The following is a 57,671-nucleotide window of genomic DNA, read 5'->3' as shown; positions in this document are numbered from 1 at the left end:
TTCATCTCGATCATCGGCCATTCCGGCTGCGGAAAGTCGACGCTGCTCAACATCGTCGCCGGTCTCACTCAGGCCACCACCGGCGTGGTGCTGCTCGACGGCCGCGTTGCCGACGAGCCGGGCCCGGACCGCGCCGTCGTCTTCCAGAACCACTCGCTCCTGCCCTGGCTGACGGTCTACGAGAACGTGCGCCTCGGGGTCGACAAGGTCTTCGGTTCGACGAAGTCCAAGGCGGAGCGCCATGATTGGACGATGCGCAATCTCGAGCTGGTGCAGATGGCGCATGCCGCCGACAAGCGTCCGTCCGAGGTCTCCGGCGGCATGAAGCAGCGCGTCGGCATTGCCCGGGCGCTGGCCATGGAACCGAAGGTTCTGCTGCTCGACGAACCGTTCGGCGCGCTCGATGCGCTGACCCGCGCCCACCTGCAGGACCAGGTGATGCAGATCCACGCCGAGCTCGGCAACACCGTGCTGATGATCACCCACGATGTCGACGAGGCGGTGCTGCTTTCCGACCGTATCGTGATGATGACCAATGGCCCGTCGGCGCGCATCGGCGAGGTCCTCGCCGTGGCGCTTGCCCGTCCGCGCCGGCGCATCGAGCTTGCCGCCGACCGAACCTACCTCAAATGCCGCGAAGCGGTGCTCAAGTTCCTCTACGAGCGCCACCGTTTCGTCGAAGCTGCGGAGTGATTTCCCATGGCTCATCAAACCCCTGAGAAACTCGTGATCGTCGGCAACGGCATGGCGCCGGGCCGCATGCTCGAGGAACTGTTCGAGAAGGCGAAAGGCCGCTACGACGTCACGATCTTCAACGCCGAGCCGCGCGTCAACTATGACCGCATCATGCTTTCGCCGGTGCTGTCAGGCGAAAAGGCCTATACCGATATCGTCATCCACGACGACGCCTGGTATGCAACAAATGGCGTCACCTTGCACAAGGGCGCCAAGGTCGCGCAGATCGACCGGGCGGCCCGCACGGTCACGGCGGAAAACGGTATCACCGCCACCTATGACAAGCTGGTGATCGCCACCGGCTCCAGCCCCTTCATCATTCCCGTGCCCGGTCACCAGCTGCCCGGCGTGCTTGCCTACCGCGATCTCGACGACGTCGAGAAAATGCTCGCCGGCAGCAGGGATGGCGGCCGCGCGATCGTCATCGGCGCCGGGCTGCTCGGTCTCGAGGCCGCCTATGGCCTCAAGCGTCAGGGCATGGACGTCACCGTCATTCACCTGATGCCGACGATCATGGAGCGACAACTCGATCCGGCCGCCGCCTATCTGCTCGAAAAGGCGCTCACCGAACGCGGCATCGAGATCGTGACCAAGGCCAACACCAAGCGCATCCTGGGCGAAACGAAGGTCGAGGGCATCGAACTCGAAGACGGCCGCATCATCGGGGGCTCGATGGTCGTCATGGCCGTCGGCATTCGTCCGGCGTCAAATCTGGCGAAGGAGGCCGGCATTGCCGTCAACCGCGGCATCGTCGTCGACGACGGCATGATGACGTCGGATGCGGCGGTCTACGCGCTCGGCGAATGCGCCGAACATCGCGGCACCTGCTACGGCCTGGTGGCTCCTCTGTATGAGAGCGCCCGGGTGCTTGCCGATAGGCTCGCCGGCGGCGAGGCTGAATATCATGGCTCGGTCACCAATACGAAGCTGAAGGTCACCGGCATCAATCTCTTCTCCGCCGGCGATTTTGCCGACGGCGAGGGGCGCGAGGAAATCGTCCTGCGCGATGCGACCGCCGGCGTCTACAAGCGCCTCGTGCTGAGGGACAACCGCATCATCGGCGCCGTGCTCTACGGCGAGACGTCGGACGGATCCTGGTTCTTCGACCTGATGAAGAAGGGCGCCGATATCACCGCCATGCGCGAAACCCTGATCTTCGGCCAGGCCTATCAGGGAGGGTCCCCGCTGGACCCTACGGCGGCCGTTGCAGCCTTGCCGGATGATGCGGAAATCTGCGGCTGCAACGGCGTGTGCAAGGGCAAGATCGTCGCGACGATCACCGGCAAGGGACTGACCTCGCTCGACGAGGTGCGCGCCCACACCAAGGCATCCGCCTCCTGCGGATCCTGCACCGGGCTCGTCGAGCAGGTGATGTCGTTGACATTGGGCGAAGCCTACAATCCCGCCGCCGTCCAGCCGATGTGCACCTGCACCGAACTCGGCCACGACGATGTCCGTCGACTGATCAAGGCAAAGGGGCTGAAGACCATTCCTGCCGTCATGCAGGAACTGGAGTGGAAGACATCCTGCGGCTGCGCCAAATGCCGGCCGGCGCTCAACTATTATCTCGTCAGCGATTGGCCCGACGAATACGCCGACGACTATCAGTCACGCTTCATCAACGAGCGTGTGCACGCCAACATCCAGAAGGACGGCACCTATTCGGTCGTTCCGCGCATGTGGGGCGGCGTCACCAATTCGGGGGAACTGCGGGCGATCGCCGACGTGGTCGACAAGTTCGAGATCCCGATGGTGAAGGTGACCGGCGGTCAGCGCATCGATCTTCTCGGCATCGAGAAGGAAGATCTGCCCGCCGTCTGGGCCGATCTCGGCAAGGCCGGTTTCGTCTCGGGCCAAGCCTATGCCAAGGGCTTGCGCACGGTAAAGACCTGCGTCGGTTCCGACTGGTGCCGGTTCGGCACCCAGGATTCCACCGGCCTCGGCATCCGCATCGAAAAATTCATGTGGGGATCCTGGACGCCTGCCAAGCTGAAGCTGGCGGTCTCCGGCTGTCCCAGAAACTGCGCAGAGGCCACCTGCAAGGACATCGGTGTCATCTGCGTCGACAGCGGTTTCGAGATCCACTTCGCCGGCGCCGCCGGGCTCGACATCAAGGGCACAGAGGTTCTCGGCCTGGTGAGGACCGAGGACGAGGCGCTCGAACACATCGTCGCGCTGACGCAGATGTATCGCGAGCAGGCCCGCTATCTCGAGCGCATCTACAAATGGACCAAGCGCATTGGCGTCGAGGAGATCCGCCGCCAGATCATGGACGATGCCGAACGGCGCAAGGCGTTCTTCGACCGCTTCGTCTTCAGCCAGAAATTCGCCCAGGTCGATCCCTGGTCGGAGCGCGTCTCCGGCAAGGACAAGCACGAGTTCCGGCCGATGGCGACGGTCGGCTTTTCGCAGGCGGCGGAGTGAGATTATGGATACGAACTGGCCAACAGAAAACTGGCATTCGATCGGTGACATTTCCGACATTCCCTTGAGGGGCGCACGCTGCGTGCGAACACCTCAAGGCAAGATCGCCGTCTTCCGCACCGCTGAAAACGAGATTTTCGCCATCGAGGACCATTGCCCGCACAAGGGCGGGCCGCTGTCGCAGGGCATCGTCCACGGCACGGCGGTCACCTGCCCGCTACACAACTGGGTGATCTCACTCGAGACCGGCAAGGCGCTGGGCGCGGACGACGGGGCCGTGCGCACGATTCCCGTGCGCAACGATGGCGGCGCGCTGTTCATCGCACTCGAAAGCCTGATGATCGCGGCGGAGTAGTCATGGCAACCGAGGTCAAGACCACCTGTCCCTATTGCGGTGTCGGCTGCGGCGTGATCGCAACGGTTGGCGATGGCGGCAGCGTTAGCGTGAAGGGCGACCCGGATCATCCGGCCAATTTTGGCCGGCTTTGTTCCAAGGGGTCGGCGCTCGCCGAGACGCTCGATCTCGAGGACCGGCTGCTCCACCCCGAGATCGATGGCAGATCGGTGGATTGGGATGAGGCGCTCGACCGCGTTGCCAAGCGGTTCTCGCGCACGATTGCCGAGCATGGGCCGGACTCGGTTGCCTTCTACGTCTCGGGGCAATTGCTGACGGAAGACTATTATGTCGCCAACAAGCTGATGAAGGGCTTCATCGGCTCGGGCAACATCGACACCAACTCGCGTCTCTGCATGTCGTCGTCGGTGGCCGGCCATCGCCGTGCCTTCGGTGCCGATACGGTGCCGGGCTGCTACGAGGATCTGGAACTGGCGGATCTCGTGGTCCTGACCGGTTCCAACCTCGCCTGGTGCCATCCGGTCCTCTATCAGCGGCTGGTGGCGGCCAAGGCCGCACGGCCGCAGATGCGGGTCGTCGTCATCGATCCACGCCGCACGATGACCGCCGATATCGCCGATCTGCATCTGGCGATCCGGCCGGACGGCGATGTCGCGCTGTTCAATGGTCTGTTTGCACACTTGGCCGCTAGCCCGTCTGTCGACCAGGCCTACATCTCCGCTCACACCAGCGGTTTCGCTGAGGCTTTCACGGCCGCTTGCGCACTGGACGCCGAGGGGCTGACGCGTGCGACAGGGCTTGGTGAAGCCGAGCTGTCCGCCTTCTTCCGGCTGTTCGAAACGACGCAGAAGGTCGTCACCTGCTACAGTCAGGGGGTCAACCAGTCGGTGGCCGGGACCGACAAGGTCAATGCCATCATCAACTGTCATCTGGCGACGGGCCGTATCGGCCGGCCCGGCATGGGGCCGTTCTCGCTGACCGGCCAGCCCAACGCCATGGGCGGTCGCGAGGTCGGCGGTCTCGCCAATATGCTTGCGGCCCATATGGACATCGAGAAGGCCGGGCACCGCGATCAGGTCAGGCGCTTCTGGGGCGCTCCGATGCTGCCGTCGAAGCCGGGCCTCAAGGCCGTCGACATGTTTCGCGCTGTTGCCGACGGACGCATCAAGGCAATCTGGATCATGGCGACCAATCCCGTTGTCTCCATGCCGGATGCCGATGCGGTCGAGGCGGCCCTCAAGGCCTGCCCCTTCGTCGTCGTTTCCGATGTCTTGAAGCAGACCGATACCACGCGCCACGCCCATGTGCTGCTGCCATCGCTTGGCTGGGGCGAGAAGGATGGGAGCGTTACGAACTCCGAGCGCCGCATCTCCCGCCAGCGCGGTTTTCTGCGGCCCCCAGGCGAGGCGCGTCCCGACTGGTGGCAACTCGCCGAAGTCGGGCATCGCATGGGTTTTTCCGGCGCGTTTGCCTACACATCGCCGTCCGAAATCTTTGCCGAACATGCCGGTCTTTCCGGTTTTGAAAATGACGGTAGGCGCGATTTCGATATCGGCGCCCATGCCTCGATCGATACTGCCGGCTATGATGCGTTGACGCCATTCCAATGGCCGCAGCCGCGCGGCACGGAAAGCGCGGCGACGCGCTTCTTCGCCGACGGCGGCTTCTATCATCCGGATGGTCGCGCGCGCTTTATCGCGGCCGCAGGCGAGGTCGCCGATCGCCTCAGCGAAGCCTTCCCCTTCACCCTCAACACCGGCCGTGTGCGCGATCACTGGCATACGATGACCCGGACGGGAAAAAGCGCGCGGCTTTCGGCCCATATCGGCGAGCCCTTCGCCGAGATCCATCCGCGGGACGCGATGGAACTTGGTCTGTCGCCCGCCGATCTCGTGGCGCTGGAAAGCCCCTATGGCGCCGCAATCGTCCGGGCGTTGATTACCGAACGCCAGGCGCGCGGCAACCTGTTCGTACCGATGCATTGGAGCGACCAGTTCGCGGCCAAGGCGCGCATCGATGCCTTGGTGCCGCCGATCACCGACCCCGTCTCCGGTCAACCCGCATCCAAGAACGTTGCCGTTTCCGCCCGCCGTTTCGCCGCCTCCACCTATGGCTTTGCGGTCAGTGCCGCAAAGCCTCAAGGGCTCGATTGCACCTATTGGGCGCTTGCCAAGGCAAAGGGCGGCTGGCGGCTGGAATTGGCCTTCGATAGGACGCCTGCGGATTGGGTCGCCTGGTGTCGGAGCACCTTCGACATTCCAGGCGATATGGAGCCTATCGGCTACGCCGACGGACCGTCCGGCCACCGGCGGCTTGCCTTTTTCGATCGGGACCGGCTTTTGCTGGCGCTCTATCTCGCACCGGAGCCTGTCGCCGTTGCCCGCAACTGGGCGGTCGAGCAGCTTACCGCTTCGCATGCCGATCTGCGGCTGCGCTTCGCGCTCGTGGCCGGTCGGCCGGGCGCGGACAAGTCCGATCCGGGGGCGACCGTGTGCTCCTGCTTCAATGTCGGCGTCACCCAGATCGTCGCAGCCGTGCGCAACGGCTGCCGCACCGTCGAAGCCGTCGGTCAGACGCTGAATGCCGGAACCAATTGCGGCTCTTGCCGCGCCGAGATCAGGGGGATCGTCGATGGGTGCCTTGCTGCTGCCGCGGAATGAAAACCCCTTGCGCGCCGAGCGGTCGCGCATGATGCCTCTGGCGAAGCTGCCGGTTTTCTGGGCGCTAGAGGGCCACCGTGTCACGGTTGTTGGCGGATCCGACGGCGCCGCCTGGAAAGCCGAACTGTTGGCGGCTTGCGGCGCGGAGGTTCACGTCTATGCGCCGATCGAGGATCTGGGAGAGGTTTGTGCGGGCCTGATCGCGGGCCGCGCCCCGCACCCACGGGGCAGCTTCGTACATCACAACGTGGCCTGGACGCCCGAGGCACTCGCCGGTGCGGCGCTCGCAATTGCCGACTGCGAAACAGAGGAGGAGGCGCAGGCGTTCTGTCAGGCAGCGCGGGATGCAGGCGTCCCCGCCAATGTCATCGACAAGCCGGCTTACTGCCAGTTCCAGTTCGGATCGATCGTCAACCGTTCCCCGGTTGTCGTCTCGATCTCGACGGATGGTGCGGCGCCGATCCTCGCACAGGCGATCCGCAGGCGCATCGAGACGCTGCTGCCGCCGGCGCTGAAGGATTGGGCCTCGCTCGCCCAGACGCTCCGCGAAACGGTCAATGCACGGTTGAAGCCGGGTGCCGCGCGGCGCGCCTTCTGGGAACGTTTTGTCGATCGGGCCTTTCAGGCGACACCGGAGGAGGGTGTCGAGATGCGGCTGGTGACGGAAATGGATCGCCTCTCGGCGAACCGGACCGACACCGGCCGCGTCACGCTCGTCGGCGCCGGCCCCGGTGGGGCGGAGCATCTGACGCTGAAGGCGGTGCGTGCCCTTCAGGCGGCCGATATCATCCTTTTCGACGCCGGCGTTTCCGATGAGGTGCTCGAACTTGCGCGGCGCGAGGCCACCCGCCTTCTCGTCGATGAGCGCAGCGGCCGCACGCGCCATGGCCAGGAGGACGTCAACGACACGGTGGTGTCGCTGGCGCGTGCCGGCAAACGTGTCGTCCGACTGACGTCCGGTGATCCGGTGACATCAGCGCGCACCGGCGAAGAGATCGCCCGGTTGCGCCACCAGGGCATTCTGGCTGACGTCGTCCCAGGTATTGCGGTCACGAGTAGCGAAATTGACCGGCTTTGTGTCCCGCTCCCCCTGCGGAATCCTGCCGATCCCATCTCTCGTCGTCCGGGCCGATGGTCAACGCAACCGTCAAAGCTTCGCTCCGGACCGGGCCGGGATCGGGGCGGGCCCTTCGAACACGGTATCGCGCACGAGGCGAAGCGGTCGGCGGACCGCAGTCCTCCGCGAAGCGGCCGGTCAATCGCGGATGCATTTGCAAGGTTTGCAATTCTGATCACCTCCGGGTCGAGCGCAAACCGCGGCTAGTTCAGCCATTCGCACCGGTAGGCCAGGATCGGTTTTGCAAATCCCTTAAGTCGGTGGCGGCTGCCGTGCGTGAAGACATCGGCCTTGCCATACTCCTGGTATATGTTTTCCGATATCAGGATCTGATCGCTACGGGCGGCAGCGCAGAGCCTTGCTGCCAGCTGCACCGTCGTGCCGAAGAGATCATTGCTGTCTTCGACAGGTTCTCCACAATCCAGTCCGATGCGGATGTGGATAGGCTCGCCATTGCCTGCGTTGTAGCGGTGGAACTCGCGTTGGATATCAATCGCGCAGTCGACTGCGAACGCCGCGGAGGAGAATGCCGCCATTATTCCGTCCCCGGTGTGCTTGACCTCCCGACCGGACAGGCGTCCCAGGCAGCTGCGAACGAGGGCGTCGTGCGCTCTGATGAGTTCAGTGGCCATGCGATCGCCGAGACGCGATGTCATTTCGGTGGACCCAACGATGTCGGTGAAAAGGATTGCCCGGTGGCCGGGGTCCATGTCTTTAGAGATCGAACCTGCCGCCTCCGGATCCTGTATTCGCCCTAGAAATGCCTCGACGGCAGACAGGGCTACCTCCACCACCTCGCCTGCGATGAACCCGTGTGCCTCCCGGTGCACGCACTGTGCGGTTTCCGCATCCGGCGCATCGATGAGGCAGAACGTCGTTCCGCGCCTGTGGTCAAACCAGTAGGTCAGGAACTTGACGCCATACTGATCCTGGATGCTGAGATCTTTCAGGTGCGCTTCGGCGACATCCTCGGCAGAAGCGCCCGCAAGATCGTGCCGGTCCATGAAGATAGGCATTCGTTCGCTCCCCAAGGGACCGTCGCCACAGCCGGCCCGCAGTCTACGACAGTCCCGGACTATCGTCTATCTCGGACAGCGCTGCGGCGAGCATGACGGCTCGAACGAACGGGCGCATAGGATCGCTGGCATCACCCGGGACAAGAGCATGGCAGAGGGACCAGCGCCGTGTCGTCACGATTTCAGAAGCGACAGTCCCGTGGCCTGATCGAACAGATGGATGCTGTCCTCGTTGACGACAAAGGAAACCGGATCGCCCGGCTTCGGGCAGCCGCTGGCCTTGACCAGTGCACCGATTTCGCAACCGGCAAAGACAAACGTCACCAGTGCGTCGTTGCCATGAAATTCGACGAGATCGGCGATGCCGGCGACGACGTTCGTGCGGGCAGCCGAGGGTTCCTGCTTCTGCAAGTCGGCGGGGCGAATGCCGAGAACGACCTTCTGTCCCGGGGCCAGTGCAAACCTCTTGGCGGAAACACGGAAATCCGCGCCGGCACTGCGCAGTGTCCATCCGTCCTCCACCTTCTCTGCCGACACATCGATGAAGTTCATGTTCGACGTGCCGATGAAACCCGCAACGAACAGCGTTCTCGGTCGGTCGTAGATCTCGGCCGGCGTGCCGACCTGCTCGATTGCGCCGCCTTTCATCAGCACGATCCGGTCGGCGAGCGTCATTGCCTCCAGCTGGTCGTGGGTGACGTAGATCGTCGTCGTCTTCAGTTTCTGATGCAGCCGCGCGATTTCGACCCGCATGTGGTTGCGAAGCTTCGCATCGAGATTGGAGAGAGGCTCGTCGAAGAGAAACACCCGCGGCGTCTTGATCATCGCGCGCGCGATAGCGACGCGCTGCTGCTGGCCGCCGGAAAGCTCGGTCGGCTTGCGCTGTAAGTAGGGTTCAAGTCCGAGCGTCGCAGCCACCGCGCGAATGCGCTGGTCGATCTCCGGCTTTGGCACGTTCATTCGCTTCAACCCGAAGGCAATATTGTCGTAGATTGTCATGTGCGGATAGAGCGCGTAGTTCTGAAACACCATCGCGACACCGCGGTCGCGCGGCGGCAGCTCGTTGACGGTTTTTCCGCCGATTACCACCGTTCCGCCGGAGATATCCTCAAGCCCTGCGATCATCCTGAGAAGGGTCGACTTGCCGCAACCGGACGGGCCGAGAAAGACGATGAACTCATGGTCGGCGACGTCGAGGTTGAAATCCGTGATGACGTTGACGGCACCATATTGTTTGTCGACGTTTGAACAGACGATATTGGCCATGACCTATTCCTCCCCGCTGCCGATGAGAATCTGAAGCTTGACGTCGGACGGACGTGCAGCTGCGGCCCGCTCAAAGGCGCGGATGCTGTCCTTGAAGCGGAATGTCTCGGTAATCAGCGGCTTGAGATCCACTTTCCCTGATGCAATCAATTGCAGCGCGCGGTCGAAGATGTTCGCGTAGCGGAACACGGTCTCGATCCTGACCTCCTTCGAAATCGCGCCCGGTACATCGAGCGTGACCGCCTCGACAGGCAGGCCGACGAGAACGAGGGCGCCGCCGGGTCGAACCAGGTCGAAGATGTCGGCAAATGCCCTGGCACTGCCGCTTGCCTCGAAGACGACATCCGCGCCCCAGCCGCCGGTTTCCGCAGCTATCGTCTCGCCAAAGGGTCGTTGGGAGATATTGACCGGCGTGATGCCCGGATATTGCCCGGCGATTGCAAGCTTCTCAGCGCTGAAGTCGGAGATGAAGACGCGGCTGCATCCGCCTGCCAGTGCGGCAAGCGCGACCATGATGCCGATCGGTCCGCAGCCGATGACTGCCGCCACGTCTCCAGGCGCGATGCGGGCCCGGGCGGCTGCCTGCATGCCGATGGCGAAGGGCTCCACCATGGCGCCTTCGGCAAAGGAGACGTTTTCGGGCAGCCTGTATGTGAAAGCGGCCGGGTGCACCACCTCCGGCGTCAGCACGCCGTGCATCGGCGGCGTTGCCCAGAAGCGCACCTTCGGATCGACATTGTAGAGACCGAGTTTCGAGGCGCGTGAGGACAGGTCCGGCACGCCCGGCTCCATGCAGACCCGGTCGCCGACCTGCAGATTGCCGACATTGCTGCCGATTTCGATGACGGTTCCCGCAGCCTCATGCCCGAGCACCATCGGCTCGCGCACGACATAGGGGCCGATCGCGCCATGGGTGTAGTAGTGCACGTCGCTGCCGCAGACGCCGACGGTATGAATGGCGATCTTGACGTCATCCGGGCCGAATTCGAGGGGGAGATCGATCTCCCTCAGCGACAGGACGCCCTTCTCTTCGAGGACCAACGCTTGCATGAATGCTTTCCTTGTTGTCACGATGTCTTGCGCTTGAAGGCGCTGTTGAGCATGCCGCTGAGCACTCCGATGAAGAGCAGCGGTGGTATCGAGAGGAGAACGACAGAGGCATTGAGGATGCCCCAGGGCACGTCGCGGCCAAGCTGCGTCAGCTCGGAGGCGACGATCGGCAATGTCTTGGCATCGGAGGTCGTCAGCATCAGCGCGATCAGGAACTCGTTCCAGACCAGCACGAAGGCGAAGGCAACGGCGCCGATCAGCGATCTGAGTGCGATCGGCAGCGCGACCAGGAAGAAGATCGCATAGGGCCCGTATCCATCGACCCGAGCGGCCTCCTCGACTTCTTTCGGTACCCTCGCGAACGCCGGCACGCTGAGCCAGATGACGGTTGCCAGCGTCAGCAGGCTGTAGGTGACGATCATCGAGAGGCGCGTGTCGTAGAGGCCGAAATCGAGCCAGATGACCATCAGCGGGATGGCGATCGCCACCGGCGGCAGGAAGCGCAGCGAAAGCACGAAGAACTGGATATCGCCCGACCAGCGATTGGGGTAACGCGCAATCGCGTATGCGGCGGGAAGCCCCAGGAGCGCACCGATCAGAACGGAGGCACCCGAGATGATCAGCGAATTAATCAGTCCGGCAAAGACGCTCTCGCGGCCGAGCACATAGGCAAAGTTGTCGAGCGTCGGCGTGAAGATAAACAGCGGGGTCGGCGTGACGATATCGACCCGGTTCTTGAAGGCATTGAGCAACGTCCAGAAGACGGGGAAGACGGCGGAGAACGCTGCCAGGAAGAGAAGGATGCGACCGACCACGCGGCCGAGCATGTGGGCGTTCATCACTGGACCCTCTTCCAGATGAAGGTAAAGGCGATCGAGGTGGCGATCATCATCAGGACGGCCATGCTCGATGCGTAGGAAATCCGTCCGGACTCGATGAACCCTTGCGAGAAGGCGTACATGTCGAGCGTTTCCGTCGTGATGCCGGGGCCGCCACGCGTCATCACGTAAATCAGGTCGAAAGCGCGAAGCGACTCGATCATCTTGACGAAAGCGAGCGAAATCAGCGGCGCCTTCAGCATGGGGATGGCGATGTGGGTGTAGATCTCCCAGGTGCGGGCATGGTCGAGACGGGCCGCCTCAAAGGGTTGCGGCGGCAAGGTCTCCAGCAGCTTGAGCACGATGACCGCGAAGAACAGCCCCCATTGCCAGACGTCGACCAGAGCCACGGTCGCAAGCGCGGTTGCCGGGTTGGACAACAAATCGAGCGGCTGGCCGGTGATGGCCTTATAGGGGTAAGTGGCGATGCCGTAGAGCGGATGGAATGCAAACTTCCAGACGAAGGCCGCCGAGACGCGCGGCAGGATCACCGGCATCAGGAAAAGCAGGGCCAGCATGTTTCGCATGCGCGGAGCGGCACATTCGAACAGCAATATGCCGAGGCCGACGGCAACGATCAAAGTCATGCCGACCGTCACTGCCTCCCATGTCAGCGACACGCCGATCGCGTTGATGAAGCGGCGATCGGAGAAGAGATCGATATAATTGGCGAGCCCGACGAAGTCGCCGACGGGGCGGCTGAGTTCGCGGTTCTGCAAGGAAATATAGATCGCGTAGACAGTCGGCACGAATGCGAGCACGGCCAGGATCATCATCGCCGGGGTCAGGAAGACCGCCGGCAAACTGGTTTTCTGTTTCATGGTGTAGTCATCCTACGGCAAGGGGCGAGCGCGCTTCCGGCGGTCTGAAGCGTCTCCGGCAAGAGGGCCGTCTTGCCGGAGCATTCGGTCGGGGCTGCCCGCCTATTGGCTGCGGGCCACGAGCTCCTTGGCGAACCCGTCGAGTTCGTCGAGCCCATCCTTGATGTCGGTGCGGGTGCCGGTGATCAGCTCTTCCAGGATGATGCCCCAGCGGTCGCCCAGATCGGGCCATTGCGGGTTCTGCCAGAAGTTGACGGCGGTCACCTTGCCGGTGTCGGCCAGCGCCTGGCCGAGATCCGGACCGTAGAGTTCGGCGAACTTCTTGCTGGTCATGATGCTGGTGCGATTGAGTTCGCTGAACTGATTGGCCTCCAGCCGCCGGCTCTCGTTTTCCTTCGATGTCGCCCAGGCGACGAACAAGCCGGCGCAGGCTTTGGACGCCTCGTCCTTGTTGGCCTTGGCACCGATGGCCAGGCCGTGACCGTAGCCGCCGCCCGTCAGCGGTGCCGGAGGCGGCAGATAGCCGACCTTGCCGGCGACCTTCGACGATTTCGGATCGATCGCCATGCCGACAAGCGGAGTGGATTCGATCAGCATCGCCACCTGGCCCGAGGTGAAGGCGCCAACGGCCTCGTCCCAACCGCCGGTCTGGCTGCCGGGCGCGGAGTATTTGAAGAGCTCGAGATAGGTTTCGGTCGCCTTTATCGCCTGCTCGCCGTCAAACACCGGGGTCTTGCCGTCAAACCAGTTGCCGCCGAAGCCTTTGAAGAAGGGCATCCAGCGCCAGACATTCGCGCCGGAGCCCCGTTGGCCGCGAAGCGCGGTGCCGTAAATGCCCAGGTCGGGCTGGTTGAGCTTCTTCACCGCGGCGATGTATTCATCAAGCGTCTTCGGCGGTGCTATGCCTGCCGCTTCGAGCAGGTCTTTTCGGTAGACCATGAGGTCGCCGCCACCGGTGATCGGGGCAAACCAGACCTTGCCGTCATAGGTGGCGACTTTCTGGCGGCCGGGATCGAAGTCGGCGTAATCGTAGTCCGCGGGATAGTAGTCCAGAAGCGGTGCGACCCAGCCGGCCGAGGCAAACAAGGCGACGTTGGCTTCGTCGATGTAGTAGACATTGTACTTGCCGATCGTCGAAGCGTCGGCCTTGGTCTTCGCGCGGCGGTCATTTTCATTGAGGTAGTCGATCTCGAACGACGCGCCGCCGCTGAGCTTCTCGAACTCGGCCTTGTAGTCCTCGAGCAATGTGAGACCGTCCCGCGGCTGGGCGAGCACCTTGATGGTTTCAGTGCATTCGGCGGCAAGTGCAACGGTCGATGCCGTGCTGGAAAGAAGGCATGCGAAGGCGATGCTCGAAACGAGCTTTCTGGCTTTTCTCATGTGATGGACCTCCCCAAGGTCGTAACGACGCGCGCCGGAAACTCCTCAGATCGGGCGCGTGTCTCTTTGATAGCGAACCGTTTCGCTGGCGGTCATCATAGGCGCTATCGGAACGTGAACTAGCGCCTTCGATGCGCCTATTCTATACTTTAATGCGAAATATGGTCCGGATATATCCTTCACGCACCACCATTCGAGCATTGGTTCATTGTTCGTGGAGACGTGTAGCCACGAGGATCTCAGCTGCGCGAGGTGCGGCGCTGTCCGGTGAGGCGGCGGTAGGCCGAGGGGGTCATCCGGTGTTGGCGCAGGAAGGTGCGGTTGAAATTGGAGATATTGAGATAACCGACTTCGAAACAGATGTCGGTAATCGGCATGTCGCTTTCTGCAAGCAGCTTGCAGGCTTGCCAGATCCTCAGCTTGTTGACGTGGTCGGTAAAGCTGTTGCCGGTGTTCTTCTTGAAGAACCGGGAGAAGGCGGTGTCGCTCATGCCGGCCGTGGACGCGACGTCGCTCAGGTGGATGTCTGTGGCGATATTCTCGTAGATATAGGCCAGGGATCGACGAAGCACGTCGAGCGATTCTGCGTCGAGTTTCGGCGCGAATTCCGGCGACGACAGCACCTCGTGTTCCCCACTGTTGACGAGCAGATCCAGGAGCTGCACGAACAGCGAAAGCCGTGACAACCCTTTCACCGTGCCCATCCGCTCGATCAGTTCGCCACCCCTGGCGCGCGCCTCGCCATGAAAGACGAGACCACGCTCCGCCCGGGTGAAGAAATCCTCGAGCTGCGCGAATTCGGGCAGCGCGCCGGTGATCTGCCGGATTCGATCGGGATGAAACTGGATGACGATATCGCGTCCCTCGATGATCTCGCCCGGCGCCGTTGCCGTAACCCAGTCATGCGGTAGGTTGCTGCCGATGACTGTGAGATATCCCGGCGAGAACTCGCCGATGTGGTCGCCGACGAAGGCCATGCCGGTGGATTTCCGCAGCAGATGGATCTCGATCTCGGGATGGAAGTTCCAGACGTTGCGCTCCCACGGGTAGTCGTCCAGGCGCCAGAGAAACGTCTCGTTGACGTCGGTAACGATATGCTCGAACGTCGGGGAATTCGCGGCCATGGATGCCGACTTCGCGCTCAGTGCGGCCTTGGGCGGAACAGATTTCCGCTTTGCTCCGGCATTCATCTCATCGCTCCGATCGGCTCACTGCGCTTCGCGGGAGCCCTCCGCCCGTTCCGTCTTCGTCGACTGCAGAAGCGATAGGATATCTTGATTTTCGTGTCGAGGCGCGCCGCGCCTACGAGAGACACTGCTGGTCTGGGCCCGGCGCGTCATCGCCCGGCGCACCGGCGCTACCGAAGGCTCAGGCCTTCCGTCGTGCTCACGGCAGGATTTGGCGTTGGGGTCACAGCGTCGTCTTCGCTCAAGGCAACACGGATCGCTTCGCGAAGTTCCTCTCCCGTGACGGGCTTGTGCAGAATGCGAACGCTGCTTGCGCTGACTTCCTTGAGGCGTGACGGCGAGGTGTCGCCCGTCACGATGATTGCCGGAACACGACGACCGATATGGGCGCAAAGCCCTTCGATCGCTTCCAAACCCGTGGCGCCATGCTCGAGGCGGTAATCGGCAACGACGAGATCGACCGGCGCGTCCCCGGCGGTCAGAGCTTGCGTGTGAATCTTCAGCACTTCGCCGACAGATCGGCCGGAATAGACACGATGTCCTTCCAGGGTGAGTAGCCGAACCATGGCGTCCAAGATGTCCTTCTCGTCCTCAACCAGCATGATGCCGGCCGCAATGCCCACCGTGGACGAGGACGGGAGGGGTTGCAGCGGAGATCCCGTAGGGCGGGCTTTCGGAACGGTGATCGAGAACATTGAGCCACGTCCGGGAACGGAAACCAGTCTCAAGGGATGTTGCAGCAGTTCCGCGGTGCGGCGAACGATGGCAAGACCCAGACCCAGGCCCTGCGTGCGGTCCCTTGCCGGGTTCTGCAATTGTACGAACTCCTCGAAAACCATCGCCTGCTGATCGGCAGGGATGCCACAGCCGGTATCCAAAACCTGGATTTCGACAAAATTGCCGCGCCTTCGGCAGCCAAGCAGGATGCTGCCGGTTTTCGTGTAGCGGAAGGCGTTCGACAGCAGGTTGTTCAGAATCCGCCGGAGCATCATTGGGTCGCTGTCGACCAGGAGGTCGCTGCCGACGACCCGCAATTGCACGCCGCGTTCGGTTGCTTCTGCGGCGAACTCGTCGCGCAGATCGCGAAAGAGATCGCGCAGCGCTACTGTCTCATTGGCAATGGTGACGATGCCGGCATCAAGACGGGAGATATCGAGCAGCGCGTTCAGCAGTCCGCTGAGATTGCCGACGGCGGATTTCGCCCTGGCTGCCAGGTCGCGGGCGTCGCCGGAGGCGACGTTTCCGCGCTGCCCCAATATCGCAAGGGTGGAGACGAGCAGGCTCAACGCATGGATAGGCTGGCGCAGATCGTGACTGGCGGCGGCCAGAAAGCGCGTCTTGGCGCGGTCCGCCGCCTGCGCCCGATCGCGTTCCTCCTGCAAGTCGCCGACGAGGCTTTCGTTTTCCAGTCGCAGGCTGACGGTTTCACGCAGCATCCGATAGGTGATGCGACAGTAATAGAAGTTGATCGCCACGAGCGAGGCGAGCAGGAACAGGAAAGCGCCGGAAATGTCGCTGTCCGTGAGAATGCAGCGCACGGCGATTGGCAGAACCGTTACCAGAATAGAGCCGACGAGCGCGGGCGGAAAAGCGGAAAGAGAGGGGACCGTGCCGCAGACGAGGCCAGTCAGCACGATGACCGTGAAGGAAAGCACGATAGGCTCGTCCGGAAGGAACCCGACCCAGCCGAGCGTGCCCCACAACAGGCCGGATATCCAGGTGAACGCCGCAGCGAGCCAAGCCCATCGCATGATGGACCGAGGGTCTCTGGCCCGGCTGAAGAACCGGCGGGAGGCAAGCACGCGGACGATGATGAGCATATAGAGCGCGCCGACCCATCCAGCCAGCCAACTCACCGATACCGCATGCCGAAGGACGGATACGGCGGCGAGAGAAATGACGATGTTGGAAATAACCACGCCGTAGGAGTTGCGATACAGAAGCTCGATCAGAGCCTGGCGGATTTTGTCTTCGTGCATTGGCCCCTCCGAACGCCGGAGACATGTCATGCGCCGGTCCGTCCCAGAGCGGTTGGTTTATCGGAAAACTGTTTCCCATAAGTTGCAGAAACGGTCAGGTGAACGTCGGACGGTCGCACGGCGACACTCCGGGCGCCTGCGCCGTGGATGGAGCGATGGGGATCACCGCCGGCGATCACCGACGGGCTCGGGCGCCAACGTTCCGATTGCAGCTTTAGGCACCTGACGTTGGCCGGTTGCGCCGTTGGTTCACTCCGGAAGTCCGGCCTTGCGATAACCCTCCACGAAATGCTCAAGCGTCGCAGTGTCGCGAAATGGCTCGGTCGCGGCCCAGTGGCGGGTTGTGAAATGCGGATTGCCGACGAGAAACAGTTCGGCTTCCGCGCGCGCCTCGTCGAGCCGGCCCAATTGGGCAAGGCTCGCGGCGAGGAAACGGCGTGAGCTTGTCCGGTAGGTCTCGTCCCTGCGCAGCGTCTCGACCGCCGCTTCATATTCGCCGGCCGCATACTGCGCCTGCCCGAGCGTCAGATAGTACCAGCTTGCCGGAAACGGGTTTAGGCGGAACGCCTTGCCGATGTGCTCGAGGCCTTCCGCGATCCGGCCGGCCAGGATCGTGATGTCGGATAACGCCGCCCAGGTGTCGGCCTCGTTCGGGTCGAGCTCGATCGCCTTGGCAAATTCCCGATCGGCCTCGGTGAAGTTGCGCTCATAGGCAAGCAGGTAAGCCAGGATCCAACGAGAGCCGGCATCGTTGGGATCGATCGCCACAGCTTTCCGCGCCAGTTCCATAGCAGCGGTACGGCCAGCGTCGGTGGGGCCGCCGGAATGGACCCAGCCCATCCAGTGGTTCATGGCAAGCCAGCGGTAGGCTTCGGCATAGTCAGGGTCGAGCGAAATCGCGCGCGCAAGCATCAGATGCGCTTCCTGTGCCGCCTGCGGTGAATCATCCATCAGCTTTCGCGCCCGCACGCAGAGATCGTAGGCCTCAAGGTTCTTGGGGCGATTGCGCGCGGGCGGTGTGCGCAACTGGCCGAGCAACGCTTGCACGATCTTGCCGGTCACCTCGTCCTGAACGGCAAAGATATCTTCGAGGTCGCGGTCGAAGCGCTCGGCCCATAGATGATCGCCACTCGTCGTGTCGACCAACTGGGCGGTGATCCGCACGCGTCCTGCGACACGTCTCGCGCTGCCTTCCAGCAGGTAGCGCACGCCGAGGTCGTCGGCGATCGTGCGTACGTCCATCACCTTCCCCTTGTACGCGAAGGAGGAGTTGCGGGCGATGACGAACAGGCCGGAGATCCTCGACAGGTCCGTGATCAGGTCTTCGGTCAAGCCGTGCGCGAAGCTTTCCTGCTCGGGATCATTGCTGAGATTGACGAAAGGCAGCACGGCTATCGATGGTTTGTCGGGTATCGGTAAAGGCTTTCGCTTTGCGCCGCCGCGCTCATCGATGGTCCCCGTGAAACGATAGCCGACGCGCGCAACCGTGGCGATCCATTCACCGCCGTCGGCGGCCGGACCAAGCAGCTTGCGCAGCTGCGAAATCTGGACCGTAAGGTTGCCCTCCTCGACGGCCATGCCCGGCCACCCCGCGTCCATCAACTCGGCCTTTCCGAGGACTTCGCCGGGACGTGCAACGAGTGCTGCAAGCAGCCTCAGGGCGCGGTAGCCAACGGCCACGGGCTCTGCGTTCCGAAGGAGCGTTCCCGCACCCGGATCAAGCACGAATGGACCAAAGGCGACCCGCAATCCTTGCATACGGCGCATCTATAACGCGTTTGGAAGTTTTTGGAACTCTTTGGGCGCGCTTAATGACGGCGCCGTTCGGTCGCTGCAGAATTGAGCCTCGTTGAGCTCGGGGGCATCGGACCCTCAAGCCCACAGGGAGGTTGCCATGACCGATACGCCCACTCTTGGCTTAGCCGCGTACCAAGGAGCACATGCCAAACAGCGCGGCGGGCCTGCCGCCCGATCGCAAGGGCGTGCCATTCTGAGGCCCCTGCGAAGGCTGCTCGCGAGGTGGCGCGCACGAGACCGCTTTCATTCGGAGCTTGAGCAAAAGTTGCGGGGAGATCCGCACTTGATCGATGACGTCGGCCTGTCGAGACGGCAGGTCCAGGACGAGCTCGACAGGCCCTTCTGGCAAGTTCTGTGAGGCGAATGCGGCAATGACGAGGGATCGCCAGTTTCCGCCGGCCGAGGGGATGAGCCGTCACCCCCAGGGTCCGATTTCACCGCGAGAGGGTCAGATCCCATGGGCCGCGATGGCGGGCATCATCGCGACCGTCACGGTGTTCGCCGTGGCGCAGGGGCTGACCTATCCGCTGCTCAGCTTCATCCTTGAACGGCAGGGAACGACGTCCGGGTTGATCGGCCTGTCGGCGGCGATGACGCCGTTGGGTTTCATCGTCTCGGCGCCCTTCATCCCGGCGCTGGCGCGGCGCGTGGGCGGAGCACGGCTTGCGATCTTGTGCTCGCTGCTGGCGGCGCTCGCCCTGTCCGCGATTGCCTGGCGACAGAACGTCTGGGCGTGGATGCCCTTGCGCTTCCTGCTCGGCGTCTTCGCCAATCCGCTCTATGTGATCAGCGAAACCTGGCTGATGTCGATCATGCCCGCGTCGAGCCGCGGGCGTATCATGGGCCTCTACTCCTCGGTCGTTTCGGGTGGCTTCGCCATTGGCCCATTGACACTCGGCCTGGTAGGGACGCAGGGTTGGCCGCCCTTCGCCGTCGGCATGCTGGCCTTTCTCGTCTGCGGCCTGATCGTGCTTGCCGTCGTGCCGCGGCTTCCTGACATGCCGCATGACGGCGAGGCGCCATCGGTCGGCGGCTTCTTCGCGCAAGCGCCGCTGCTCTTGTTCGCGGTGTTCGTCGCAGCCGCCTTCGAGCAGATCGTGCTTTCCCTGTTCGCGGTCTATGGCGCCGCGTTCCGCAGTGCCGACGAAAGCGTTGCCTCGCTCATCACCTGCTTCATCGCCGGCAACGCCGTGCTGCAGGCGTTGCTCGGCCGCGTAGCCGAGCGGTTTGGTTCAACGCGAACCATGTTGCTCTGCGCGCTCGTTTCGCTGCTCGGTTGCCTGCTCCTGCCGTGGTTCTTCACCTCGTGGATCATCTGGCCGCTCGTCTTCGTCTGGGGCGGGACCTCGTTCGGGATCTATACCATGGCGCTGATCCGGCTCGGCGAGCGTTTCAGCGGCCAGGCCCTGATTGCAGGCAACGCGGCCTTCGCGGCCGCATGGGGCATCGGCGGCTTGGTGGGCTCTCCCACGACAGGGCTAGCGATGCAGCTGATCGGACATCAGGGGCTGCCATCGTCGCTCGGTGTGCTTTGCGCTCTACTGGCGGTGTTTCTGATCACACAGGGGCGGCGGGTCTAATTGACGGGCTTGCCGCGTGCTGCGTCGACGACATGCCGGCTCCCGCACGCGAGGGCGGCATGTGGTCGAATATCTCTCAGTTCGAGCGGCGATTGGCCGTGCCTGGACCCCACTATGTCTGGCAGGAGCGGGCATCGACAGGCAGCACCGTGGCTTCGTCATTGGCATGGCGCAGCGTGAAATGGTCGAAATTGGCGATCGAGGCGCAGGAGTGGTTGGGGAAGACCCGCACCCGGCTTCCGAGTGGCAAGGGACGTCCCGAGAAGGGAACGAAACCATGCTCCTCGGAGAGCCGCTCGAGCGTCCACATGCCTGTTTCGCCATCGCCCTCGGCGCTGACAACGGTACCGAAGCCGGCGCCGCCCATGCCGTGCGCCCCGCGATCGGAGCTCATCGATTTGGAGCCGGCGTCGATGATGAAGTGGGTGTCGTTGGAGGCGACGACGCGCGCGACCACCGAAAGCGCCAGATCGTCGGCGGTGCAGATGCCGAGCCTGAGCGCCGTGCCGTCGAGGAAGACGTAGTTTCCCGGCCGGATGCAATCGACTTCGTTTGGCAGCGGCGCACCCAGGCAGGTCGGTGTCGCGCCGACCGAGAGGCACTCGACGGCAATGCCGCGCTCGCGAAGTCGTCCGGCGAGACCGGCGAGGTCTGCCGCTTCATCAAGGGCAACCTTGGCGAGACTTTGCGGGCTCGCGGCAGCGTAGGAATGACCGGCATGCGAGAGCAACCCGGCAAAGCGCAGACCGTTAGCGGCCGCTATCCGGGCGCAGAGTTCGAGTGCTGCCGGATCGTTCGGCTTGACGCCGACACGGCCGAGACCGACATCGACCTTGAGGAAGACGCCGATCTCGACGCCGTGACGCTTGGCGGCGTCTGCCAGCGCGTCGACGCCCACACTGCTTGCCGCAATCGTGCGCAGCTCCGTGCCGCGCGCATTCACCGCAGGCAGCAGGCGGTCGAGCGACTGCGCCTTGACGATGGGGTAGGCGAGGATGATCGACGGGATACCGGCTTCGGCAAAGATCAGCGCCTCGCTCGGCTTGGATGCGGTGATGCCGCGTGCGCCCAGCGCCAGTTGCTGCCGTGCGATATGGACGCTTTTGTGCGTCTTCACGTGCGGAAACATCAAGACGCCGGCGGCAGTGGCGCGTTGCTGCATGGCCCTCATGTTACGGACGAGGCGGTCCTCATCCACTTCGATGTAGGGTGTCGGTCGTTCCGCGGCCGCTGGGCGCCAGAAGCCATCGGTCTTTGTTTCGGTCGCACGGTTGGTGATTTCGGCGGTCGCGTTGCCGGCAGCGGTCGCAGCCGCCACCGTCACTTCGGAAGTGGTCATCTTGGAGTGCTCTGATTTTAAAAGGGAATTGCTGGGTCGTCAGACCGTTGCGACCTGCCTTACGAAATGGGTCGATGAGATCTGATGCATCGGCAGTTCGCGGGGCACGAAGTCCGGCGGACGCACGGCGCTCGGGATTTCGTCCGACATTGGCTGGCGGCCCTCCGGGCGGCGCGTCGGGTCGGCGATCGGAACGGTTGACAGCAGCTTGCGGGTATAGGGATGCTGCGGGTTGCCGAACACCGAGCGGCGATCGCCGATCTCGACGATTTCGCCGAGATACATCACCGCAACGCGGTGGGCAATGCGCTCGACCACGGCCATGTCGTGGCTGATGAACAAGAGCGCGATCTGCATTTCGCGCTGAAGGTCCATGAGAAGGTTGATCACCTGCGCCTGGATCGTCACGTCGAGCGAGGCCACGGCTTCGTCGGCGACGATCAGGCGCGGATTGAGCGCCAGCGCGCGGGCGATGCAGATGCGCTGGCGCTGTCCGCCGGAAAACGCATGCGGGTAACGCTCAAGATGCTCGGGCGAAAGCTCGACCTTGGCGAGAAGCTCGGCGGCGCGGGCGCGCATCACGTCTGTCGAGCCCAGCTTGTGAACCCGCATCGGGTCCATCAGCGATTGCTCGATCGTCATGCGCGGGTTGAGGGAGGAGAACGGGTCCTGAAAAACCATCTGGGCGTCACGCCGGAACCGTGCGAGCACCGCGCGCGGTGCGCCGATCAATTCGGTTCCGTCAAAGCGGATCGAGCCTGAGCGCGGCCGGTCGAGCTGCATGATCGAGCGGGCGACGGTCGACTTGCCGCAACCGGATTCGCCGACCAGCGCCAGGGTTTCGCCCGGAAAAATGTCGAAGGAGACGTTCTCCACCGCATGCACCCGGCCCGAGACATGGCCGAACAGCCCGGCCTTGAGGTCGAAGCGCGTCACCAGGTTGCGCACCGAGACGAGCGGCTGGCGGGTTTCCTTCAGCGGGACGGACGCGTTCATTCTGTCACCTCCGCGAGCGCACGCTCGGGTTCGAACACCAGCAAGGGGAATTTCTCCGGCGCGTCCTTGTCTGCCATGCTGCCAAGCCGTGGCACGGCGGAAATCAGGGCGCGGGTATAGGCATGTTTCGGTTTGGCGAAGATGTCGAAGACCGAGCCTTCCTCGACGATTTCGCCCTTGAGCATGACGCAGACGCGGTCGGCAACCTCGGCAACTACGCCCATGTCGTGGGTGATGAACAGCACCGACATACCGATTTCGTCCTGCAGGGCGCGTACAAGATCGAGGATCTGCGCCTGGATCGTCACGTCGAGTGCTGTGGTCGGCTCGTCGAGGATCATCAGCGACGGGCGGCAGGCAAGGGCAATCGCGATCATCACGCGCTGGCGCATGCCGCCGGAGAGCTGGTGGGGATACTGGTCGAGCCGGCGCTCCGCGTCAGGTACGCGAACCAGCTTCAGCGTATTGAGCGCAATCTGGCGCGCTTCTTCCGGCGTCTTTTCCTGATGGTGGATCACCGCCTCGGCGATCTGGTCGCCAACGGTGAAGACCGGGTTCAGGCTCGACATCGGATCCTGGAACACGATCGAGATATCAGCGCCGCGCAGCGCCTCGATCCGCTTGTCCGAGAGCTTGGCGAGGTCGGCGACCTTGCCGTTCTTCAGGCGCATCAGCACCCGCCCGCCGGTAATGCTTGCGCCGTCATATTCGGTCAGCCGCATGATGGTCATCGCCGTCACCGACTTGCCCGATCCGGATTCGCCAACCAGCGCCACGGTCTCGCCGCGGGCGATCTGGAAGGAGACACCGCGGACCGCGCGCAGCTGCGCCTTGGTGCCGGCAGCAAAGGAGACTTCGAGGTCCTCCACGGAAAGGATGACATCCTCGGGCAGTTCAGGCGTTGCGGATTTGGACAGGAGCATCAGCACAGGGACCCGATTTCGAGGGACGTTGTGCCTTCAGGTCTCGCAACGAGGTCACATCCTGTCAATACGGGAATAGGGGGCGCTTGCCGCGATCACTCGCGTCGCTGCAACTGCTCGCTATATGTCGGCCGAACAACGGCCGCCGCAAAATCGAGTAAAATCAATGTGTCACGATTGTGGCAAGCAAAACTATGCGCGTTGCGCATTGCATCGCCTGTCTTCGCATATCGCACTGCACACGCAATTTCGGTCGGTCTGATGCCTCAGGCCGCGTCGATGGCTGCCTCGAAACTACTCTTGTACTGGGGCAGGGCGGCGCATTGCTTCAGGTGCTGCCATAGGGCGTCGCTGTCATGGCTGCCGGAGCCGGCCCGCCTAAAGATCCGGATCTCCAGTTCCAGCGACATCTGCTGGCCGCCGATCTGTGCCAGGCGCCCCTGCCGCATCGCCTCGGCGACGCAGATCTGCGGCAGCCAGGCGACGCCGCGTCCGGCAACGGCCATATGCTTCAGACCGTCGGCAAGGCCCGACTGGTAGACGGTGCTGAGGTTGAGCGGGCGGCGCCAGCGCGATTGAATGAGTGTCGCGAGCTTGCCGATATAACCGTCGCTCCAGGAATAGGCGAGGTAAGGGATTTCCGTGGTCTCCGGTCCGTCGATGTCGAAGAGGGGCCGGCCGCTGTCGTCGGTTCCCGAGACCAGAATGAGCCGATCCTTGCCAATCTGCAGGGATTCGAAGGGGCCACCCTCCAGCACCGGTGGGCCATCGGGATGCACATAGGTGATGGCGAAATCGCACTGGCCGGAACACAGATGATCGATGCTTTCGAGAAAGTCGGCGGCGTGCATGCTGGTGCGAAGTGGCAGGCGCGAGATCAGCGGCGAGCCAATCCACTTCGGGAAGAAGTACATCGCCAGCGTATGCAGCGAGGTGAAGGTGAGCATGGCCGAGCTTTCGCCGGCGACATTGCGGCAATCGGTGCGCAGCCTGTAGGCTTCGCGCACGAGCCGCTGGCAGCCTGGCAGAAACATTGTGCCTGCCCGCGTCAACTGTACCGGATAGGTGCTGCGGTCGATCAGATCGGCGCCGATCCAGTTCTCCAGCGACTTGATGCGCCGGCTGAAGGCCGGTTGGGAAATGTTGCGCGCCGTCGCTGCCGTCGAGAAATTCCTTGTCGCGGCAATTTCCAGGAAATCTTCAAGCCATTGCAGTTCCATGCCGGCCCTCATGCGTGTTTTGCATAGTCTATCCTAACTACACATTGGACAGACCCGCAAGCGCTCTTCTAGCCTCCCTTATAACGAGAAGAAAACTTCCGCCTCCACCAAATGGGAACAACGATGAAACGCACCTTAGCCCTAGCCCTCAGCCTGGGGCTCGGCATCGCGGCTGCGCCCGCTATGGCCGAGACCAAGAACCCCGGCACCTTCGTCTTCATGTGGACCGACGACATCCAGTCGTTCGATCCGGCCTATATCGCCAACACGCCGAGCTCCTACGGCTCGCTCAACATCTACAGCCGGTTGCTGAACTTCAACGGCTCGAAGATCTCCGAGTTCGTGCCATCGCTTTCGACCGAGGTTCCCTCGCTTGAAAACGGTCTGATCAAGCAGGCTGACGATGGCTCGGTGAGCTATACCTTCCCGATCCGCAAGGGCGTCTTCGCCCATAAGGTCGGCGTCAAGGGCGCCGACGGCAAGATCACCTGGGAATACTACGACAAGCTGACCGACGCCCAGAAGGCGACGATCGAACCGGGCTACGGCCAGATCACGCCCGAAGACGTGCGCTACTCGCTGCTGCGCGCCATTCTCCAGGGCCAGTCGTGGATGTCGAATGCGATCACCGAGGTGATCACCGCCGGCAAATACACCGATATCGCCAAGTGGGTCGAGACCGAAGGCGAGGTCAAATCCGTCAATGACGCCAGCCCCGAGGTCCTGCGCAAGGTCTATGACCAGCTTGCCTCGCAGATCGTCGTCGACGGCGACAATGTCACGCTGAAACTGCCAAAATCGTTCCCGGCGACGCTCGGCGTGATCGCGCTGCCCTTCGGCACCTCGGTGCTGGACAAGGAATGGGTCGCTTCGGTCGGCGGCTGGGATGGTTCGGGCGACACCTGGAAGGCCCATTACCGCCCGGAACTCGGCGCCAATCCGCTGTTTGCGGAGGAGAACGGCACCGGCCCCTTCATGCTCGAGGAATGGGACCGCACCGACCGGCGCATTACGCTGAAGCGCTTCGACAACTACTTCATGGGCCCGGCCAAGCTCGAGCGCGTGGTGATGCGCACCGTGCCGGAATGGACGACGCGGCGTCTGCAGCTTCTGTCCGGTGACGCCGATTTCGTCACCGCACCGGTCGAATTCATCGACGAACTCAGCAAGACCGAGGGCGTGAAAGTCATCGACGGTCTGCAGAAGGTGTTTTCACGCGGCGTCTTCTTCGCCTGGCCGCTCGACGACAACGACAATCCGGCCATCGGCAGCGGCAAGCTCGACGGTGCCGGCATTCCGCCGGACTTCTTCGCCGACATCGACGTGCGCAAGGGCTTCAACTATGCCCAGAACTACGATGCGCTCTTGACCCAGGTGCTGCTCAACAAGACCGTTCAGTCGCGCGGGCCGACCGTGCGCGGCATCATGGGCTACCGTCCGGACTCGCCTGTCTACAGCTACGATCCCGCCAAGGCCGAGGAACACTTCAAGAAGGCGTTCGACGGCAAGCTCTGGGATACCGGCTTTGCCTTCACCGCCTATGTGACCGAAGGCAACCCGCAGCTGACGGCGGCACTGTCGGCACTGCAGCAGGGGCTGTCGCGCATCAACCCTAAGTTCAAGATGCAGATCCAGGCGCTGCCATGGGCCTCCGTTTCCGACAAGCTCAACAACCGCGAAAAGCCGGCAGCACCCTTGACGGTGATGGGTTGGGGTCCTGACTATTCCGACCCGGGTGGCCCGCTCGGTGCTGCCAGCTACTACCTCTCGCCCACGGGTCTCGTCGGCGGCATGGTCGGCCAGGGCTACCGCGACCTGATGGCGGAGAAGTTCAAGCCGCTGCTCGACGAAGCCTGGGCCTCGGTCGATCCCGCAGTCCGCGAGCCGATCTACGCCAAACTGCAGGAAATGTCGTACGAATACGCCACCACCCAGTTCCTCTGGGAAGACTTCGGCTACGTCGTCACCCGCAGCAACATCGATGGTTATGTCGACAACATGATCCTCTACGGCGCCTGGGATTTCTACCCGGTCACCAAGGCCAACGACTGATTGGCGACGAGCACGCTGGGCTACAAAGTCCGGCGTGCTTTTTTCATTTTCCCTGAAATCGGAACGTGTGAACCGTGCTGAACTACGCACTCAGACGACTGATGATGCTGCCGATCGTTCTCTTCGCGCTGTCGTTGATGATCTTCGCGCTGCAGATGTCGCTTTCGCCGACGCAGAGACTGGCGGCCTATGCGCCGTCGCCTGACTATCTCAAGGGCGGTCAGGAAAGCATCCGCAGGATGATCGAGCAGTATGGGCTCAACGATCCCTTCTATATCCAGTACGGCCGCTGGATCGGCGGTATCCTCACCGGCAATCTCGGCTGGTCGGAGACAGCCCGCCAGCCGGTGTCGACGGCGCTGATGTCATTGTTTCCCGCGACGCTGGAACTGGTGGTGCTGGCCTTCGTCCCCTGCCTGTTGCTCGCCGTCTTCCTAGGATCGCGCGCCGGCATCTATCTCAACCGTTGGCCGGACCACGTCATCCGCATCTTCACCATTCTCGGCTGGTCGTTCCCTGTCTACGTTTTCGGCCTCTTGATGCTGCTGATCTTCTATTCGGCGCTCGATTGGTTCCCGCCCGGCCGGCTAAGCCAGTGGGCGCAGACCGTGGTCAGCACCAGCGACTTCGTGCGCTATACCGGCGCCAACACAATCGACGCGCTACTGAACGGCAATCTTGCGGTCTTCGGCGATGCACTTCGCCATCTCGCCGCACCCGTCATCACGCTGACTTACGTGAACGTCGCCAGCATGACGCGGGTGATGCGCACCTCGATGCTGGAGACGCTCCGCCAGGACTATGTGCGCACCGCCCGCGCCAAAGGTCTGCCAAGACGCGTGGTCGAGCTGCGCCATGCCCGACGCAACGCGCTTCTGCCGCTTGCTACCATCGCCGGCATGGAGCTCGCCGTCATGATGGGTGGTGTCGTCATTACCGAGACCATCTTCGACTATGCCGGTCTCGGCCAGTTCGCCGCCAAGACCGCCGCCAATCTCGACTTTCCGGCAGTGCTCGGTTTCGGCCTCTATTTCGCGGTCGTTCTGGTGGTCATGAACCTGATCGTCGACCTCATCTATCCGTTGCTCGATCCGAGGGTGAAGACGCAATGAAGTTTCTTCGTTACCTCGCACGCAATCCGGTGTCGCTGTTCGGCGTCGTGATCCTTACCGCCTTCGTGCTGATCGCCGTCTTCGCGCCCGTTCTGGCGCCGCCGCAGAGCTTCCAGCTTTCGCCTTATGACACGCCGCGTGCCGGCTTCCTGGCAACGCCGCAACCGCCTTCGCCGGAGGCCGTTTTCGGCACGACGCAGGGCCAGTACGACATCTTCTACGGCGTCGTCTGGGGCACGCGCACCGCATTCAAGATCGGGCTCGGAGTCGTGGCGATTTCCGTCCTGATCGGCACCGTCGTCGGGGCGGTCGCAGCCTACTACGGTGGCGTCATCGAGGAGGTGCTGATGCGCATCGTCGACGTGTTCATGGCGGTGCCGTTCCTGATCGCGGCGATGGTGCTGACGGCGCTGCTCGGCAAGGGCATCGTGCCGATCACCATCGCGCTCACCACATTCGGCTGGATGAGTTACGCCCGAATTGTCCGAAGCGAGATCCTGAGGATCCGCGAGATGGATTACATCCATGCGGCCCGCAGCTACGGCGCGAGCGACCTCAGGCTGATCGTGCTGCATATCCTGCCCAACGCCATGTTCCCGGTGCTGGTGCTCGCGACGATGGCAACCGGCTCCATGGTGCTGTCGGCGTCGGCGCTAAGCTTCCTCGGTGTCGGTACCGAAGAAGGCTATGCCGACTGGGGTCAGTTCATCGCCTATTCGCGCAACTGGATCGTCGGCCAGCCCGGCAATCCCTTCCAGTTCTGGTACACGCTGGCTTTCCCAGGTGCCGCCGTCTTCCTGTTCGTGCTGTCGTGGAACCTTGTGGGTGATGCACTGCGCGACATGCTCGACCCCCGCCACGCCCATTGAAACTGACTCTTTTAAGACCCCAATCCGTTTAAGGTTCAAGGAGCATTCCCGATGTCCTCTCTGTCTGCCGCCTCGATCGAGCTGTTCGAGGATCTGATCCGCTATGAGGTCGAAGACAAGGCGATCCCCTCGATCTCCTACGCCCTCGTCGACCGCGACGGCGTGCTTGCCGAAGGCCATGTGCAGCGTCATGACCGCCATTTCGCCATGGGCAAGGATACCTGCTTCCGCATCGGCTCGATCACCAAGACCTTCACGTCGCTGGCGATCATGCAGCTGGTCGAGAAGGGACTTGTCGATATCGACGTCGATGTCTCGACCTATCTGCCCGGCTTCAAGCCGGAGAACCCGTTCGCGGGTGCCGAGGGCGGGCCATACGGCTCGCTCATCAGCCTGCGCAAGCTCATGACCCATACGGCGGGTCTCGTGCGCGAGCCGAAGAGCGGCCACTATCTCGACGCCACCCGTCCGCCGCTCGAAGATACGGTCAACGAGCTCGCAAGCTCCGTCCTGAAGCAGGATCCGAGCCTCGGGATAATGCACTATTCCAACGCCGGCATCGCCGTCGTCGGGCGGGTGATCGAGACGGTGACCGGTCAGAGCTATTCCGACTATGTCGCCGCCAACATCCTGAAACCGCTCGGCATGGAGGGCTCGTCCTGCGGCATGGCGCCCGGCATCCGCGAGCGGCTTGCGCCCGCCGACATGTGGACGCTCGATGGCGATACGCCGGCACCGGTGTTCAGCCTCGGCGGCTCGCCGGCCGGCAATATCTTCTCCACCACCGGCGATATGGCGCGCTACGCGCAATGCCTGCTGCGCGGCGGTTTCGATACCGAGGGCAATTCCATCATCTCGCCGGCGTCGCTGCGCGAAATGTGGACGCCATTCGGCAAACGCCCGGGCGGCGACAAGGCGCTCGCCGGTTATGGCCTGTGCTTCGGCGCCGGCGAAGTCGACGGCTGGACCTCCGTCGGCCATGGCGGTGCCGTCTATGGCTATGCCTCGCAGATGATGTTGCTGCCGGTCGCCGGTGTCGGCGTGCTGATCTTTGCGACGCTCGATTTCGCCAACCAGATCGCCTCGCGGCTCGGCGTCGACGGCGTGCGCATCGTCCTTGCCGAAAGCAAGATGGGCAAGATGCCGGAGCGCACCCAGCGTCCGCCGGAGATCTCGGAGGCGCAATTCAAGACCCTGCCAGGCTATTACCGCGACGACGCCACGCAGGAGATCGTCGAGGTCAAGTCCAAGGACGGCAAGATCTACCTGATGGGCGAGGGCGTGCCGCACCAGATCCGCCCGGTCGCCGGCAACGACTTCGTCATCGACGGCCGCATTTACGGACGCGGCGCCGACTACGCCCATATGAACCTGTCCTTCCCCGAAGCCGGCAAGCTCGCCTGGAAGGATGCGACCTGGACCCGTATCGAGACGCCCGATGAGGAGACCGTGCCCGAGGCGATCGCGGCGCATCTCGGCGAATACGGGCCGGATTTCAACATCACCTACCTGACCTATAGCCATGGTGGGCTGAAATGCCTGATCGAGTACTTCTGCACCCACACCTGCGAGCCGGTCGAAGAAGGGCGGTTCCGCATGCATGGGCGGCTTTATGAAGACGAGATCCTCGAACTCGATGCCGTCGACGACAACGGCAAGCGCGGCATCCGCGTCGGGCCGATGTTCCTCGCGCGGCGCAGCCCGTCCCAGGCGGAAGCGGCGTGAGCCGGACCATGGCCACTCCGATCAGGATGGAGTCACCCTTGGGCGCCCGCATGTTCATCGGCGGGCGCGAGGTCGACTACTATTGCGGCACGTCCTACTTCTGCCTGCACGGCCACCCTGAGGTGATCGAGGCGGCCTGCGACGCCACGCGGCAGTACGGCATGGGGCCGGGAACGCTCGCCCATATGCAGGTCTATGCCGACCTGCAGGAGCGGCTGCGTGACTGGTTCGGCACGGAGGAGGTCGTCTATATGATCTCCGGCTACACCAGCCCGATGGTATTGCTGCAGGGGCTGCGCGACGATTTCGATGTCATCCTGATGGATTCCGCCACGCATTACAGCACGCGGGACGCGATCCCGACGCTCGGTAAGCGGATCCATGAGTTTCGCCACGCCGACCCGGATGACCTCGCAACGCAGCTATCATTGCATGTGAAGGCAGGCGAGCGGCCGGCGGTGCTGACGGACGGCGTTTTTCCGTCCTCCGGCAGGCTGGCGCCGCTTGTTGATTATCGCAAGGCGATGGCGCCCTATGAAGGGGCGCTTCTCTGCATCGACGATTCCCACGGCGTCGGCGTTCTCGGCGAAACCGGTCGCGGTTCGTTGCAGCATGCCGGGCTCGAAGGCGAAGGCAACTATCTTGCCGGCACCATGAGCAAGGCTTTTGGCGCGCTCGGTGGCGTCGTTCCCGGCGATATCGCCCTCGCCGAAAAGATCGCCCGCAACGCGATGATCATGCGCGGTGCCTCGCCGGCACCGCCCGGCCTTGCGGCGGCGGCTGCAGCATCGTTGCGGGTACTGCAAACGACGCCGGAAAAGCGTGCCAACCTCACCCGCAACATCAGGCATGTGCGCGGGGGGCTGAGGGCGCTCGGTTTCGAGGTCGCCGAAACGCCGGTGCCGATCGTGACCGTAAAGGGCGTAACCGATCTGGAACAACTGCGCGACCGTCTGGCCGAACACGACATCATTGTCCGGGTGCAGCAGGCGGGCGGCTATTCCGACGCGCCCAACGTGCCGAGCCTGCGGCTCGCGGTGTTTTCCGAACATTCCCCGGCTCAGATCGATCGGCTGCTGCAGTCGATGGCCGAGCTTATTTGAGAGATGAGAGAACAATCATGAAGGTTTTCATCAGCGCTGACATCGAGGGCACGGCGGGGATCACCGCTTGGGACGAGGCCAAGAAGGGCCATGCGGAATACGAGGAGTTCCGCGAATACATGACCGACGAGCTTGTGGCGGCTTGCGAAGGCGCAAAGGCTGCCGGTGCCAAGGAAATTGTGGTCAAGGACGCCCATTCGACGGCACGCAACCTGATCCTGTCGAAACTGCCGGCCTATGTCAGCATCGTCAGGGGCTGGAGCGGGCATCCTGACCTGATGATGTTCGGCATCGACAAGAGTTTCTCCGCAGCGCTTTACACCGGCTATCACAACAAGGCCGGCACCGACACCAACCCGCTCGCGCACACGCTAACAGGCACGGTCTCGCGGCTTCTGATCAATGGCGAAGTGGCGTCGGAATTCACGCTGAACGCCCTTTGCGCCGCGCGCTACGGCGTGCCTTCGGCGTTTCTTTCGGGCGATGCCGGCATGTGCGCCGAGGCCAAGGCGATCGCATCGGGTATCGGCACCGTTGCCACCAGCGAGGGTTTCGGTCCGGCGACGCGTTCGCTGACGCCGAAGGCCGCGGTTGCCGCCATTCGCGAGGGTGTGGAGAAAGCGCTTTCGGGGGATCTGAAAGCCTGCCTGCCGAAACTTGCCGACCGGTTCGAGCTGATCGTCGAATACACGACGCCGATCGAGGCCTATCGCGGTAGTCATTATCCTGGTGTCGAGCATGTCGCCGCACGCACGCTGCGTTTCGAGGCCAAGGATTTCTTCGAAATCCAGCGCGCCATCCGCTTCATCGTCTGAGCGAGGCAACGGGCGGCGGGCGCGACGTTGCATCGCGCCCAGCCGTACGACGGTGATAGGTCAAAGCCGCACGCAGGCAGAGCGATAGCGGTTCTGTCGGCAGATCGCCGGTGGTCGGGATGAGGAGGGCGCGATTACCCTCAAAGGTAAAGTTGTTCCCGAAATGAACGCGGAAAGTTTCGACAAGCATCGTCTTGCAGTTGAAGAAAACCGCGCATTGTCCCGGCGCCGATTTGACTACACCCAACCGGATCGTCGTTCCGCTTTTGCTTGCTTCCGTGAGGTAGGCCGGTTCTCCCCATTTGAGCGTTTCCGTCAACGGCCCGACACCCTCCGCCTCCGCCGCGACCATATAGATGAGATCGCGAACCTGCAGGAGGCGCGCCCGTACTGCTGCGGTGTGTTGCGCAAGCACCTCGGCGACGGCTGATGGAACTGCTGGGGTCGTCATGACGTCCTTTTCAGCGGTAGATGGATGTCGGTCCGCAATTCGCTCTGAGGCACGACGCGTGGGTCGTTGAGATAGGCTTCGAAGACCGGCGCATCGTCGGGCTCATGCCCGGATCCGGGCAGCCATACGCCGAGGAACCAGCGATAGGCACCGCGCATTGTCGCATAGGGACCGGTGTAGCTCAGCTTTGCATAGGAGCCTCCGCGCAGGACCGTTTCGGTCATTGGCGGGGCGAAGGTGATTGGACCGGCAACCGGCATGCTGGCGCGAGAGCGCAAGTCATCTTCAGGACCGAGATCAGGATCGCTGAAGAATACCCCGATCATCTCCGGTCGGTCCGGCAATGCCGCACGGGCCGCAAGTTCACCAAAGAGCCGACCCATCGCTCGGTCGATTTCCATGTAGGAGCCCCGATGGTCGACCGACGCACACCGTCGCTCAGTCAGGGTAACGACGCTCACCGGGAAGCGGTTTGTGTCCCCAGAAGCATTGGCCGCCCTGAAGGCGGCATGCGGACCATTATACCGATAGGCGGCGGGCGTCGTGCCAAAGGTCTCCCTGAACGCGCGCCCGAATGTGTCGGTTGAAACATATCCGGCGCGATCGGCAACAGTGCCGATATCGACATCCGAATTGGCCAGCCGGTCGGCAGCGCGCTGCAGCCGGAGCCTGCGAATGGTCGCCGAGATGGTCTCGCCGCGCATGGCCGAGTAGATCCGGCTCCAGTGATAGGGGGAGAGGCAGGCGACGTCGGCCAGTTCGTCGAAGGAGATGTCCTCTTCCAGATGCGCATAGACATGGTCGATAACCCTGTTCATCCGTGCATCGTAGCTCGCCTGCGTCAGTGCCTTGCGCATCGTTGTCCCCACGGCTCTCCAAACCATGAAGAGGTTTGCACAGGATGCACCGGCAAATCTTGCGGATTTGAAGATCTTGCCGATGTTAACGCCATTATTTGTCTTCCGAAGGCGCGCGGCCAGCGCCGCGACCCGTCCACGACATCCATTGGCGACGTGATGATGGCCGTCAGTAGCTGAGCTTGGGATACCAGTCCGTGCCACGGCCTTCAGGCGTCAGGTCCAGGATCGACCAGAGCGACGCGATGTCGGGCGCATCCCTCGGGTCCTGGCCTGGGTCGGCCATCTCCATCGTCATCTCGCTCGACCAGAAAAGCCTGACGGTCTCACCGTCGCGCTTGAAGACGCCAAGTGCCGGGTTTTCGCTTCCGTCCGCATTGATGAGGCCGAGATCACGGGCATAGTCGTCGCCGACGGTCTGGACGAAATCAAGGTCTCGCCAGCCTCGTTCTTGCGCGAATGCCAGTTGGCGTTCGACCGGGCTGCGGCCGAGGATCTTCAGCGCCACTCGCTGCTTGATGTCGGCGGCGTTGCCGTTCACCGCACCGAGCCAGTTCGTGCACATCGGGCAGGGAAGGGCGCGCTCTGGTCCGTACATCCAGAAATAGGTGACGAGCGTCTGCCTGTCGCCGAAGAGGTCGATCAGGCCGATTTCGCTGCCGTTGGCATCCTTGAAGCGATAATCCGTTTCGATCACCGGCCCTTCCGGCAGAGACCGCCGCAGCTCGACCAGCCGCGTCATTTGCCGTCGGAACTCGATTTCTTCGCGCAGCAGGGCCTGCCGCGCTTTTCTGTATTCCGCCGTTTCACCGGGAAAGGCCGACTTGCCCTTGGCTGCGAGATCCGGCGCCGGAACGAGTTGATCGAAGCCCATATCTTTGTCCTCGTCTTGTCGATCCCAACTAACGGCCTTGAGCCTTCCGGGTTCCCGAGCGGATGAAGGAATGTACGCGGTTGCCTGCAGGGCGCGTGTGGAGGGCTAGGGAAGAGACGTCAACCGTGCGGTTGCGTTGCGGACGTGCGCGGCGTGGCGCCGACAAGCCTCGTGCACAGGATCTGCAGCGCATGAACGCGCAGGAACAATGCCGGCACGAAAAGCAGCGAAAGGGCAGTGGAGGCGACGAGTCCGCCGATCACGACGATCGCCATCGGCGCGCGGAAGGCTCCGCCGTCGCCGAAACCGAGGGACACGGGAACCATGCCGGCGATCATCGCTGCGGTGGTCATGATCACCGGGCGTGCCCGCCGTTCGGCGGCAGTGACCACGGCCTCGCGGGGGGCGTGGCCCTGCCTGATCAGCTGACCCGAGAGATCGACGATCAGGATCGCATTCTTGGCGACAATGCCCATCAACATCAGTGCGCCGATCAGCACCGGCATCGTCACGCCGTTTCCGGTGAGAGCGAGCGCCAGGATGCCGCCGGACAGGGCGAGAGGCAGGGACAACAGGATCGTCAATGGTTGGAACGGGTTGCCGAAGAGGACGAGCAGGATCGCGAACACGGCGGCAAGCCCAAGCAGGACTGCGCGATGGAAGCTTGAAAAAAAGTCCTGCATCGACAGGGTCTCGCCGGCGGGCTGCAAGCTGATGCCCTTCGGCAAGGGGTTGTCTGCAATCCACGTCATCACCGCCGACAGGGCGGTGCCTGAGGAGACTGCCCCTTGCAGATCGGCAGTGATGTCGATGCGCCGCAACCCGTCGCGCCGTATGATCTCGGACGGGCCGGACCCCGCTACGACCTCGGCGACTGCCACCAACGGCACGACGTTGCCATCGGCGGTTCTCAGTGGCATGCCTTCTATCAGCGAAATGTCGATGTCATCTTCAGCCTCCACCCGTACCCGCACCGAAACCCGACGGCCCTGCAGATCGATGTGGGCCAGCTCGTGGCTGATATCTCCGACAGTGGCCACGCGCACCGCATCCGATAGCGCGTCGAGACTGATACCAAGTTCCGAAACGAGGTCCCGGTCGGGGGTGATCTGCAACTCGCTGCGAAGGGCGGGGGAAAGAGACGTCACGGTTCGGAACTCAGGCATCGCAGCCATCGCCGACGACAAGTTGTCGCTTGCCTGCTCAAGGCGTCCGGGCTGATCGCCGAGGAGAGTGAGCGAGAACTGGCGGCTGCCGGTCAAACCCAGTTCGCTGCTTCTGATATCCGCAATTGCTGCCAGTTGCCTGGTGACATCGGCGGCCACTTGTTGGCGGGTCCGGTTGCGTTCGCCCGGCGCCGTCAGCATCAAGTGAACGGTGAAGGCCTGCGGGTTCGGCGAGCCGACATTGAGATCGCCGCGGTAGGCGTAGATGTGTTGGACATCCGGGTCATTCTTCAGGGAGCCTGCGATCTCGACGGATTTTTGCATCATCGACGAGACGCTGGCGCCATCGGCCATGTCGATTGCGAATGCCAGGCGGGTCCCGTCCTCTGTGGGGATGAACCCGCGCGGCAAGGTCGGCAGTACCGCCAGGAACGGCACCGCGACGGAAAGCAGACCGAGCGCCAAAGTCACGAGGGTCATGTCGAGGTGGATGCGTTTCCCTCCCAGCGACACTGTCTTCCGGCCGATCGACAGTCGAAGCAGTTGCGAATAAATTCCATGGCTGCCTCCGGATTTTCTCGGCTTGCCGGGCGGCCCGGGCGTCAACAACGCCACTGCCAGCATGGGCGTGATCACGCGCGCGACCAGCAATGACAGAAGCGTCGCGACGGCGACGGTCAGTCCAAATTCCCGGAAGTATCGACCGGGTAGGCCCTCGACAAACGCCAGCGGCAGGAAAACCGCGACAACGGTCAGCGAGATCGCGATGACCGAGCCGCCGATCTCCTCCGTCGCATCGATCACCGCGCGCCAGATCGTCTTTCCCATCTCGCGGTGACGCGTGACGTTCTCGATCTCCACGATGGTGTCATCGACCAGCAATCCGATCGCCAGCGTCAAACCCAACAGGGAGACGAGATTGAGCGAGAAGCCAAGCGCTTCCATGGCAAGAAAAGTCGGGATCACCGCCAGCGGCAGAGCGATGGCAGCGATGAGCGTCGAGCGACGATCCCGCAGGAACAGAAAGACGACTGCGATGGTGCACAGCGCCCCCTCGGCCATGGTTCGCATCGTTCCGGTGAAATTGTTGCTAATGTAGCTGGCGTTCTCGTCGAGCAGCGTGAACTGCACGGCAGTCTCGGTATCGTCGAGACGTTGAACTGCGGATTTTATCTGCTCGAACGTCTCAACCTCGTTCGCCCGCTTTTCGGCAAAGATCGCCAAGGCGACGATCGGATCGGCATCGAGCGTCGCGAAACCCGAAGGCTCGCTCCAGGCATCCTCGATCCTGGCAATATCGGAAAGCCGGTCGCTGGATCCAGCGCCGGTTCTGACGGCAAGCGTGTCGAGATCCTCCACCGACATCGGCGCCGAGACCGTGCGGATCGGCTGATCGAAGCCGTTGGTCTTCATCGTACCGGAGGCCCGGTTGTCGCTGACGGCACGCAGTGCCCGGCTGACATCCTGCGGTGCAAGGCCCCGGGCGATCATTTCATCTTGCTGCAGCCAGACCCCGATCTCCCGCTCGCTGCCGCCAACCCGCACAATCCTGCCGACGCCCGGTACTTTCTCCAGGGCGGGGCGGATGTGGTCATCGACGCGCCTGGAGATCGCCGGCAGTGACAGCTGGTCGGAGCGCAGAGCATAGGTGGCGATTGCCAGACGTCGTATGTTGGCAAGCGCGATCGAAGGCTCCTCCAGATTGGCCGGCAACTGGATCCGGACCGCCGTCATCGTGGCCTGTATCCGTTCCAGCGCGACGTCAGGCGAAACGTGGGCGGCGAATTCTGCATTCAAAATGACGCTGCCGTCGCCGAGCGTGGCATCCAGACGTTCAAGCCCCTCGATGTCCTCGAAGGCCTCTTCAACCTTTTGCGCCACCTGAATTTCGAGGTCGCTCGGCGATGCCGCCTGCTGGCGCAACATGACTGTAACGACAGGGACCTCCATTTCCGGGAAGCGGTTGACCGGCAGCGCGGTCAAGGACAGCCACCCCATCGCCGTCAACACGAGAAACAGCGCAATGCCGACGGCGGGACGCTCGATTGACCATTTCGAGATGTTGATGGCCATCGGATGCCTCACAGGTTGGAGGCGATGACGGCGGCGGGAAGAACGGGCGTGACGCGCATGCCGGCGCGCACCAGGCCGCCCGACCGCAGGATGACCTGCTCGCCGGTCGATATCCCTGAGACGATCTGGACAGCCTCGGCGGTCGTGCGACCGGTGACGACAGCGCGCGTTTCGACGGTTCCGTTCGCCACCAGCTGCACCTGGCTGCCATTGGCCGTGGGCTGGACGGCGCTGAGTGGAAGGACGATCTGCATCTGCTCCGTCGTGCGGATTTCCGCGCGCGCAAAGGTGCCGAGCCTCACCGTGACGGTCGGCGGAAGGGCGATGCGGACACGCGCCATCCTCGTGGTCTGTTCGATCCGCGGCGAGAGATGCCGGACGGTGCCCGCGAGGGGTGCCTCGATCCCCGGGATCGCGATGGACGCTGCCGTTTCAGGCCGGATCCGATCCATCATGCGCATGGGAACCAGCGCCTCGAGCTCGAAAAGTCCGTCCTTGGCGATGCGAAACAGCGGCGTCTTGCCCGTGGCTATGTCGCCCACATGCGCGAAACGCTCGACGATGATGCCGGCTGCGGGCGCTCGTATGCGCGTTCGCTCGAGATGGGCAGTCAGTTCGCGATGCTTGACCAGCGCGATGGCGCGCTCCGCCAAGGCGACCCTCTTTGCCTGTTGCGCTGTGGCAAGCTTGGCTTCGGCGACAAGCACATCGGCCTGGCGTTGCTCGAGGACGTCCAGGGACGTTACTCCGGATTTTGAGAGTGGGTCGGCGCGTGCCAGTGCCTTGCTGGCGAGATCGAGATTCGTTTGTGCAAGTGCGATCGTACTGTCGCTTTGGGTCAACAGAGCGTTGGCGCGCTCGATCTCGACGTCGTTCATCGCGAGCGCGATCTCGTCGAGGTCGGACGTGAGGACGGCCAGGATGTGGCCCTCTTGGACCGTATCGCCTTCCTCGACCAGGATGGAGAGAATGCCGGCGCCCTCGCTCTCCGTCCCCACCAGCACGTCCTCGCGTGCGACGATCGACCCGGACACAGTGCTTGTGGTCGTGAGGGCGCCGGGTGAAGCATTGACGACCGATACGCTCATCACGGAGGCATCGTGGGCAGAGGTGCCACCGGTCGATCCCGTGGCGACCGCCATCGCTGACCCTGTGGTTGGGGAGAGATTGCCGACAACCATCGGGTAGGCTGCCGCAAGCAGGGCCGCAACAGCAACGAGTGCGACGGAACCGACCGCTCTGCGCCGTTTGTGGTTCGCTCCCAGCTTGGTTTCTGGCTGTCGGGCTAGCGGCGACGCATCTGAATGTATCGGTCGTCTGCGGATCATGACGACACCTCTTGCCTTTATGAGTGCATCTCGAGGAGGGGGGCGTCGTCGGCCGCCGTCGCGGGCATCATCGCCATCACTTTTCGACAGCCCTGGCATTGCGCGGGGTCGGGCAGAGGCAGCCTGTTTGCCATGCGCCAGCGCGGCATCGTCGGTCCGATCGGCCGGGTGCGCGCGAGGTGATGCTCCGACCAGACCGTATCGAGCGCATCAACCAGATAATCGATGTCTTCGTAACTGTGCAGCGGCGACGGGGTGATCCTCAGCCTCTCGGTGCCGCGCGGCACGGTCGGGTAATTGATCGGCTGAATGTAGATATCGAAGCCGTCGAGCAGCCGGTCGGAAACGGCCCGGCATTTTGCTGCGTCGCCGACGACGACGGGAACGATATGGCTCGGATTGTGCATATGCGGGATGCCGGCGGCGTCGAGCTTGTCGCGCAGCATCCGCACCCTGTCCTGCTGCGCCCTGCGCTCGCTCTCGCTGGTCTTCAGATGCCGGAGGGAGGCGAGCGCACCGGCCGCCAGCATCGGCGGCAGCGCGGTGGTAAAGATGAAGCCGGAGGCGAAGGAACGCACGAAATCGACGATCGGCCCGGTCGAGGCAATATAGCCACCGACAACTCCGAACGCCTTTCCGAGCGTCCCCTGGACAATCGTCAGCCGATCCATGACGCCGTCGCGTTCGGCGACGCCGGCGCCACGGCGACCATAGAGCCCGACCGCATGGACTTCATCCAGATAGGTCATGGCATTGTAGTCGTCGGCAACGTCGCAAAGCTCCTTGATCGGTGCGATGTCGCCATCCATCGAATAGACGGATTCGAACGCGACAAGCTTGGACCGATCGGGCTCGACCTGCTCCAGGCAGCGGGCGAGATCTTCCGGGCTGTTGTGCTTGAAAACCCGATAGTCCGCGCGCGAATGCCGGATACCCTCGATCATCGAGGCGTGATTGCCTGCATCCGACAGAACGACGCATCCCGGCAAGTTGGCTGCGAGCGTCGACAACGCCGCCCAGTTCGAGACGTAGCCGGATGTAAACAACAGTGCTGCTTCCTTGCGGTGCAGATCGGCCAGTTCGCGCTCAAGCAACACGTGCGCGTGGTTCGTGCCTGCAATGTTGCGCGTGCCGCCGGCGCCGGCGCCGGACGTATCCAGCGATTGGTGCATGGCACTTCGGACTTTTTCGTGCTGTCCCATCCCGAGGTAGTCGTTCGAACACCAGACGATGACCTCGCGAACGCGATCTCCCTCGTGGAGTCTGGCATGTGGAAAAGCGCCGGCCATGCGTTCGATATCGGCAAAGACGCGATATCTCCCTTCCTGGCGCAGTCCCTCCAGGGCGTTGGTAAAAAAGACACCGTAGTCCATTGCCCCCTCCTCAGTGCGGTTGCCCGCGCTGTTGGCTCAATCTGTCCAGAATGGTCGATTTCGAGCCCTCGTATGGTAGGGCCTTCAAGGAAGGCGTGACACAGACTTAGGTTCCGCGAGGTTTTCGACGTAGGTGCCCGCCCTGCCAGACCAAAGTCCGATGTAAGATCTTGCCATTGACGTTGCGCGCGGGGAGAAGGGCTGCGAGGATCGCGCTGACCGTGGCCACGACCAGGATGACGACCTTGGCGCAACCGGCTGCGAGCGCGGAAGCCCGCGCGAAAGGGAGTGAAACTTGATTTCCTCCAGGTGAACGACAAGGTTTCGTCCGAAGGGTCTTCGGTCCTATGACCGGCATGACCGGTTTCGCGCCATGAAAGACGGCCTATTCGCCGGCGACGACGAGCCCCTTCACCGCGGCCGCAAGCGCTTCGAAGCCGGGCTTCTGACGGGCCTTGGCATCGGTGATCAGGTGGGCCATCTCGCCGGTCTCGCAGAAGACCGAACGGCTGACGACACCAACCTTGGAATGGTCGGCGAGGATGATCGTCCGGCCGGAATTGCGCACCATGGCGCGCGCAATCTCGGCGCCGTGGAGGAAGTAGTTCATCGCGCCCATCGTGGCGTCGACCCCCCAGGGAGCAAGGAGCGCAATGTCCGCGCGGTAGCGCTGGATATCGTTGATGGTTGCCTCGCCAAAGGTCTCCATCGGATCCTGCTTGACGTTTCCGGCGAGCAGGATGACGCGCGTGCCACGCGAAAGCTCGCCCGACCGTTCCGTCAGTTGGCTCGCCACGTCGATGGAATTGGTGAGGATGGTGAGGTTGCTAAGGCCGCTCGGGCCGGCGAGTGCCTCGGCCATGGTCGAACTGGTCGAGCCGGCATCCATGAAGATGGTCTGGCCGCTTTCGAGGAAGCCGAGGGCGGCCGCGCAGATCGCGCGCTTCTCTTGAAGACGTAGCGTGATGCGCACGCCGAAGGTCGTGTCTTCCCGCGTTACCGGAACAGCGCCGCCGCGCACCCGACGCAGCTCTCCCGCCATCTCCATTTCCATGAGATCGCGGCGGATCGTTTCGCGCGACACGCCGAAATCATCGACGATGCGGTCGATCGATACCTGGCCATAGGCCGCAAGCAGCGAACGGATTTTCTGCTGACGCTCTTCTTGCCACATCACGAAGCCTCCCTTGCAGCTTCTTGATATGCGACGCCTCGCATTGCCACAAGCGCCATATTGCTCGCCGCATAAAAACACATATTGCCACTAAAAACGCATATTGCCACATTCGACAATTGCCTGTACGTAGAGCACACAGGTCGGAATTGCCCGATCAGCATCTTCAATCAGTCGGAGCCAAAGCCGGCGCCCAACCTGCATGCATTGCGGGAGCGATGGCGGCTGCCGGCAAACGGGAAAGCGTAAAACTGAGAATGACCAGCGCCGCCCTCATCGAAGACAAGCATGTGGCATTCGCCGCGGAACTGGCGGATGTCGCCCGGGCTGTTCTCAAGGAAAACCGCATGTCGCGGGTCGATGTCTCGGTCAAGGCGGACCGCAGCCTTGTGACCGCGATGGACATCCTCATCGAGGACCGGCTGCGCGGCATGATCTCATCACGGTATCCCTCCCACGGCATCATTGGCGAGGAGCGCGACTGGGTCCGCCCCGGCAGCGAACATGTCTGGGTGCTCGATCCGATTGACGGTACGACGGCTTTTATCGCCGGCATGCCGGTCTACGGCACGTTGATCGCGCTTGCCATCGGCGGTGTGCCGCGCCTCGGCATCATCGACATTCCGGCAATCGATTCCCGCTGGATCGGCGCTGAAGGCCGGCGCACGACGCGCAATGGCCAGAGGGTCGGCGTGCGTTCCTGCTCCTCGCTTGGCGAGGCGATCATGACCAACAGCAACCAGGATTATCTGGCACAGAACGAACGCCCCGCGCTCGACCGGCTGCGCGCGGCCACCAGTGCGCGGGTCTATGGCGGGGCGAGCCTCAACTATGGCCTTCTTGCCGATGGGCGCACCGATCTGGCGCTCGATGGCGGCCAGAAGGTTTTTGATTTCGCGCCCTTCCGGCCCATCGTCGAAGGTGCCGGCGGTATCGTCACAGACTGGGCCGGCGCGCCGCTGACGCTGGAAAGCTCCGGTCAGCTGCTGGGGGCGGGTGACGCCAGGGTGCACGCCCAGGCGCTCGATCTCGTCAAGGACATGAAATCCGGCTCTGCCGTTTCGGCCAACGCATAAGCCTGAAGACAAAGAAGAGGGAACTCATGGGCATAGCGATCTCCAACCTGTCGGTGCGATACGGCGCCGAGACCGTCATTTCCGGCCTGTCGCTGGATATTCCACAAGGCTGCTTCTTCACGCTGCTCGGTCCCTCCGGCTGCGGCAAGACCACACTGCTGCGCACCATTGCCGGTTTTGCGCCCGCAAGCGGCGGCCAGATCCGTTTCGGCGGCCGCGACGTCACCGAACTGCCGCCGCACAAGCGCGCGATCGGCATGGTGTTCCAGGACTATGCGCTTTTTCCGGACAAGACGGTGGCCGACAACGTCGCCTACGGTCTGCGCGCCCGTGGCGAAAAGGGCGAGGGCGTCGAGCGCAAGGTGAAGGCCGCACTTGAGCGGGTCGGCCTCGGCCATCTGCTTTCCCGCCACCCGGCAGCCCTTTCCGGCGGCCAGCGCCAGCGCGTGGCGCTCGCCCGCGCGCTGGTGATCAAACCGACGGTCCTGCTGATGGACGAACCGCTCTCCAATCTCGATGCGAAACTCCGCGTCCAGATTCGCGAGACGATCATCGAATTGCAGCGCGAGGCGAACATCACCACGGTCTTCGTGACGCACGACCAGGAAGAAGCGCTGTCCATGTCCGATCTGATCGGTGTGATGAACAAGGGCAAGGTCGAGCAGTTGGGCACGCCGCAGCAGATCTATGCGACGCCCCGCACCGGCTACGTCGCCGATTTCGTCGGTGCTGCGAACCGCACCGAAGTTGCCGTGCGCTCGACCTCTGCGGGCATCGTCGAGCTTGAAGTCGCCGGCAGCCGCCTGCTGGCGACGGACGCGCTGGAGGGCCCAGCCGAGCACGGCATCCTCGTTCTTCGACCGGAAGACCTGAAGATTTCGTCAGCGCCGGCTGCCGGCCTGCAATCGTTGCCGGCGATCATCCGTGGCCGACAATATCTCGGCGCCCGGACCAGCTACAGCGTCGAATGCGCAGGCGGCCTCGCTCTCAATGCGGAACTGCACGGTGCAGGGCACGACGCCTTCCTGCCGGGTGCCTCTGTCTACCTCGGCTTCGATCCCGCCGCGGCACGGGTGATCCGGTCATGAACCCGTCTCTTCTGCGCTCCCCCTGGCCCTGGTTTTCCGCGCTGGCGCTTGCTCTACTCGGCGTCTTCGTCGTCTATCCGCTGCTTTATATCTTTACCGCGAGCTTCTTCGGAGACGGCGGCTCGGGCTGGGTCCAGCTCATGCACGATGGGCGCAGCCTGGCGGCCATCTGCAATACCCTGGTGCTCGCCTGCGTCGTCACGCTGTGTTCGACGCTGATCGGCGTGCCGCTCGCCTATGTCTCGGCGCGCTTCCGTTTCCGCGGCAAGCTGCTGATCACGCTGTTGCCGCTCATCACGCTGGTCATTCCGGAAGTCGTGACGGCGCAGACCTGGTTGATGATCCTTGGTAACAACGGCGTCATCACCCGCTTCCTGAAAGGCCACGGGATCTTCCTTCCGAGTTTCTACGGCTGGTTCGGCCTCATCACCTCGATGAGCTTCATCTACTACACCTATGTCTATATCGGCACGGTGGCAGCCATCGGCAAATTCGATGCGCAACTGGAGGAGGCCGCCCAAAGCCTCGGCACGGCACCGGTGCGCTCGCGTTTCCATGTGATGTTGCCGGTCATCCGCCCGGCGATCCTTGCCTCGGCTCTGCTTGTCTTCACCATGGTCGTCGGAAATTTCGCAATCTCGACCATCCTTGGCCACAACGTGCCGCTGCTCTCGGTCGCCATCTACCAGGCGGCCGTGGCGGAGGGTGCGAGCAACCTTACCATGCAGAGCACGCTTGCCAGCACCTCCGTGTTGATCGTCATGGGTCTGCTCTTCGTCAACCGCCGCATCATCGCCAGGGGCCGCTACGAGATCGTGCAGGGCAGGGGCGCCAAGCCCCAGCCGCTGAAGGGCGGCCAGGGCGTGGTCGTCAGCGCTGCGGCGGGTTTCGTCGTCGCCATCTCGCTGTTGCCGCTCTTAACCATTGCCGTCGGCGCCTTCACGCTTTCGCGAGGCCCGGTCATGCGCTGGGGGGAGTGGACACTCGACAACATGGCCCGCGTCTTCATCACGGCGCCCGGCCCGCTGGTCAACTCTATCCTCTACGCCGGCATCGCCACGCTCATTTCGGTCGCCTTCAGCACGCTCGTCAGCTACCTCGTCGTCAAGAAGCCGAACCTGGTAACGCCGCTGATTGACTATGTCTCGGCCATACCATTGGCGCTCTCGGGCACCGTTCTCGGCGTCGGGTTGCTCGCCTCCTTCAACGGCGGCTTCCTCTCGCTGACCGGCACCTCAACGATCATCGTGCTCGCCTATGTCATCCGCCGCATGCCCTTCGGCATGCGCAACGGCCAGGCCATCCTGCACAACATCCCGAACTCCATCGAAGAGGCGTCCATCAGCCTCGGCTCGCCGCCGTTCAGGACGTTCCTGCGCGTGGTGCTACCGATGATGCTGCCCGCCGTCGCCTCGGCTGCGATCCTGACCTGGACGACCACCGTTTCCGAACTCTCGGCTTCGCTGCTTGTCTATTCCGGCGGCCGCGAAACCTTGCCGATCCAGATCTTCCGGCTGATCGACTCGGGCCTGATGGCCTATGCCTCGGCCTATGGCCTGGTGCTGGTTGCCGTGATCCTGCTGCCGGTCGTGATCGCCACGACCGTGTTCAAGGTGGACCTGTTCGGCTCGAAGTGAAGATCAACGACCATCCGGCCGCGTGAGGGACGCGGCCGATCTCAGACCAACCAGGAGGAACTGCCATGATGAAACTTGCCGCAACGACCATGCTTCTTGCCGGCTTTGCCGCCGCAGACGCCGCCGCTGCCGATCCCGTGATCTACACCACCAACCCGGTCCCGGCCGTCGAGGCCGTGCAGGCCGTCATCAAGGAGAAGGCCGGGCTGACGACCGGCATCATTACCGGCGGCAGCGGTGTGTTGCTGCGCCGCATCGAGGCGGAGAAGGCCGCTCCCCAGGGCGACGTCTTCTGGTCGTCCTCGGCCAACACCATGGGCGCTTTCAAGGATGTGCTCGAGCCCTACACCTCGCCGGAACTGGCCGCCATGCCTGCGGACCTGCGTGTTCCGGAAGATTATTTCCAGCCCGCCAACGTCCATGTCGTGACCGTGATGGTAAACACCGACCAGCTGAACGGTTCCTCAGCGCCGGCCGACTGGAAGGACCTTGCCGATCCGTCCTGGAAGGGTCGTATCGTCCTGCCCGATCCGGCCAACAGCTCGACCGGCTACACGATCGTCTGGGGTCTGTCGAAGCTGCTTGATGAAGCGACCTACAAGGCGCTGGTTGCCAACCTCGTCGTCAGCAGTTCGTCTTCGGCCGTGCCGAAGGGCGTGGCCATGGGCGAATATGCCGTCGGCATCACCTTCGAAACGAACAGCTACAGCTATGTCGACGGCGGCCAGACGGAAATCAGCATCGTCTACCCCTCCTCGGGAACCTTCACGACGCCGGAATTCGCCGCTCTCGTCAAGGGCGCGCCGGCTGGCGACAACGCCAGGAAGACAATCGATACGCTGCTCTCCAAGGAGGCGCAGATCGAGCTGCTGAAGGTCGCCTTTCGCCGTCCGAGCCGCACGGACATCCAGGTTTCCGACTTCGTGAAGCTGCCGGAACTCGCCTCGATCAAGGTCTTCAAGATCGACGAGGAAGAGGCCGCCCGCAGCCGCGACACATTCCTCGCGGAATGGGCGGCTCTGCCGAAGGCCGGTTCGAGCAAGTAACGATCCTGCCACGCAAGGAAGCCGCCTCGGGTTCGCGCCCCAGGCTGGCTTCTATGCAGCGTGTGGTGGCGTGCGGGCAACTCTCCCGCCCGCACGCCACCATCCCTTGACCTCCCTTGCACCGGGCCTGACGTCTTTGCCTGCGTCGGGCTGCGTTCTTGGATCAACTCCACGGCACTGCGGCTCATTCCGCTCGGCGAATGGGGCGCCGGGCGCTATGGTGCCGATCTCAAGCAAGTGGAGACTAACAAATGACCGAGAAAGCTGTTTTGGCTGGTGGCTGCTTCTGGGGAATGCAGGATCTGATCCGCGCGCTGCCCGGCGTCATCGAGACCCGCGTGGGCTATACCGGCGGCGATGTCGCCAATGCCACCTATCGCAACCACGGCACACACGCCGAAGCCATCGAGATCGTTTTCAATCCCGAGATGATCAGCTATCGCCGCATTCTGGAGTATTTCTTCCAGATTCACGACCCGACCACGCTCGACCGGCAGGGCAACGATATCGGCACCTCCTACCGATCGGCGATTTACGTTCTTGGGGATGAGCAGCGGCGAATAGCCGAAGATACCATCGCGGATGTGGATGCGTCGGGCCTTTGGCCAGGAAAAGTCGTGACGTCGGTCGAACCGGCCGGCGCTTTCTGGGAAGCGGAACCGGAGCACCAGGACTACCTGAAGCGCTATCCCAGCGGCTACACCTGCCATTTTCCGCGGGCGAATTGGGTGTTGCCCAAGCGAGAGGCGGCCGCCTAGGCTGCCAGCCTGCCTGGCAACGGTGGAAGGCGTTCCGGCTCGAAAGCTGGAACGCCGTGGCCGTTGCGGACCCATGCCGATCGGTGGCCCGCCGGGAACGAACGGCTCCAAGCGCCTCGCTCGACGGTGCCGTCGACATCACCCGGCCGGACCCGTCTCTATCTCCAATGATCTTCGGCCACCCTGTAAATCGCGATGGCGCGCACGATCCGGATTGCAGCGCCTTGAATGTTGACGCAAGCGCGAATGGAACATATAGTGAACAAACATGAAGAAATCACTCAAAGAACGGCTCGCAATCCTTTCGGATGCGGCAAAGTACGACGCCTCGTGCGCTTCGAGTGGAACCGTCAAGCGAAGCTCGGCGGATACCGGCGGGTTGGGCTCGACGGAAGGCTCCGGCATTTGCCATGCCTACGCTCCCGATGGCAGATGCATTTCGCTCCTCAAGATACTGCTGACGAACTTCTGCATCTACGACTGCGCCTATTGCATCAACCGATCGTCAAGCAATGTCGAGCGGGCCAGGTTTACGGTCGAAGAAGTCGTCTGGCTGACGATGGAATTCTATCGGCGCAACTATATCGAAGGGTTGTTTCTCTCATCCGGTATCATTCGGTCATCGGATTACACGATGGAAGAGATGGTCCGCATCGCCCGGGCCTTGCGCGTTGACCACAATTTCTCAGGATACATTCATCTGAAATCGATCCCGGAGGCGTCGCCGCTCTTGATCGAGCAAGCCGGCCTCTATGCCGACCGGCTTTCCATCAACATCGAACTTCCGACCGACGCGGGTCTTGCGGCCTACGCGCCGGAAAAGCGGCCGGCTCACATCCGCAGATCGATGGGGGAGCTGCGGCTGAAGATCGATGAGGCCAATGACGCGACACTGCAGACCAAGCGAAAGAAGCGTTTCGTCCCGGCAGGTCAAAGCACGCAGATGATCGTTGGGGCCGACCAGGCCAACGACCGCGTGGTCCTTACAACGAGCGCCAGGCTCTATGGCAGTTACGGATTGCGCCGGGTGTACTATTCGGCCTTCAGTCCCATTCCCGATGCATCCCGCAAACTGCCGCTGATCAAGCCGCCAATGATGCGCGAGCACAGGCTTTATCAGGCGGACTGGCTCTATCGTTTCTATGGGTTCGAAATCGATGAGATCACCGCCAACCAGCCGGATGGCATGCTCGATCTCAAGCTTGACCCCAAGCTTTCCTGGGCGCTGGCCAATCGGCATTTTTTCCCGCTCGACGTCAATTCCGCGTCGAGAGAGGCGCTGTTGCGCGTTCCCGGCCTTGGCACGAAGGCCGTCAGGGCCATTCTTTCCGCACGCCGTTTGCGCCGTCTGAGGTTGGAGGATCTCGCCCGGCTGCACGTCTCGGTCAAGAAGGTGCGTTCATTCCTGTCGACGGAGGGCTGGACGCCGAACAAACTGATCGACCGATCGGATTTGCGCTCGATGTTCGAACCCAAGCCCGAGCAGCTGGATCTGTTTTGATGCGCGTCGTCGGGCTTGAGGGGCGGGGGGGACTGGGCGAATGGCGCGAAGCGGCGCGCAGGCTGCTGCTCGCAGGCGTACCGCCAGAGGCGGTTGAATGGCGTCAAGGGACCGATGCAAGCGCCGATTTGTTTGATCAGGAGCGGGGTGTATCGGAGCAGAAAGCGGCGCTGAAGGATGCCACGCCGGCGTTGACGGTGCCCAGGCTGTTCCTCGATCTTGCGGCCACTGCCATCTGTCATGCCGATCCGGTTCGGTTCGGCGTTCTCTACCGGGTCCTCCACCGACTGCAACGGGACCGCAACCTGCTGGATGTCGCAACGGATGGCGACGTCGCCACCCTGCACGCATTGGCAAAATCGGTCCGGCGCGACAGCCACAAGATGACGGCATTTGTCCGCTTCAAGGAGGTCGGCCCGTGTGGAGACGCCGAACGCCGACGGTTCGTCGCATGGTTCGAACCGGATCACTACATTGTTGCCAGGGTCGCACCGTTCTTTCACAGGCGGTTCTTCGACATGGATTGGATGATTGCAACGCCGCGCGGCATCGCCGCCTGGGACGGCAAGGTCTTGGAGGTGTCGTCAATCCCGGGCCAAAAGACAGCCTTGTCGGACGACACCGAAGAACTCTGGCGCACCTATTTTTCCAGCATCTTCAATCCTGCGCGACTGAAGGTGAGGGCGATGCAGGCGGAAATGCCGAAGAAGTATTGGAAGAATCTGCCGGAAGCCTCGCTTATTCCCGCGATGATCGCAGGTGCCGAGGCAAGCGTCGTTGCCATGGGCGAGCGAATGGCACGGGACCCGCCGGCCTTTCATGCGCGTATTGAGGCCGCAGCAAACGCGCCGCGCGATGCGCCACCGCCGTTGCGCGGTACATTGGAGGAGCTTCGTGCCGAGGCTGCTGGTTGCACGCGGTGCCCGCTCCATTGCAGCGCCACGCAGACGGTGTTCGGCGAAGGGCCGGCCGATGCCCCAATCATGATCGTCGGCGAACAGCCCGGAGACCAGGAGGATCTGGCAGGGCGACCCTTCGTCGGACCGGCCGGCAGGCTTTTTGACGCGGTGGCGCATGAAGCCGGGCTCGATCGCCGTTCCCTCTATATCACCAATGCCGTCAAGCATTTCAAATACGAGATGCGCGGCAAGCGGCGCCTGCACCAAAGGCCCAATGCTGGCGAGGTGGAACATTGCAGATGGTGGCTCGACCTCGAACTGGCACTGGTGAAGCCGAGCCTGGTCGTGGCGATGGGTGCGACAGCGCTGTTCGCCCTCACCGGCGAACGCCCGAAGATATCAGATGTCAGGGGAACGATACGGCGCTCAGAACATGGTCCGGCCGTATTTGTCACAGTTCATCCATCCTTCCTGCTGCGCATTCCCGATGCCACCCGCCGAGAGGTCGAGATGGCCCATTTCAAGCAGGACCTTGCCGCGGTCGCCGCGCTTGCAGCGCCAAGGGCATGAAGGTGGTTCGGCCGGTTGAACAACCCCGGCCGGTCGAGATGGAGATAATCGTGCACGGTTATCTGGCCGGCAAGCGCGCCGCTTCGACGATGGCGACGTGACCGTCCTGCCAGGCCGGGTATGGCTCCTGCTAGAACGTCTCCACGTGTGCGGCGGGGCTATCGATCGAGCCATGGGTCGGAACGAAATTGTATGCCGGATCCAACCAGGGCGGGTTTTCCGCATACATTTCCTCGATCAGCCGTTTGACGAGTTCGATGTAGCGGGAATTGTCGCCGGCGCGATGGCTGAGGATGACCGGCGAGGTTGCGCCCTCTCCCTCAAGCAGGCGGTAATGCACGTCAGACCGCATCTGCCGCGCGGAGGAGGGGATGATGCAGACGCCGGCTTCGGCGGCCACCAGTCCGAGGGCCGTCTGGATTTCCCGCACTTCCTGGACCTCGGCTGGGCGCGCGTCATGGCTCTGCAGCAGGTTCAGCACGTGGTCGGCATAGCCGGGGCGAGGCTCCTTGGGGTAGACGATGACCTTCTGACCGGCAAGTGCAGCGACCGCAAGCGGTGAGGCATCCTCGGCAAGCGGCGTATCTTTGGGTATGGCGACGACTAGGCGTTCTTCGCGCAACACTGTGCCGACCACGTTCGGGTCGCTGTGGCGCAGACGGCCAAATCCCATGTCGATGCGGCCCTCCTTGAGGGCGGGGATCTGCTGGACGGAGACCATTTCCAACAGTTGGATATCCACATCCGGGGCGCGCTGGCGCAATTTTCGCACGAGCGAGGGCAGCCCGCCATACAAGGTCGAGGCAACGAAGCCGATGGACACGACGCTGTTCTGGTTCAAGCCGATGCGACGGGTTGCCGACTGCATCTGTTCGACCCGGCCGAGCACCTGCAGCGCCTGTTCGTAAAACAGACGGCCTGCCTCGGTCAGCCGGATCGGGCGGCTCGTGCGGATGATGAGGGGGACGCCGAGGTCCTCCTCGAGCAACTGGATCTGCCGGCTCAGGGGCGGTTGGGCGATGTGCAGCATCTGGGCGGCGCGGGTAAAGTTTCGCTCGCGGGCGACGGCGACGAAATAGCGAAGCTGGCGGAGATCCATCATTTGCTTGCACTCCTTATACCGATTTAGCTGGTGTCGACGATATGCTGCACCGCGGGAAGTGCAGATAGGGTGACATTTTTTCACCCATGATACCAGAAAGGTATCGTAGCAGACGCAATTGATGTTGGACGGGACTTCTTGGCCGGCGCAAAGTCGCCCCATGAACACGACCTTGACATCCGTTGGCCCGACCGCAGCATCGTTGCCTCTCGTAGAGCGCATTGAGACCCTGCTCGTCGATCTGCCGACCATCCGGCCGCACAAGCTCTCGGTGGCGACCATGAACGGCCAGACCCTGATGCTGGTCAAAGTCCATTGCAGCGACGGCATCGTCGGCATTGGTGAGGGCACCACGATTGCGGGGCTGGCCTATGGCGGCGAAAGCCCGGAAAGCATGAAGCTCGCGGTCGATACCTATTTTCGCCCCGTCATGGTCGGTCAGGACGCGACCGCGGTTCGAGCGCTGATGGCGCGCATCGGCAAGATGGTCAAGGAGAACCGCTTCGCCAAATGTGCGGTTGAAACGGCACTGCTCGATGCCCACGGCAAGCGGCTCGGCCAGCCGGTCAGCGAACTGCTGGGTGGGCGCTTGCGAAGCCGCTTGGCCGTCGCCTGGACGCTGGCATCAGGTGATACGAAGACCGATATCGCCGAGGCTGAGAAGATGCTCGACCTGCGCCGCCACCGGATCTTCAAGCTGAAGATCGGCGCAAGGCCGCTGCGCCAGGACATTGCCCATGTTGCGGCGATCAAGCGGGCGCTGGGCGAGCGCGCCTCGGTGCGGGTCGACGTGAACATGGCCTGGAGCGAGACGGATGCCGCCTACGGCATGGCTGCCCTGGCGGACGCCGGTTGCGACCTGGTCGAACAGCCGGTCGCATCTGCTGCCGCATTGACACGGCTCGTGCGTCGCTTTCCCGTCGCGCTGATGGCCGATGAATCATTGCATGGCCCGGAAAGCGCGTTCGAGCTCGCAAAAGTCAGTGGCGCCGACGTGTTTGCCGTCAAGATCGAGCAAAGCGGCGGGCTGTTCAATGCCCAGCGCGTCGCTGTTATCGCCGACGCGGCCGGGATCGGTCTTTACGGCGGCACGATGCTTGAGGGCGCCGTTGGCACCGTGGCGTCGGCGCAGGTGTTCTCCACCTTTACCAACCTTCAATGGGGCACCGAGCTGTTTGGGCCGCTGCTCCTGACCGAAGAGATCCTGACGGCGCCGCTCACCTACAGCGAGTTTGAGCTGACCGTGCCCGCAGGGCCGGGGCTCGGCATCGAACTCGACGAAGAGCGTCTCGCCTTCTTCACGCGTGACGGGCTGCGCAAGACGATCAGCATTGCCGGGCAGGGAGGTTGAACATGCTCTTTCATGTGCGCATGGACGTGAACATTCCAGGTGATCTGCCGCAGGCCGAGGCCGCCGAGATCATCGCCCGGGAAAGGGCCTATTCGCAGGAGCTGCAGATGAGCGGCAAGTGGCGACACATCTGGCGGATCGTCGGCCAGTACGCGAACTACAGCGTTTTCGACGTGAAGGACAATGCGGAACTGCACGAGATACTCTCCGGCCTTCCGCTGTTCAAATTCATGGAGATCGAGGTGACGCCGCTGGTGCGGCATCCCTCGTCGGTTCGCGAGGACGATAGCTAGACAATCATTGGCGCTGCGCCCGGGAGGACGCGAAAGGCGCGAACTTATTGAGCAATCCAAGAGGAGGATGAAAAATGAACGTGCAGATCTTCGACAGGCCGGAGACACAGGACTTTCTCAAGGTTCTGAGCGGCCTCGACAACAACGGCGGCAGTCCGCGTGTCAAGCAGATCGTCCACCGGATCATGTCTGACTTGTTCAAGGCCATCGACGATCTCGACATCACCCCCGATGAATACTGGACCGGCATCGCCTGGCTCAACGAGATCGGCGCCACCAGCCAGGCCGGGCTGATCTCGCCCGGTCTTGGCCTCGACCATTTTCTCGATGAGCGCCTCGATGCGATCGATGCGGCTCTCGGCATTGAAAATCCGACCCCGCGTACCATCGAAGGCCCGCTTTACGTGGCCGGCGCGCCGGTGTCGCACGGATTTGCCCGCCTCGACGATGGCACCGACGAAAACGGCCACACCCTGATCATGCACGGCACCGTCTTCGGCGCCAACGGCAAGCCGTTGCCGGGCGCGACCGTCGAGGTCTGGCACTGTGACACCCGCGGCTTCTATTCCCACTTCGATCCGACGGGAAAGCAGGCGCCGTTCAACATGCGTCGCACCATCGTTGCGGATGAAAACGGCTGTTACAAGTTCCAGAGCATCGTGCCGCATGGCTACGGCGTGCCACCCGGCAGCCCGACCGAACGGCTGTTGTCGGCGCTTGGTCGCCATGGCCAGCGTCCGGCCCACATCCACCTGTTCATCAGCGCCGGCGATCATCGCAAGCTGACGACCCAGATCAACATCGAAGGCGATCCGCTTGTTGATGACGATTTCGCCTATGCGACAAGGGACGGGCTGGTTCCAGCCGTCACCGAACGGACCGACGAGGCCAGCATCAAGGCCAACGGCCTGGCCGGGCCCTTCGCGGAAATCAAGTTCGACATCCACCTGACGGCGCTGGTCGACGGCATCGACAACCAGGTCAACGAACAGCGCAAGCGCGCGGCCGCCTGAGCGGCAAAACCGGCGGCCCGGATGGGCCGCCACCCCCGACAATTATCGTCATAAACGACTGTGTTGCAAAGGCTGCGCCCTGATGTGCGCGCTTTGCGGGAGATAGATCATGTCTGCGATCATCGACAAGGCCCGGGACCTCAATCATCTGCTCGCCACCGCCGTGCAGGACGACAAGGAGGCCGGCATATTCCGTTGCCGCCGCGATATCTTCACCAACGAAGACCTGTTCGAGCTGGAGATGAAGCACATCTTCGAAAGCAACTGGGTCTATCTGGCCCATGAGAGCCAGATCCCTGACAACAACGACTACTACACCACCTATATCGGCCGTCAGCCGGTAGTCGTCACGCGCGACAAGCACGGCGAACTGCATGCGGTCATCAATGCCTGTGCGCATCGCGGCGCGATGTTGTGCCGCCGCAAGCACGGCAACAAGGGCAGCTTCACCTGTCCCTTCCACGGCTGGACCTTTTCCAACAGCGGCAAGCTCTTGAAGGTCAAGGACGAAAAGTCGACGCAGTATCCGCCGCAGTTTGCCAAGGACGGCTCGCATGACCTGAGGCGTGTTGCTCGGTTCGAAAGTTATCGTGGCTTCCTGTTCGGCAGTCTCAAGGAAGACGTTCCAGCCCTGGAGGACTATCTGGGCGAGACGAAAGTCATCATCGACCAGATCGTCGATCAGGCGCCCGATGGACTGGAAGTGCTGAGGGGCAATTCGTCCTACATCTATGATGGCAACTGGAAACTGCAGATGGAGAACGGTTGCGACGGCTACCACGTCAGCTCCGTGCACTGGAACTACGCCGCTACCATGGGCCGGCGCAACGATGAAGGCACGAAGGCGGTCGACGCCAACAGCTGGAGCCGCTCGGTCGCCGGCGTCTACGGGTTCGACAACGGCCATATCCTCCTGTGGACCAATACCATGAACCCAGAGGTCCGCCCCGTCTACAACCGGCGGGACGAGATCGTGGCACGGGTCGGCGAGGACAAGGCGGATTTCATCGTCAACCAGACCCGCAATCTCTGCCTCTATCCGAACGTCTTCCTGATGGATCAGTTCAGCACGCAGATCCGCGTGACGCGGCCGATCAGCGTCGACAAGACCGAGATCAGTATTTTCTGTTTCGCGCCGAAAGGCGAAAGCGCCGCCGATCGCGCGTTGCGCATCCGCCAGTACGAGGACTTTTTCAATGTCTCCGGCATGGGGACGTCCGACGACCTGGAGGAATTCCGAGCTTGCCAGCAGGGCTACGCCGGAACGACCGCGCTCTGGAACGACCTGTCGCGCGGTGCGCCGTTGTGGATCGACGGCGCGGACGAAAACGCCAGGCGCATGGGCATCGAGCCGTTGTTGTCAGGCGAGCGCAGCGAGGACGAGGGGCTTTTCGTCCGCCAGCACGAATACTGGGCCAAGGTTATGCGCGATGCGCTTGTGGCCGAAAAGAGCGGAGTGGTCGCATGAGCACTTCCTACGATGCCATCTGCGGCTTTCTCTATCAAGAAGCACGCCTGCTCGACGATCGCCAATGGGACGAATGGCTGACCTGCTATGCGCCTGATGTGACCTACTGGATGCCGGCCTGGGACGATGACGATCAACTGACCGAGGACCCGCACTCCGAGATCTCGCTGATCTACTACCCAAGCCGGGACGGGTTGGAGGACCGGGTGTTCCGCATCAAGACCGAGCGCTCCGGCGCGTCGACACCCGAACCGCGCACCAGCCACAACGTGACGAATGTCGAGATTGTCGAGGACCGGGGCGACGCGGTCGACGTGCGCTACAACTTCCAGACCTTGAACCATCGCTACAAGGTCACCGACCAGTTCTTCGGCACCATGTTCGTTACGCTGCATAAGCACGGCGACGGGTATCTGATCGCCAGCAAGAAGATCGTGCTGAAGAACGACTACATCCGCCAGGTCGTCGACATCTATCACCTTTGACGCACGTTGCCGGTCGGAACAGGGACTGAAGAGGAGGGTTCCATGAGCTGCTACAGGATCGCATTGAACTTCGAAGACGGGGTCACCCGTTTCATCGAATGCAAGGATGGCGAGAAAGTGCTCGACGCCGCCTTTCGCAACAAGATCAACCTGCCGATGGACTGTTCCGACGGCGTGTGCGGCACCTGCAAGTGCCGGGCCGAGAGCGGTAGCTACGACCTCGGCGATGACTTCATCGATGATGCGTTGACCTCGGACGAAGCCGAGGGCGGCCTCGTGCTGACCTGCCAGATGAAGCCGACATCGGATTGCGTGGTCGCGGTTCCAACGACATCGGCCGCTTGCAAGACCGCACAGCAGAGCTTCTCTGCCACGGTTGCGCGCGTGAGCCCGCACAATGACGCAGCGATCGTGCTAGAGCTCGAAGTCGACGCAGCACAGGCCTTCCTGCCCGGCCAATATGTCAACATCGACGTGCCCGGCAGCGGCCTGAACCGGTCCTACTCGTTCAGCACGGCACCCGGCGAGGCGCGCATCGGCTTTCTCATCAAGAAGATCCCCGGCGGGCTGATGAGCAACTGGCTGGAGCGTGCCGAGGTCGGAACCACGCTACAACTAACCGGGCCGCTTGGCAGCTTCTATCTCCGCGAGGTTCAGAGGCCACTTCTGTTTCTCGCCGGCGGTACCGGGCTTGCGCCGTTCCTGTCGATGCTGGAAGTGCTCGCCCGTGAAAATTCCACGCAGCGCATCCACCTGATCTACGGTGTCACGCGTGACCTCGATCTGGTCCTCGTGGATGAGGTCGAGGCCTATACCAAACGGCTTGCCAACTTCACCTTTGTGACCGTCGTGGCCGAGGAAACCTCCAGCCACCCGCGCAAGGGCTGGGTCACCCAGCACATCCCGGCCGAAGTGCTGAACGGCGGTGACGTCGACGTCTATCTCTGCGGTCCGCCGCCGATGGTCGATGCCGTTCGCAGGCATTTCGACGAGAACGGCGTGACGCCGAACAGCTTCCACTACGAGAAGTTTACGCCGAATGCGGTCGCGAAGGTGGCCGCATGAGTTCGGGGCGCTTTAAAGGCCGGTTTTCCGGCAAGGTGCTGGTGGTAACCGGTGCGGCGCAGGGTATCGGTCGTGCGGTGGCGCTCCGCGCCGCAGAAGAGGGCGGACGGGTTCTGTTCGTCGACCGCGCCGACTTCGTCGCCGATGCTGCGGCCGAGGCCCGGGATGCTGAAACCGCGGCCTTCAACGCCGACCTTGAAGCCTATGAGGGTGCGACGGCCGCCATGCATTTCGCAGCGGAGACCTTCGGTGGCATTGATGTCGTGATCAATACGGTCGGTGGGGCGATCCGTATGCGGCCCTACGGCGAATTCGAGCCGCAGCAGATCGATGCTGAGATCCGCCGCTCGCTGATGCCGACGCTCTACTGCTGCCACGCCGCGCTGCCGCATCTGTTTGCTCGTGGCGGCGGCACCATCGTCAACGTCTCGTCGAACGCGACGCGGGGCATTCATCGCGTGCCCTATTCGGCGGCAAAGGGCGGTGTGAATGCCCTGACGCAATCGCTCGCCATGGAGCTTGCCGACCGCAACATCCGTGTTGTCGCCGCAGCGCCTGGGGGCACCGAGGCGCCGCCGCGCCGTGTTCCGCGCAATGCCGCGGGCGACAGCGAGGCCGAGAAGG

At 62.9% G+C, this 57,671-nt stretch carries 45 protein-coding genes and 1 pseudogene (2 of these 46 only partly in view); 26 read left to right on the top strand and 20 right to left on the bottom strand.

Annotated elements, in window-relative coordinates; all coding sequences use genetic code 11:
- The 5 genes in view from HT585_RS16450 to HT585_RS16430 are tightly spaced (at most 6 nt apart) and all read left to right on the top strand, a layout consistent with a single transcriptional unit that may run on beyond the window.
- On the top strand, positions 1-693 hold the 3' portion of the coding sequence (locus HT585_RS16450) for an ABC transporter ATP-binding protein (protein WP_176353934.1). It extends 108 nt beyond the left edge of the window; the window shows 693 of its 801 coding nt (coding positions 109-801); its start codon lies off the left edge, out of view; its stop codon occupies positions 691-693.
- A 6-nt stretch (positions 694-699) separates the two neighbouring features.
- On the top strand, positions 700-3,159 hold the full coding sequence (nirB, locus tag HT585_RS16445) for a nitrite reductase large subunit NirB (RefSeq protein ID WP_176353933.1): 2,460 nt from the start codon (positions 700-702) through the stop codon (positions 3,157-3,159).
- Between the two features lie 4 nt (positions 3,160-3,163).
- Positions 3,164-3,514, top strand: coding sequence for a nitrite reductase small subunit NirD (gene nirD, locus HT585_RS16440; RefSeq protein ID WP_176353932.1), 351 nt, complete (start codon positions 3,164-3,166; stop codon positions 3,512-3,514).
- 2 nt (positions 3,515-3,516) lie between these two features.
- Positions 3,517-6,174: a nitrate reductase gene (locus tag HT585_RS16435; RefSeq protein ID WP_176353931.1), complete on the top strand. Its 2,658-nt coding sequence runs from the start codon at positions 3,517-3,519 to the stop codon at positions 6,172-6,174.
- Positions 6,146-7,498, top strand: coding sequence for a siroheme synthase family protein (locus tag HT585_RS16430; RefSeq protein ID WP_246707704.1), 1,353 nt, complete (start codon positions 6,146-6,148; stop codon positions 7,496-7,498). Before HT585_RS16435 ends, HT585_RS16430 begins: the two co-directional genes overlap by 29 nt.
- Here HT585_RS16430 and HT585_RS16425 read toward each other — a convergent pair.
- From HT585_RS16425 to HT585_RS16385, 9 genes are all read right to left on the bottom strand, one after another.
- Positions 7,495-8,307: a nickel-binding protein gene (locus tag HT585_RS16425; protein WP_176353930.1), complete on the bottom strand. Its 813-nt coding sequence runs from the start codon at positions 8,305-8,307 to the stop codon at positions 7,495-7,497. The two genes, HT585_RS16430 and HT585_RS16425, sit on opposite strands and share 4 nt — an antisense overlap.
- 174 nt (positions 8,308-8,481) lie before the next feature.
- A complete protein-coding gene (locus HT585_RS16420; RefSeq protein WP_176353929.1) occupies positions 8,482-9,573 on the bottom strand; it encodes an ABC transporter ATP-binding protein in 1,092 nt (363 codons plus the stop codon).
- Between the two features lie 3 nt (positions 9,574-9,576).
- Positions 9,577-10,623, bottom strand: coding sequence for an NAD(P)-dependent alcohol dehydrogenase (locus tag HT585_RS16415; protein WP_176353928.1), 1,047 nt, complete (start codon positions 10,621-10,623; stop codon positions 9,577-9,579).
- 17 nt (positions 10,624-10,640) lie between these two features.
- Positions 10,641-11,462 (bottom strand): carbohydrate ABC transporter permease, encoded by an 822-nt coding sequence (locus tag HT585_RS16410; RefSeq protein ID WP_210270427.1) that lies wholly within the window; start codon positions 11,460-11,462, stop codon positions 10,641-10,643.
- Positions 11,462-12,322 carry a carbohydrate ABC transporter permease gene (locus tag HT585_RS16405; RefSeq protein ID WP_176353927.1) on the bottom strand — a complete coding sequence of 287 codons (861 nt, stop codon included), beginning with the start codon at positions 12,320-12,322 and terminating at the stop codon, positions 11,462-11,464. The genes HT585_RS16410 and HT585_RS16405 overlap by 1 nt, the downstream gene beginning before the upstream one ends.
- A gap of 102 nt (positions 12,323-12,424) precedes the next feature.
- Positions 12,425-13,702, bottom strand: a complete 1,278-nt coding sequence (locus HT585_RS16400; RefSeq protein ID WP_176353926.1) for an ABC transporter substrate-binding protein — start codon at positions 13,700-13,702, stop codon at positions 12,425-12,427.
- A gap of 239 nt (positions 13,703-13,941) precedes the next feature.
- A complete protein-coding gene (locus HT585_RS16395; RefSeq protein ID WP_176353925.1) occupies positions 13,942-14,826 on the bottom strand; it encodes an AraC family transcriptional regulator in 885 nt (294 codons plus the stop codon).
- A gap of 233 nt (positions 14,827-15,059) precedes the next feature.
- Positions 15,060-16,868, bottom strand: a complete 1,809-nt coding sequence (locus tag HT585_RS16390; RefSeq protein ID WP_176353924.1) for a hybrid sensor histidine kinase/response regulator — start codon at positions 16,866-16,868, stop codon at positions 15,060-15,062.
- A 249-nt stretch (positions 16,869-17,117) separates the two neighbouring features.
- Positions 17,118-18,626, bottom strand: a complete 1,509-nt coding sequence (locus HT585_RS16385; protein ID WP_176354212.1) for a winged helix-turn-helix domain-containing tetratricopeptide repeat protein — start codon at positions 18,624-18,626, stop codon at positions 17,118-17,120.
- Between the two features lie 446 nt (positions 18,627-19,072).
- On the opposite strand from HT585_RS16385, the gene HT585_RS16380 reads away from it, so the two are divergent.
- Complete coding sequence (locus HT585_RS16380) at positions 19,073-20,245, top strand: MFS transporter (RefSeq protein ID WP_246707775.1); 1,173 nt, start codon at positions 19,073-19,075, stop codon at positions 20,243-20,245.
- Positions 20,246-20,357: 112 nt separating this feature from the next.
- Here the strand turns inward: HT585_RS16380 and HT585_RS16375 are convergent, their stop codons facing one another.
- The 3 genes and pseudogenes from HT585_RS16375 to HT585_RS16360 form a co-directional block, all read right to left on the bottom strand.
- Positions 20,358-21,584: an alanine racemase gene (locus HT585_RS16375; protein WP_176353922.1), complete on the bottom strand. Its 1,227-nt coding sequence runs from the start codon at positions 21,582-21,584 to the stop codon at positions 20,358-20,360.
- 39 nt (positions 21,585-21,623) lie between these two features.
- Positions 21,624-23,503 (bottom strand): annotated as a pseudogene (locus HT585_RS32265) (ABC transporter ATP-binding protein).
- 266 nt (positions 23,504-23,769) lie between these two features.
- Positions 23,770-24,723 (bottom strand): LysR family transcriptional regulator, encoded by a 954-nt coding sequence (locus tag HT585_RS16360; RefSeq protein WP_176353919.1) that lies wholly within the window; start codon positions 24,721-24,723, stop codon positions 23,770-23,772.
- Positions 24,724-24,846: 123 nt separating this feature from the next.
- On the opposite strand from HT585_RS16360, the gene HT585_RS16355 reads away from it, so the two are divergent.
- From HT585_RS16355 to HT585_RS16330, 6 genes are all read left to right on the top strand, one after another.
- A complete protein-coding gene (locus HT585_RS16355; protein WP_176353918.1) occupies positions 24,847-26,775 on the top strand; it encodes an ABC transporter substrate-binding protein in 1,929 nt (642 codons plus the stop codon).
- 74 nt (positions 26,776-26,849) lie between these two features.
- The gene (locus HT585_RS16350; RefSeq protein WP_343214004.1) at positions 26,850-27,887 is read left to right on the top strand and encodes an ABC transporter permease; all 1,038 of its coding nucleotides are present in this window, start codon (positions 26,850-26,852) and stop codon (positions 27,885-27,887) included.
- The gene (locus HT585_RS16345; RefSeq protein WP_176353917.1) at positions 27,884-28,756 is read left to right on the top strand and encodes an ABC transporter permease; all 873 of its coding nucleotides are present in this window, start codon (positions 27,884-27,886) and stop codon (positions 28,754-28,756) included. The genes HT585_RS16350 and HT585_RS16345 overlap by 4 nt, the downstream gene beginning before the upstream one ends.
- A gap of 51 nt (positions 28,757-28,807) precedes the next feature.
- Positions 28,808-30,481 carry a serine hydrolase domain-containing protein gene (locus HT585_RS16340; RefSeq protein ID WP_176353916.1) on the top strand — a complete coding sequence of 558 codons (1,674 nt, stop codon included), beginning with the start codon at positions 28,808-28,810 and terminating at the stop codon, positions 30,479-30,481.
- Positions 30,482-30,519: 38 nt separating this feature from the next.
- Positions 30,520-31,584: an aminotransferase class I/II-fold pyridoxal phosphate-dependent enzyme gene (locus tag HT585_RS16335; protein ID WP_246707703.1), complete on the top strand. Its 1,065-nt coding sequence runs from the start codon at positions 30,520-30,522 to the stop codon at positions 31,582-31,584.
- 17 nt (positions 31,585-31,601) lie between these two features.
- Positions 31,602-32,399, top strand: a complete 798-nt coding sequence (locus tag HT585_RS16330; RefSeq protein WP_176353914.1) for a M55 family metallopeptidase — start codon at positions 31,602-31,604, stop codon at positions 32,397-32,399.
- Here the strand turns inward: HT585_RS16330 and HT585_RS16325 are convergent.
- The 7 genes from HT585_RS16325 to HT585_RS16295 form a co-directional block, all read right to left on the bottom strand.
- Complete coding sequence (locus HT585_RS16325; protein ID WP_176353913.1) at positions 32,389-32,850, bottom strand: DUF1801 domain-containing protein; 462 nt, start codon at positions 32,848-32,850, stop codon at positions 32,389-32,391. The two genes, HT585_RS16330 and HT585_RS16325, sit on opposite strands and share 11 nt — an antisense overlap.
- Complete coding sequence (locus tag HT585_RS16320) at positions 32,847-33,707, bottom strand: AraC family transcriptional regulator (protein ID WP_176353912.1); 861 nt, start codon at positions 33,705-33,707, stop codon at positions 32,847-32,849. The genes HT585_RS16325 and HT585_RS16320 overlap by 4 nt, the downstream gene beginning before the upstream one ends.
- A gap of 169 nt (positions 33,708-33,876) precedes the next feature.
- On the bottom strand, positions 33,877-34,581 hold the full coding sequence (locus HT585_RS16315; RefSeq protein ID WP_176353911.1) for a DUF899 family protein: 705 nt from the start codon (positions 34,579-34,581) through the stop codon (positions 33,877-33,879).
- A gap of 119 nt (positions 34,582-34,700) precedes the next feature.
- On the bottom strand, positions 34,701-37,820 hold the full coding sequence (locus tag HT585_RS16310; protein WP_176353910.1) for an efflux RND transporter permease subunit: 3,120 nt from the start codon (positions 37,818-37,820) through the stop codon (positions 34,701-34,703).
- 8 nt (positions 37,821-37,828) lie between these two features.
- Positions 37,829-38,962, bottom strand: coding sequence for an efflux RND transporter periplasmic adaptor subunit (locus HT585_RS16305; protein WP_176353909.1), 1,134 nt, complete (start codon positions 38,960-38,962; stop codon positions 37,829-37,831).
- Positions 38,963-39,165: 203 nt separating this feature from the next.
- Positions 39,166-40,521, bottom strand: coding sequence for a 5-aminolevulinate synthase (gene hemA / locus HT585_RS16300; protein WP_176353908.1), 1,356 nt, complete (start codon positions 40,519-40,521; stop codon positions 39,166-39,168).
- 385 nt (positions 40,522-40,906) lie between these two features.
- Entirely contained in the window at positions 40,907-41,695 is a 789-nt protein-coding gene (locus HT585_RS16295; RefSeq protein WP_176353907.1) for a DeoR/GlpR family DNA-binding transcription regulator, read from the bottom strand.
- A 257-nt stretch (positions 41,696-41,952) separates the two neighbouring features.
- Between HT585_RS16295 and HT585_RS16290 the strand changes: the two genes are divergently transcribed.
- The 7 genes from HT585_RS16290 to HT585_RS16260 all read left to right on the top strand — a co-directional run bounded on the left by HT585_RS16290 (position 41,953) and on the right by HT585_RS16260 (position 50,270).
- Entirely contained in the window at positions 41,953-42,771 is an 819-nt protein-coding gene (locus HT585_RS16290; protein WP_176353906.1) for an inositol monophosphatase family protein, read from the top strand.
- A 26-nt stretch (positions 42,772-42,797) separates the two neighbouring features.
- Positions 42,798-43,859, top strand: coding sequence for an ABC transporter ATP-binding protein (locus HT585_RS16285; RefSeq protein WP_176353905.1), 1,062 nt, complete (start codon positions 42,798-42,800; stop codon positions 43,857-43,859).
- Positions 43,856-45,496, top strand: coding sequence for an ABC transporter permease (locus tag HT585_RS16280; protein ID WP_176353904.1), 1,641 nt, complete (start codon positions 43,856-43,858; stop codon positions 45,494-45,496). The genes HT585_RS16285 and HT585_RS16280 overlap by 4 nt, the downstream gene beginning before the upstream one ends.
- Positions 45,497-45,561: 65 nt before the next feature.
- Positions 45,562-46,542, top strand: a complete 981-nt coding sequence (locus HT585_RS16275) for an extracellular solute-binding protein (RefSeq protein WP_176353903.1) — start codon at positions 45,562-45,564, stop codon at positions 46,540-46,542.
- Between the two features lie 251 nt (positions 46,543-46,793).
- Positions 46,794-47,300: a peptide-methionine (S)-S-oxide reductase MsrA gene (gene msrA, locus HT585_RS16270; protein WP_176353902.1), complete on the top strand. Its 507-nt coding sequence runs from the start codon at positions 46,794-46,796 to the stop codon at positions 47,298-47,300.
- Between the two features lie 268 nt (positions 47,301-47,568).
- On the top strand, positions 47,569-48,801 hold the full coding sequence (locus tag HT585_RS16265; protein ID WP_176353901.1) for a putative DNA modification/repair radical SAM protein: 1,233 nt from the start codon (positions 47,569-47,571) through the stop codon (positions 48,799-48,801).
- Complete coding sequence (locus tag HT585_RS16260) at positions 48,801-50,270, top strand: UdgX family uracil-DNA binding protein (RefSeq protein ID WP_176353900.1); 1,470 nt, start codon at positions 48,801-48,803, stop codon at positions 50,268-50,270. The genes HT585_RS16265 and HT585_RS16260 overlap by 1 nt, the downstream gene beginning before the upstream one ends.
- A 130-nt stretch (positions 50,271-50,400) precedes the next feature.
- Here HT585_RS16260 and HT585_RS16255 read toward each other — a convergent pair whose 3' ends face one another.
- The gene (locus tag HT585_RS16255) at positions 50,401-51,369 is read right to left on the bottom strand and encodes a LysR family transcriptional regulator (protein WP_176354210.1); all 969 of its coding nucleotides are present in this window, start codon (positions 51,367-51,369) and stop codon (positions 50,401-50,403) included.
- A 163-nt stretch (positions 51,370-51,532) separates the two neighbouring features.
- Here HT585_RS16255 and HT585_RS16250 point away from each other — a divergent pair, with 163 nt between their 5' ends.
- The 7 genes from HT585_RS16250 to benD all read left to right on the top strand — a co-directional run.
- The gene (locus HT585_RS16250) at positions 51,533-52,723 is read left to right on the top strand and encodes a muconate/chloromuconate family cycloisomerase (RefSeq protein ID WP_176353899.1); all 1,191 of its coding nucleotides are present in this window, start codon (positions 51,533-51,535) and stop codon (positions 52,721-52,723) included.
- 2 nt (positions 52,724-52,725) lie between these two features.
- Positions 52,726-53,016, top strand: coding sequence for a muconolactone Delta-isomerase (gene catC, locus HT585_RS16245; protein ID WP_176353898.1), 291 nt, complete (start codon positions 52,726-52,728; stop codon positions 53,014-53,016).
- Positions 53,017-53,090: 74 nt separating this feature from the next.
- Entirely contained in the window at positions 53,091-54,029 is a 939-nt protein-coding gene (catA, locus tag HT585_RS16240; protein ID WP_176353897.1) for a catechol 1,2-dioxygenase, read from the top strand.
- Between the two features lie 109 nt (positions 54,030-54,138).
- Positions 54,139-55,497: a Rieske 2Fe-2S domain-containing protein gene (locus HT585_RS16235; RefSeq protein WP_176353896.1), complete on the top strand. Its 1,359-nt coding sequence runs from the start codon at positions 54,139-54,141 to the stop codon at positions 55,495-55,497.
- Positions 55,494-55,982: a benzoate 1,2-dioxygenase small subunit gene (benB, locus tag HT585_RS16230; protein WP_176353895.1), complete on the top strand. Its 489-nt coding sequence runs from the start codon at positions 55,494-55,496 to the stop codon at positions 55,980-55,982. The genes HT585_RS16235 and benB overlap by 4 nt, the downstream gene beginning before the upstream one ends.
- A 42-nt stretch (positions 55,983-56,024) precedes the next feature.
- Complete coding sequence (benC, locus tag HT585_RS16225; RefSeq protein WP_176353894.1) at positions 56,025-57,047, top strand: benzoate 1,2-dioxygenase electron transfer component BenC; 1,023 nt, start codon at positions 56,025-56,027, stop codon at positions 57,045-57,047.
- A protein-coding gene (benD, locus tag HT585_RS16220) for a benzoate diol dehydrogenase BenD (protein WP_176353893.1) crosses the window boundary here: on the top strand, positions 57,044-57,671 show its 5' portion. Its footprint extends 161 nt past the window's final position; only the first 628 of its 789 coding nucleotides appear in the window; it begins with the start codon at positions 57,044-57,046; its stop codon lies beyond the right edge, outside the window. Before benC ends, benD begins: the two co-directional genes overlap by 4 nt.

The sequence above is a fragment of the Ensifer oleiphilus genome, assembly GCF_013371465.1.
In the GTDB taxonomy this organism is placed as follows: domain Bacteria; phylum Pseudomonadota; class Alphaproteobacteria; order Rhizobiales; family Rhizobiaceae; genus Ensifer; species Ensifer oleiphilus.
The sequence above is the reverse complement of the archived record's forward strand: the minus strand, read 5'-3'. Positions and strand labels throughout refer to the sequence as shown.

Excerpts from the sequence above, each read along its gene's own strand:
- nirB (WP_176353933.1), top strand. The coding sequence starts at position 700 with ATGGCTCATCAAACCCCTGAGAAACTCGTGATCGTCGGCAACGGCATG.
- nirD (WP_176353932.1), top strand. The coding sequence starts at position 3,164 with ATGGATACGAACTGGCCAACAGAAAACTGGCATTCGATCGGTGACATT.
- HT585_RS16435 (WP_176353931.1), top strand. The coding sequence starts at position 3,517 with ATGGCAACCGAGGTCAAGACCACCTGTCCCTATTGCGGTGTCGGCTGC.
- HT585_RS16430 (WP_246707704.1), top strand. The coding sequence starts at position 6,146 with ATGGGTGCCTTGCTGCTGCCGCGGAATGAAAACCCCTTGCGCGCCGAG.
- HT585_RS16425 (WP_176353930.1), bottom strand. The coding sequence starts at position 8,307 with ATGCCTATCTTCATGGACCGGCACGATCTTGCGGGCGCTTCTGCCGAG.
- HT585_RS16420 (WP_176353929.1), bottom strand. The coding sequence starts at position 9,573 with ATGGCCAATATCGTCTGTTCAAACGTCGACAAACAATATGGTGCCGTC.
- HT585_RS16415 (WP_176353928.1), bottom strand. The coding sequence starts at position 10,623 with ATGCAAGCGTTGGTCCTCGAAGAGAAGGGCGTCCTGTCGCTGAGGGAG.
- HT585_RS16410 (WP_210270427.1), bottom strand. The coding sequence starts at position 11,462 with ATGAACGCCCACATGCTCGGCCGCGTGGTCGGTCGCATCCTTCTCTTC.
- HT585_RS16405 (WP_176353927.1), bottom strand. The coding sequence starts at position 12,322 with ATGAAACAGAAAACCAGTTTGCCGGCGGTCTTCCTGACCCCGGCGATG.
- HT585_RS16400 (WP_176353926.1), bottom strand. The coding sequence starts at position 13,702 with ATGAGAAAAGCCAGAAAGCTCGTTTCGAGCATCGCCTTCGCATGCCTT.
- HT585_RS16395 (WP_176353925.1), bottom strand. The coding sequence starts at position 14,826 with ATGGCCGCGAATTCCCCGACGTTCGAGCATATCGTTACCGACGTCAAC.
- HT585_RS16390 (WP_176353924.1), bottom strand. The coding sequence starts at position 16,868 with ATGCACGAAGACAAAATCCGCCAGGCTCTGATCGAGCTTCTGTATCGC.
- HT585_RS16385 (WP_176354212.1), bottom strand. The coding sequence starts at position 18,626 with ATGCAAGGATTGCGGGTCGCCTTTGGTCCATTCGTGCTTGATCCGGGT.
- HT585_RS16380 (WP_246707775.1), top strand. The coding sequence starts at position 19,073 with ATGAGCCGTCACCCCCAGGGTCCGATTTCACCGCGAGAGGGTCAGATC.
- HT585_RS16375 (WP_176353922.1), bottom strand. The coding sequence starts at position 21,584 with ATGACCACTTCCGAAGTGACGGTGGCGGCTGCGACCGCTGCCGGCAAC.
- HT585_RS16360 (WP_176353919.1), bottom strand. The coding sequence starts at position 24,723 with ATGGAACTGCAATGGCTTGAAGATTTCCTGGAAATTGCCGCGACAAGG.
- HT585_RS16355 (WP_176353918.1), top strand. The coding sequence starts at position 24,847 with ATGAAACGCACCTTAGCCCTAGCCCTCAGCCTGGGGCTCGGCATCGCG.
- HT585_RS16345 (WP_176353917.1), top strand. The coding sequence starts at position 27,884 with ATGAAGTTTCTTCGTTACCTCGCACGCAATCCGGTGTCGCTGTTCGGC.
- HT585_RS16340 (WP_176353916.1), top strand. The coding sequence starts at position 28,808 with ATGTCCTCTCTGTCTGCCGCCTCGATCGAGCTGTTCGAGGATCTGATC.
- HT585_RS16330 (WP_176353914.1), top strand. The coding sequence starts at position 31,602 with ATGAAGGTTTTCATCAGCGCTGACATCGAGGGCACGGCGGGGATCACC.
- HT585_RS16325 (WP_176353913.1), bottom strand. The coding sequence starts at position 32,850 with ATGACGACCCCAGCAGTTCCATCAGCCGTCGCCGAGGTGCTTGCGCAA.
- HT585_RS16320 (WP_176353912.1), bottom strand. The coding sequence starts at position 33,707 with ATGCGCAAGGCACTGACGCAGGCGAGCTACGATGCACGGATGAACAGG.
- HT585_RS16315 (WP_176353911.1), bottom strand. The coding sequence starts at position 34,581 with ATGGGCTTCGATCAACTCGTTCCGGCGCCGGATCTCGCAGCCAAGGGC.
- HT585_RS16310 (WP_176353910.1), bottom strand. The coding sequence starts at position 37,820 with ATGGCCATCAACATCTCGAAATGGTCAATCGAGCGTCCCGCCGTCGGC.
- HT585_RS16305 (WP_176353909.1), bottom strand. The coding sequence starts at position 38,962 with ATGGCGGTCGCCACGGGATCGACCGGTGGCACCTCTGCCCACGATGCC.
- hemA (WP_176353908.1), bottom strand. The coding sequence starts at position 40,521 with ATGGACTACGGTGTCTTTTTTACCAACGCCCTGGAGGGACTGCGCCAG.
- HT585_RS16295 (WP_176353907.1), bottom strand. The coding sequence starts at position 41,695 with ATGTGGCAAGAAGAGCGTCAGCAGAAAATCCGTTCGCTGCTTGCGGCC.
- HT585_RS16290 (WP_176353906.1), top strand. The coding sequence starts at position 41,953 with ATGACCAGCGCCGCCCTCATCGAAGACAAGCATGTGGCATTCGCCGCG.
- HT585_RS16285 (WP_176353905.1), top strand. The coding sequence starts at position 42,798 with ATGGGCATAGCGATCTCCAACCTGTCGGTGCGATACGGCGCCGAGACC.
- HT585_RS16280 (WP_176353904.1), top strand. The coding sequence starts at position 43,856 with ATGAACCCGTCTCTTCTGCGCTCCCCCTGGCCCTGGTTTTCCGCGCTG.
- HT585_RS16275 (WP_176353903.1), top strand. The coding sequence starts at position 45,562 with ATGATGAAACTTGCCGCAACGACCATGCTTCTTGCCGGCTTTGCCGCC.
- msrA (WP_176353902.1), top strand. The coding sequence starts at position 46,794 with ATGACCGAGAAAGCTGTTTTGGCTGGTGGCTGCTTCTGGGGAATGCAG.
- HT585_RS16265 (WP_176353901.1), top strand. The coding sequence starts at position 47,569 with ATGAAGAAATCACTCAAAGAACGGCTCGCAATCCTTTCGGATGCGGCA.
- HT585_RS16260 (WP_176353900.1), top strand. The coding sequence starts at position 48,801 with ATGCGCGTCGTCGGGCTTGAGGGGCGGGGGGGACTGGGCGAATGGCGC.
- HT585_RS16255 (WP_176354210.1), bottom strand. The coding sequence starts at position 51,369 with ATGGATCTCCGCCAGCTTCGCTATTTCGTCGCCGTCGCCCGCGAGCGA.
- HT585_RS16250 (WP_176353899.1), top strand. The coding sequence starts at position 51,533 with ATGAACACGACCTTGACATCCGTTGGCCCGACCGCAGCATCGTTGCCT.
- catC (WP_176353898.1), top strand. The coding sequence starts at position 52,726 with ATGCTCTTTCATGTGCGCATGGACGTGAACATTCCAGGTGATCTGCCG.
- catA (WP_176353897.1), top strand. The coding sequence starts at position 53,091 with ATGAACGTGCAGATCTTCGACAGGCCGGAGACACAGGACTTTCTCAAG.
- HT585_RS16235 (WP_176353896.1), top strand. The coding sequence starts at position 54,139 with ATGTCTGCGATCATCGACAAGGCCCGGGACCTCAATCATCTGCTCGCC.
- benB (WP_176353895.1), top strand. The coding sequence starts at position 55,494 with ATGAGCACTTCCTACGATGCCATCTGCGGCTTTCTCTATCAAGAAGCA.
- benC (WP_176353894.1), top strand. The coding sequence starts at position 56,025 with ATGAGCTGCTACAGGATCGCATTGAACTTCGAAGACGGGGTCACCCGT.